The sequence below is a fragment of the Methanoregula sp. genome (assembly GCF_052325125.1).
In the GTDB taxonomy this organism is placed as follows: Archaea; Halobacteriota; Methanomicrobia; order Methanomicrobiales; family Methanospirillaceae; genus Methanoregula.
On record NZ_JBKQWO010000012.1, the window covers coordinates 1 to 57,671 of the forward strand.

At 55.4% G+C, this 57,671-nt stretch carries 55 protein-coding genes (1 of these 55 running past the window's edge); 30 read left to right on the forward strand and 25 right to left on the reverse strand.

Annotated features, from left to right (window positions below; genetic code table 11):
• The 7 genes from ftsZ to ACLQMU_RS02865 all read left to right on the forward strand — a co-directional run.
• Positions 1-996 (forward strand): cell division protein FtsZ (gene ftsZ, locus ACLQMU_RS02835; protein ID WP_443673528.1); only part of this gene is annotated, 996 nt, incomplete at its 5' end.
• 6 nt (positions 997-1,002) lie between these two features.
• A complete protein-coding gene (locus tag ACLQMU_RS02840) occupies positions 1,003-1,209 on the forward strand; it encodes a protein translocase SEC61 complex subunit gamma (protein WP_422150000.1) in 207 nt (68 codons plus the stop codon).
• Between the two features lie 12 nt (positions 1,210-1,221).
• On the forward strand, positions 1,222-1,746 hold the full coding sequence (locus ACLQMU_RS02845; RefSeq protein WP_422150001.1) for a transcription elongation factor Spt5: 525 nt from the start codon (positions 1,222-1,224) through the stop codon (positions 1,744-1,746).
• Between the two features lie 480 nt (positions 1,747-2,226).
• Entirely contained in the window at positions 2,227-2,694 is a 468-nt protein-coding gene (locus ACLQMU_RS02850; protein ID WP_422150002.1) for a hypothetical protein, read from the forward strand.
• Positions 2,695-2,914: 220 nt separating this feature from the next.
• On the forward strand, positions 2,915-3,583 hold the full coding sequence (locus ACLQMU_RS02855; protein WP_422150003.1) for a flavodoxin family protein: 669 nt from the start codon (positions 2,915-2,917) through the stop codon (positions 3,581-3,583).
• A 16-nt stretch (positions 3,584-3,599) separates the two neighbouring features.
• The gene (locus ACLQMU_RS02860; protein WP_422150004.1) at positions 3,600-4,445 is read left to right on the forward strand and encodes a DUF169 domain-containing protein; all 846 of its coding nucleotides are present in this window, start codon (positions 3,600-3,602) and stop codon (positions 4,443-4,445) included.
• Positions 4,438-5,220, forward strand: a complete 783-nt coding sequence (locus tag ACLQMU_RS02865) for a DUF169 domain-containing protein (protein WP_422150005.1) — start codon at positions 4,438-4,440, stop codon at positions 5,218-5,220. The genes ACLQMU_RS02860 and ACLQMU_RS02865 overlap by 8 nt, the downstream gene beginning before the upstream one ends.
• Before the next feature lie 27 nt (positions 5,221-5,247).
• Here ACLQMU_RS02865 and ACLQMU_RS02870 read toward each other — a convergent pair whose 3' ends face one another.
• On the reverse strand, positions 5,248-5,880 hold the full coding sequence (locus tag ACLQMU_RS02870; RefSeq protein ID WP_422150006.1) for a class I SAM-dependent methyltransferase: 633 nt from the start codon (positions 5,878-5,880) through the stop codon (positions 5,248-5,250).
• A gap of 177 nt (positions 5,881-6,057) precedes the next feature.
• Between ACLQMU_RS02870 and ACLQMU_RS02875 the strand changes: the two genes are divergently transcribed.
• Entirely contained in the window at positions 6,058-7,833 is a 1,776-nt protein-coding gene (locus ACLQMU_RS02875; RefSeq protein WP_424040865.1) for an MFS transporter, read from the forward strand.
• Positions 7,834-7,946: 113 nt separating this feature from the next.
• Here ACLQMU_RS02875 and ACLQMU_RS02880 read toward each other — a convergent pair whose 3' ends face one another.
• From ACLQMU_RS02880 to ACLQMU_RS02890, 3 genes are all read right to left on the reverse strand, one after another.
• A complete protein-coding gene (locus ACLQMU_RS02880; RefSeq protein ID WP_424040867.1) occupies positions 7,947-8,696 on the reverse strand; it encodes an SDR family NAD(P)-dependent oxidoreductase in 750 nt (249 codons plus the stop codon).
• A 408-nt stretch (positions 8,697-9,104) separates the two neighbouring features.
• Positions 9,105-9,848, reverse strand: coding sequence for an ABC transporter permease (locus ACLQMU_RS02885; RefSeq protein WP_422150009.1), 744 nt, complete (start codon positions 9,846-9,848; stop codon positions 9,105-9,107).
• Positions 9,848-10,765 (reverse strand): ABC transporter ATP-binding protein, encoded by a 918-nt coding sequence (locus ACLQMU_RS02890; RefSeq protein ID WP_422150010.1) that lies wholly within the window; start codon positions 10,763-10,765, stop codon positions 9,848-9,850. Before ACLQMU_RS02890 ends, ACLQMU_RS02885 begins: the two co-directional genes overlap by 1 nt.
• A gap of 38 nt (positions 10,766-10,803) precedes the next feature.
• Here ACLQMU_RS02890 and ACLQMU_RS02895 point away from each other — a divergent pair, with 38 nt between their 5' ends.
• Positions 10,804-11,514 carry a GNAT family N-acetyltransferase gene (locus ACLQMU_RS02895; protein WP_422150011.1) on the forward strand — a complete coding sequence of 237 codons (711 nt, stop codon included), beginning with the start codon at positions 10,804-10,806 and terminating at the stop codon, positions 11,512-11,514.
• Positions 11,515-11,889: 375 nt separating this feature from the next.
• Here the strand turns inward: ACLQMU_RS02895 and ACLQMU_RS02900 are convergent, their stop codons facing one another.
• The 3 genes from ACLQMU_RS02900 to ACLQMU_RS02910 all read right to left on the reverse strand — a co-directional run bounded on the left by ACLQMU_RS02900 (position 11,890) and on the right by ACLQMU_RS02910 (position 14,523).
• Complete coding sequence (locus tag ACLQMU_RS02900) at positions 11,890-13,638, reverse strand: SulP family inorganic anion transporter (RefSeq protein ID WP_422150012.1); 1,749 nt, start codon at positions 13,636-13,638, stop codon at positions 11,890-11,892.
• 250 nt (positions 13,639-13,888) lie between these two features.
• A complete protein-coding gene (locus ACLQMU_RS02905; protein ID WP_422150013.1) occupies positions 13,889-14,236 on the reverse strand; it encodes a HepT-like ribonuclease domain-containing protein in 348 nt (115 codons plus the stop codon).
• The gene (locus ACLQMU_RS02910; protein WP_424040870.1) at positions 14,233-14,523 is read right to left on the reverse strand and encodes a nucleotidyltransferase family protein; all 291 of its coding nucleotides are present in this window, start codon (positions 14,521-14,523) and stop codon (positions 14,233-14,235) included. The genes ACLQMU_RS02905 and ACLQMU_RS02910 overlap by 4 nt, the downstream gene beginning before the upstream one ends.
• A 627-nt stretch (positions 14,524-15,150) precedes the next feature.
• Here ACLQMU_RS02910 and ACLQMU_RS02915 point away from each other — a divergent pair.
• From ACLQMU_RS02915 to rpl12p, 7 genes are all read left to right on the forward strand, one after another.
• On the forward strand, positions 15,151-16,557 hold the full coding sequence (locus ACLQMU_RS02915) for an Eco57I restriction-modification methylase domain-containing protein (RefSeq protein WP_424040871.1): 1,407 nt from the start codon (positions 15,151-15,153) through the stop codon (positions 16,555-16,557).
• Between the two features lie 9 nt (positions 16,558-16,566).
• Positions 16,567-17,349: a hypothetical protein gene (locus ACLQMU_RS02920; RefSeq protein ID WP_424040872.1), complete on the forward strand. Its 783-nt coding sequence runs from the start codon at positions 16,567-16,569 to the stop codon at positions 17,347-17,349.
• Positions 17,350-17,358: 9 nt separating this feature from the next.
• Entirely contained in the window at positions 17,359-19,689 is a 2,331-nt protein-coding gene (locus ACLQMU_RS02925) for a DUF2254 family protein (protein WP_443673529.1), read from the forward strand.
• A gap of 201 nt (positions 19,690-19,890) precedes the next feature.
• On the forward strand, positions 19,891-20,367 hold the full coding sequence (locus ACLQMU_RS02930) for a 50S ribosomal protein L11 (protein WP_443673530.1): 477 nt from the start codon (positions 19,891-19,893) through the stop codon (positions 20,365-20,367).
• Positions 20,368-20,424: 57 nt separating this feature from the next.
• The gene (locus tag ACLQMU_RS02935; protein WP_443673531.1) at positions 20,425-21,069 is read left to right on the forward strand and encodes a 50S ribosomal protein L1; all 645 of its coding nucleotides are present in this window, start codon (positions 20,425-20,427) and stop codon (positions 21,067-21,069) included.
• Positions 21,069-21,917, forward strand: coding sequence for a 50S ribosomal protein L10 (locus tag ACLQMU_RS02940; RefSeq protein ID WP_443673532.1), 849 nt, complete (start codon positions 21,069-21,071; stop codon positions 21,915-21,917). Before ACLQMU_RS02935 ends, ACLQMU_RS02940 begins: the two co-directional genes overlap by 1 nt.
• A 24-nt stretch (positions 21,918-21,941) precedes the next feature.
• The gene (gene rpl12p / locus ACLQMU_RS02945) at positions 21,942-22,253 is read left to right on the forward strand and encodes a 50S ribosomal protein P1 (protein WP_424039827.1); all 312 of its coding nucleotides are present in this window, start codon (positions 21,942-21,944) and stop codon (positions 22,251-22,253) included.
• Between the two features lie 135 nt (positions 22,254-22,388).
• Here the strand turns inward: rpl12p and ACLQMU_RS02950 are convergent, their stop codons facing one another.
• From ACLQMU_RS02950 to hypF, 3 genes are all read right to left on the reverse strand, one after another.
• Positions 22,389-23,387, reverse strand: coding sequence for a radical SAM protein (locus tag ACLQMU_RS02950; RefSeq protein WP_422148703.1), 999 nt, complete (start codon positions 23,385-23,387; stop codon positions 22,389-22,391).
• 33 nt (positions 23,388-23,420) lie between these two features.
• Complete coding sequence (locus ACLQMU_RS02955) at positions 23,421-23,831, reverse strand: hypothetical protein (RefSeq protein ID WP_422148704.1); 411 nt, start codon at positions 23,829-23,831, stop codon at positions 23,421-23,423.
• 76 nt (positions 23,832-23,907) lie between these two features.
• Positions 23,908-26,148 (reverse strand): carbamoyltransferase HypF, encoded by a 2,241-nt coding sequence (hypF, locus tag ACLQMU_RS02960; RefSeq protein ID WP_422148705.1) that lies wholly within the window; start codon positions 26,146-26,148, stop codon positions 23,908-23,910.
• Between the two features lie 57 nt (positions 26,149-26,205).
• Here hypF and ACLQMU_RS02965 point away from each other — a divergent pair, with 57 nt between their 5' ends.
• The 5 genes from ACLQMU_RS02965 (at position 26,206) to ACLQMU_RS02985 (ending at position 30,530) form a co-directional block, all read left to right on the forward strand.
• Complete coding sequence (locus tag ACLQMU_RS02965) at positions 26,206-26,718, forward strand: ArsR family transcriptional regulator (RefSeq protein WP_422148706.1); 513 nt, start codon at positions 26,206-26,208, stop codon at positions 26,716-26,718.
• Complete coding sequence (locus ACLQMU_RS02970; protein ID WP_422148707.1) at positions 26,702-27,511, forward strand: DUF7839 domain-containing protein; 810 nt, start codon at positions 26,702-26,704, stop codon at positions 27,509-27,511. Before ACLQMU_RS02965 ends, ACLQMU_RS02970 begins: the two co-directional genes overlap by 17 nt.
• Positions 27,508-29,586 (forward strand): DEAD/DEAH box helicase, encoded by a 2,079-nt coding sequence (locus ACLQMU_RS02975; RefSeq protein WP_424039824.1) that lies wholly within the window; start codon positions 27,508-27,510, stop codon positions 29,584-29,586. Before ACLQMU_RS02970 ends, ACLQMU_RS02975 begins: the two co-directional genes overlap by 4 nt.
• 203 nt (positions 29,587-29,789) lie before the next feature.
• Positions 29,790-29,921, forward strand: coding sequence for a hypothetical protein (locus tag ACLQMU_RS02980; protein WP_443673533.1), 132 nt, complete (start codon positions 29,790-29,792; stop codon positions 29,919-29,921).
• Positions 29,922-29,951: 30 nt separating this feature from the next.
• On the forward strand, positions 29,952-30,530 hold the full coding sequence (locus ACLQMU_RS02985; protein WP_422148709.1) for a class I SAM-dependent methyltransferase: 579 nt from the start codon (positions 29,952-29,954) through the stop codon (positions 30,528-30,530).
• A gap of 524 nt (positions 30,531-31,054) precedes the next feature.
• On the opposite strand, the gene ACLQMU_RS02990 is transcribed toward ACLQMU_RS02985, so the two are convergent.
• Complete coding sequence (locus ACLQMU_RS02990) at positions 31,055-31,654, reverse strand: nitroreductase family protein (protein ID WP_422148710.1); 600 nt, start codon at positions 31,652-31,654, stop codon at positions 31,055-31,057.
• A 157-nt stretch (positions 31,655-31,811) separates the two neighbouring features.
• On the opposite strand from ACLQMU_RS02990, the gene ACLQMU_RS02995 reads away from it, so the two are divergent.
• Both ACLQMU_RS02995 and ACLQMU_RS03000 read left to right on the forward strand, forming a co-directional pair.
• The gene (locus tag ACLQMU_RS02995; protein ID WP_422148711.1) at positions 31,812-32,192 is read left to right on the forward strand and encodes a type II toxin-antitoxin system PemK/MazF family toxin; all 381 of its coding nucleotides are present in this window, start codon (positions 31,812-31,814) and stop codon (positions 32,190-32,192) included.
• A 68-nt stretch (positions 32,193-32,260) separates the two neighbouring features.
• Entirely contained in the window at positions 32,261-33,793 is a 1,533-nt protein-coding gene (locus tag ACLQMU_RS03000) for a beta-ribofuranosylaminobenzene 5'-phosphate synthase (RefSeq protein WP_422148712.1), read from the forward strand.
• Between the two features lie 75 nt (positions 33,794-33,868).
• Here the strand turns inward: ACLQMU_RS03000 and ACLQMU_RS03005 are convergent, their stop codons facing one another.
• Positions 33,869-34,759: an ABC transporter ATP-binding protein gene (locus ACLQMU_RS03005; RefSeq protein WP_424039822.1), complete on the reverse strand. Its 891-nt coding sequence runs from the start codon at positions 34,757-34,759 to the stop codon at positions 33,869-33,871.
• A 219-nt stretch (positions 34,760-34,978) separates the two neighbouring features.
• Here ACLQMU_RS03005 and ACLQMU_RS03010 point away from each other — a divergent pair, with 219 nt between their 5' ends.
• Together ACLQMU_RS03010 and ACLQMU_RS03015 are read left to right on the forward strand one after the other, a co-directional pair.
• Entirely contained in the window at positions 34,979-36,787 is a 1,809-nt protein-coding gene (locus ACLQMU_RS03010; protein WP_422148714.1) for an ABC transporter permease, read from the forward strand.
• Positions 36,784-37,863, forward strand: a complete 1,080-nt coding sequence (locus ACLQMU_RS03015; protein WP_422148715.1) for an ABC transporter permease — start codon at positions 36,784-36,786, stop codon at positions 37,861-37,863. Before ACLQMU_RS03010 ends, ACLQMU_RS03015 begins: the two co-directional genes overlap by 4 nt.
• Positions 37,864-37,897: 34 nt before the next feature.
• Here ACLQMU_RS03015 and ACLQMU_RS03020 read toward each other — a convergent pair whose 3' ends face one another.
• Complete coding sequence (locus ACLQMU_RS03020; RefSeq protein ID WP_422148716.1) at positions 37,898-38,386, reverse strand: hypothetical protein; 489 nt, start codon at positions 38,384-38,386, stop codon at positions 37,898-37,900.
• A 201-nt stretch (positions 38,387-38,587) separates the two neighbouring features.
• On the opposite strand from ACLQMU_RS03020, the gene ACLQMU_RS03025 reads away from it, so the two are divergent.
• Both ACLQMU_RS03025 and ACLQMU_RS03030 read left to right on the forward strand, forming a co-directional pair.
• Positions 38,588-39,202, forward strand: coding sequence for an RDD family protein (locus ACLQMU_RS03025; protein WP_422148717.1), 615 nt, complete (start codon positions 38,588-38,590; stop codon positions 39,200-39,202).
• A 138-nt stretch (positions 39,203-39,340) separates the two neighbouring features.
• Positions 39,341-40,447 (forward strand): outer membrane protein assembly factor BamB family protein, encoded by a 1,107-nt coding sequence (locus tag ACLQMU_RS03030; RefSeq protein WP_443673534.1) that lies wholly within the window; start codon positions 39,341-39,343, stop codon positions 40,445-40,447.
• Between the two features lie 54 nt (positions 40,448-40,501).
• Here the strand turns inward: ACLQMU_RS03030 and ACLQMU_RS03035 are convergent, their stop codons facing one another.
• The 8 genes from ACLQMU_RS03035 to ACLQMU_RS03070 form a co-directional block, all read right to left on the reverse strand.
• Positions 40,502-40,765 (reverse strand): SemiSWEET family sugar transporter, encoded by a 264-nt coding sequence (locus ACLQMU_RS03035; protein ID WP_422148719.1) that lies wholly within the window; start codon positions 40,763-40,765, stop codon positions 40,502-40,504.
• A 98-nt stretch (positions 40,766-40,863) separates the two neighbouring features.
• On the reverse strand, positions 40,864-41,271 hold the full coding sequence (locus tag ACLQMU_RS03040; protein WP_424039305.1) for a nuclear transport factor 2 family protein: 408 nt from the start codon (positions 41,269-41,271) through the stop codon (positions 40,864-40,866).
• A 187-nt stretch (positions 41,272-41,458) separates the two neighbouring features.
• Positions 41,459-42,061: an NAD(P)H-dependent oxidoreductase gene (locus tag ACLQMU_RS03045; protein WP_424039303.1), complete on the reverse strand. Its 603-nt coding sequence runs from the start codon at positions 42,059-42,061 to the stop codon at positions 41,459-41,461.
• Positions 42,058-42,870, reverse strand: coding sequence for a class I SAM-dependent methyltransferase (locus tag ACLQMU_RS03050; protein ID WP_424039301.1), 813 nt, complete (start codon positions 42,868-42,870; stop codon positions 42,058-42,060). The genes ACLQMU_RS03045 and ACLQMU_RS03050 overlap by 4 nt, the downstream gene beginning before the upstream one ends.
• A gap of 203 nt (positions 42,871-43,073) precedes the next feature.
• Positions 43,074-44,210 (reverse strand): PAS domain-containing sensor histidine kinase, encoded by a 1,137-nt coding sequence (locus ACLQMU_RS03055; protein ID WP_422148723.1) that lies wholly within the window; start codon positions 44,208-44,210, stop codon positions 43,074-43,076.
• Positions 44,211-44,239: 29 nt separating this feature from the next.
• On the reverse strand, positions 44,240-44,845 hold the full coding sequence (locus tag ACLQMU_RS03060; protein ID WP_424039300.1) for a chemotaxis protein CheX: 606 nt from the start codon (positions 44,843-44,845) through the stop codon (positions 44,240-44,242).
• Positions 44,846-44,850: 5 nt separating this feature from the next.
• Complete coding sequence (locus ACLQMU_RS03065) at positions 44,851-45,213, reverse strand: response regulator (RefSeq protein ID WP_422148725.1); 363 nt, start codon at positions 45,211-45,213, stop codon at positions 44,851-44,853.
• A gap of 393 nt (positions 45,214-45,606) precedes the next feature.
• Positions 45,607-46,509: a metal-dependent hydrolase gene (locus ACLQMU_RS03070; RefSeq protein WP_422148726.1), complete on the reverse strand. Its 903-nt coding sequence runs from the start codon at positions 46,507-46,509 to the stop codon at positions 45,607-45,609.
• A 210-nt stretch (positions 46,510-46,719) separates the two neighbouring features.
• Between ACLQMU_RS03070 and ACLQMU_RS03075 the strand changes: the two genes are divergently transcribed.
• Together ACLQMU_RS03075 and ACLQMU_RS03080 are read left to right on the forward strand one after the other, a co-directional pair.
• Positions 46,720-47,457, forward strand: coding sequence for a hypothetical protein (locus tag ACLQMU_RS03075; protein ID WP_422148727.1), 738 nt, complete (start codon positions 46,720-46,722; stop codon positions 47,455-47,457).
• Positions 47,458-47,774: 317 nt separating this feature from the next.
• Entirely contained in the window at positions 47,775-48,968 is a 1,194-nt protein-coding gene (locus ACLQMU_RS03080; protein ID WP_422148728.1) for an archaellin/type IV pilin N-terminal domain-containing protein, read from the forward strand.
• A gap of 145 nt (positions 48,969-49,113) precedes the next feature.
• Here ACLQMU_RS03080 and ACLQMU_RS03085 read toward each other — a convergent pair whose 3' ends face one another.
• Positions 49,114-50,799 (reverse strand): type II/IV secretion system ATPase subunit, encoded by a 1,686-nt coding sequence (locus ACLQMU_RS03085; protein WP_424039296.1) that lies wholly within the window; start codon positions 50,797-50,799, stop codon positions 49,114-49,116.
• Positions 50,800-51,200: 401 nt separating this feature from the next.
• On the reverse strand, positions 51,201-52,523 hold the full coding sequence (locus ACLQMU_RS03090; RefSeq protein ID WP_443673535.1) for a PKD domain-containing protein: 1,323 nt from the start codon (positions 52,521-52,523) through the stop codon (positions 51,201-51,203).
• Between the two features lie 137 nt (positions 52,524-52,660).
• On the opposite strand from ACLQMU_RS03090, the gene ACLQMU_RS03095 reads away from it, so the two are divergent.
• On the forward strand, positions 52,661-53,296 hold the full coding sequence (locus ACLQMU_RS03095; RefSeq protein WP_424040223.1) for a hypothetical protein: 636 nt from the start codon (positions 52,661-52,663) through the stop codon (positions 53,294-53,296).
• Positions 53,297-53,501: 205 nt separating this feature from the next.
• On the opposite strand, the gene ACLQMU_RS03100 is transcribed toward ACLQMU_RS03095, so the two are convergent.
• Both ACLQMU_RS03100 and pstA read right to left on the reverse strand, forming a co-directional pair.
• Positions 53,502-55,508, reverse strand: a complete 2,007-nt coding sequence (locus ACLQMU_RS03100; protein ID WP_443673536.1) for a PKD domain-containing protein — start codon at positions 55,506-55,508, stop codon at positions 53,502-53,504.
• A 288-nt stretch (positions 55,509-55,796) separates the two neighbouring features.
• Positions 55,797-57,671, reverse strand: the 3' portion of a protein-coding gene (gene pstA, locus ACLQMU_RS03105) for a phosphate ABC transporter permease PstA (protein WP_443673537.1). Its footprint extends 606 nt past the window's final position; 1,875 of the gene's 2,481 nt are visible here — the last part of the coding sequence; its start codon lies off the right edge, out of view; it ends in the stop codon at positions 55,797-55,799.

The following is a 57,671-nucleotide window of genomic DNA, read 5'->3' on the forward strand; positions in this document are numbered from 1 at the left end:
CTCAAGACCGAGATCACCGTGATCGGCTGCGGTGGCAGCGGCTCCAACACCATCACCCGCATGATGGAGGAGGGGATCCACGGCGCCAAACTTATCGCCGTCAATACAGATGCCCAGCACCTGATCCGGACGCATGCCGACCAGCGCATGCTGATCGGCCGGCAGCGGACCCGGGGCCTCGGCGCCGGCTCCATCCCGCAGATCGGCGAGGAAGCCGCTCTCGAGAACGAGCAGGACATACGGGCTGCCGTCTCCGGCAGCGACATGATCTTTATCACGGTCGGCCTTGGCGGCGGCACCGGGACCGGCTCTGCGCCGGTGGTAGCGAAAGCTGCCCGGGATGAAGGCGCGCTCACGATCGCGGTGGTTACCCTGCCCTTTGCCTCCGAGGGTGCAATCCGGATGGAGAACGCGGAAGCCGGCCTCGAACGCCTCCGGGATGTGGCGGATACGGTCATCGTCGTCCCGAACGACCGTCTGCTCGAAGTCGTCCCCAAGCTCCCTCTCTCCGCGGCATTCAAGGTGTCCGACGAGGTGCTCATGCGGGCGGTCAAGGGAATCACGGAACTCATCACGATGCCGGGCCTCGTGAACCTGGACTTTGCCGATGTGCGCACGGTCATGGAGCGCGGCGGGGTCGCCATGATCGGGATGGGCGAGAGCGACAGCGAGGACAAGGCAGCCGACTCGGTGAAAAAGGCGATCCGTTCCCCGCTTCTGGATGTTGACATATCCGGTGCGACAGCTGCGCTCGTGAACGTGGTCGGCGGCCCGGATATGACGATGGCGGATGCCGAAGGCGTCGTGCAGGAAGTCTACTCCCGCGTCGACCCGAACGCCCGGATTATCTGGGGTGCGCAGGTTGACCCGACGATGCAGAACAAGATGCGGACTCTGCTTGTGGTCACGGGCGTACGGTCGCCACAAATATATGGTCGCAATGAGAAGCTTACCCCCAAAGTACAGAAACAGTATGAGATCGATTTTCTCAAGTGAGCAGTTATGGAAATTTCAAAACCTGATATCAAAGTAGACGTGCACGAGGAGTTATTCCGTAAATACTTCCGTGTCCTCAAACTCGCGCGCACACCCACCCGGGAGGAGTTTTCCAAGATCGCAACGGTCGCGGCAGCCGGCATTCTCCTCATCGGGCTGATCGGATTTATCATCTACCTGTTCTTCGAACACAAGAAACTCCTGGGATTTTAGATCCTGATTGCCATGACTCCGGAACCTACACCCGTATCGCCGGCGCCATCGGTCCCCGCCACACCCGAGGTCTTCAATAACCGTATCTTTGCCATCAAGACGACCTCCAAGCAGGAGCGGACAGTTGCCGACAATATTTTGAAGGCAATCGAGACGAAGGCGACAGACATCAAGGTAACCTCGATTATCGTCCCCAACGAACTGCAGGGATATGTCCTTGTCGAAACTCCCGAACAGCGCAACAGGATCGAACAGCTGGTGGAGATGATTGCCCATGCCCGCGCGGTTGCAAAGGGCCAGACAACGCTTGCCGAAGTTGGGCATTTTCTGATCCCCAAGCCCGTGGTTGCCGGTATAGACGAGGGTACCATCGTCGAGCTGATTGCGGGACCGTTCAAGGGCGAAAAAGCCGTAGTCAAGCGTGTCGATTCGGCAAAAGAAGAGATCACGGTCGAGCTGTACGAGAGCGTCGTCCCGATCCCGATTACTGTCCGCGGCGATAATGTCAGGGTCGTTGAAAAAGTCAGCGACCGGTAATCTTTTTTATATTCCATTACCCCGCGTGAACATGTAGTGCCAACCTGACCGGTCCATGAAGAGAACCCGAAGGGACTCCCCGGGATTTTTAGCCCGCTGGACCGTCCATCCGGCACCACAGATGCAGAATGAAAGTGACTCACCTCAAGCAGGAGAGACCGGGGATCATTCCTTATGCGTTACGCACCATAGCCATCTGAACTTTTTCCTGATTATCAATGAACCATGGGGCACAGTGCCGCAGTGAGCACAATAAAGGCGCAAGGCGCCGGACTCAAAAACAGGGCCTTACAGGATCCGGTACCATGACGTTGCCGGTGCCACCATGCCGGAACAGGCGGCCGGACCGCTCTTCCTCGTGTTTGTAACTAACCGTTAATAAGCAACAAGTTTAATATTACAAAATGTAATGTATACATTACAAGATGCAGGTACCAGCTCAGCCCGCATCTCAAACCCGTTCCTCTGGAGGATACCGGAATGAAACCAGGAAAGATCAAAATCATCGTAGTTCTTGCCGCGGCACTCCTTGTTGCCGGGGTGTTAATCGCAGGATGCACGCAGGACACCGGCAGCAGTTCAGGCTCTGCCGCAAACAGCCAACAGGGTTCGCCCGCCGGCACAGGAACCAGCCCCTCTTCGGGTAACGGCGGGTCACCGGGTAGCAGTTATGCTGCCCACACCGGTAACGGAAGCCGGCAGTACTCCGGGCAGGGTTTCCTCACGAACGACACCCTGCTAAGCGCGGCAGCCACCCAGCTGGGTGTGTCTGAACAGGACCTCAAAAATGCGCTGACCCCGGTAAACGGGACCCGCATGAACCTCACCAGCGCCGCACAGCAGCTCGGCGTTACCCCGCAGCAGCTCCGGTCAGCACTGGGCTTCCCCGCCGGGGGTTACCACGGCAACCGGACCGCAGCAATGGCGACGCCGGGATCCGGGCAATAATTTTTTACGGTTATCCGGGCCCGCAGTTTTCCTGTTATGAAAGATGGCAGGCTATATCGCCATCGCCAGCGTGTGGCAGATATCAGGAAAGACGTGCCTCCTTTGACCCCCCCCTTAACAAGAGATTTTCTCATCTGGTTTCCTTCACCATGCCCGATGGTCAAGTCAATACATTTATTATCATTATTCTCCGATTCCCATCCAACAGGAGCGATCAAACATGAAAGTCATTGGAGTGAATGCAAGTCCCCGGGGAAAGGACAGTAATACTCTCCGGCTGGTGAACGCCGTACTCGCCGGGGCGAAAGACGAAGGTGCAGATACAGAATTTATCGATCTCTATACGCTGCGCATAGAGTATTGCACGGCCTGCGGGACCTGCTATGCAACCGGGGAGTGCACCCTGCTCGACGATTTTTCGGATCTCTTTGACCGGATCATGAATGCCGACGGGATAGTGCTTGGCGCCCCCAATTATATCGATGCCGTGCCCGCCCCGATGAAAGCGCTCTTTGACCGTATGGCGGATGCCATCCACTGCCAGATGCTCACGGGAAAATTCGGATGTTCGGTCTGCACTGCCGGGGGGAGCGGCGAGTCTGAAGTTGTCGGGTACATGAACAAGGTACTTGCAACGCTTGGCGCGAATATCGCCGGGGGGATTGGGGTTGCGATCGGGCGGGACCCGAATGCACTGGGAAAAGCCGAAACAGAAGCCCATACGCTTGGAAAGACCCTGGCCCGGTCTATCCGGGGCGAACTTACCTATCCCGAGCAGGACGAGATGCACCGGCAGAAACGGGAGTACTTCTGCCAGCTCGTCAAGTACAACAAGGACCGGTTCGCCCACGAATACGAATGGTACACCCAGATGGGCTGGATGAAATAAAACGGGGGAAGCGGGCATGAAGAGCATCACCGCTGAAAAACTCCGGCTTGAGTACGAACCTGTGGCACTCCTCTGGAGCAATACAAAACCTGAAGGTGCACTGCAGATAAAACCTCACGGTCAGACCTGCATCATGCCTTACTTTGCGCAGGTTGCAACAAAGGGAAAAACCGCGGTTTTCGATCGGGAGACTTATGGCTGTCCAGGCGCCCGGGCAGGTCTTGGCTTTGGCAATGGGTACTACGATGCTTTCGGTGGCGCAGGTGTTGATTTCATGTCCGCTTTTTTTGTGAAAGGAATGGAGAGCAGCCAAAACCCTGAGGCTTATTGCGCAACCGTGCAGCATATCCCCGAGCGGGAACGGGCCAAGTTCCTGCATGGGGAACGCCTCCACAAAAACACGGAGAAGGCAAAGCGGTTCATGACTGCCGAGCTGCCGATCATGGATATTGCCGAGAAGTACGTAATCTTCACGCCGCTTGGCAAGGTAAAAGCCGGCGAACGGCCGGTCGTTGTGGTGTTCCTGGCCGATCCACTCCAGATCACCGGGCTTGTCACCCTTGTCGGGGCTATCCGAGAGGGCACCGATCCCGTACGGGTCCCGCCCATGGCTGCCTGCCAGCAGATCGGGGCCTTCGTGTATGACGAGGCGAAAAAGGATCGTCCCCGGGCAGTGCTCGGGTACACGGATCTCGCCGCACGGGCAAACGTGGGAAAGAACATCCCGATGAACATGTTCACGTTTGCCGTGCCGTACTCGCTCTACGAGGAAATGGAAGAAGAGGCAAAAGACGGCGTATTCGACGGTCCGATCTGGAAGGGGCTTGCCGGGAAAACCGAAAAGGAGGACAATCATGACTGAACCGGATTTCAGGGAGATCGGGGCGAGGCTTGCGGCAGCGTTCAGGCTGAAGACACGCCCCCTTGCAGTGTACGGATCGGATGTTTTGCCGGAGGGCATTCCGCCCATGGCCGGGGTAAACCGGTGTTTTGCGGTCACCCTGTACCGGATGGCGACGGGAAATGCCGTGTCAGCAATCTACGTCAGTGCCGACACCAGCGAGGGCTGTTGCCAGGGTGGGCTCTACCATGTGGGATTTATCCCAGTGCCCGATGAGATCAAGTATTTTGTATCGACCGGCAGGAAAGATGTCCGCGGCGGGGCGGCGGAGTACCTGAAGGCAAGCCCGGAGCTGGTCGAGCGTTGCACACTTGCTGCAGGACCGATCCACCCGCCGGGGAAATACCTCGTCGTCCAGGCCTGCGAGGCCCTCCCGGATCCCGGGCCGTCCGTCAGGTCTATCTGCTGCTTTGGCACGGGCGAACAGATCCGGAACATGGCGGCACTCATTCATTTCGACCGGGACGACCCGTTCTCGCCGGTCCTTGTTCCCTGGGGATCTTCCTGTTCGACCTTTATCACGTTCCCGGCACGACTCGCCCAGAACACGCCGCATGACACTGCATTCATGGGCCCGCAGGATCCCACGCAGAACCACTCCCTCCCCCCGGACATGATGGCCCTTGGTATTCCCGCAGAAATGGCCGCACGGATGGTAAAGAACCTCGACGCATCGTTCATCACCCGGCGGCCGCAGGTGGCCTTCCCCCGCCATGCGGCGCAGCAGGACAGGTAAACAAACTCTTTTTTAGGGGTAATGATCTCAACGCCGGCTGGCCAGAAGGTACACGGCCCGGTGCGGCCCGAATTTACTCGTGATATCAACAGTCTTCAGCTCCCGGATGTCAAAATACGGGGAGGTGAGCTCCCGTATCTCGGATTCCGACGAGAAATAGAGCGTCGTCCCGATCCGGGTCGTGCGGTATTTCCCGCTCCCGCCGAACTGGGGGTCGCTCTCATCAAAGCAGACCGAGAAGTACAACGCTCCCGGGTTGGTGATTTTATGCACATTCCTGATATACGCCTCCCGGTCTTCCGGGAATATATGGTGCAGGAGCTCCCAGTCATAGGCAAAGTCAAAAGTACTGGTCACTTCATGGAGGTCGCCGAGGAGGTCTGCGACAACAAACCTGCACCGGGCCCCCCGTTTTTTTGCATGTTCCTGTGCGATCCGGATCGCGGCAGGGGAGCTGTCGATGCCCGTGACATCGAACCCGAGACCGGCAAGATAGATCGCATAGGTGCCGGCACCGCAGCCGAGATCAACGGTCCTGCAGGGCCGGACAATGCCCTCCTGCACCAGATTTACCAGCGCATCGGGAGGGGTCTCCCTGTACCAGGGAATGGCATCGAGGGGTAGTGTCTGGTAAATCCTGTCGACATCAGCGTATTTCATGCATGCCGCCTCTGTGGAGTGATCGACCGGGGGAGGTTTCAAGGTTTCCCTCAGGCCGGTCGTACCCGCTTCCCGTCAGGGAACTGCAATTATTATAGTTCTCTACGCCCCATGCTGTAAACTGTATTTTACATCCTCCGGGAGATGCCCGGAAGGAGCCAGGAGCAGCGCAGCCGCATGGAAACAACCCAGGTACCGGATACCCTTGCAGGGGCCGCGAAAAAGGGCATCGATTACAAGTGGGTTGTCCTGTCGATCACGACCATCGAGATGTTCATGGTATCCGTGAACGGGAGCATCACCCTCATCTCGCTGCCGGCGATCTTCAACGGCATCAATATCGACCCGCTCACCTCGTTCCAGTACCTGATCTGGGTGCTGATGGGGTACAGCCTCGTTACCGCCACCCTGCTCCTCTCCTGCGGCCGGCTCTCGGATATGTACGGGAGGGTAAAGCTCTACAATCTCGGGTTTGCCATCTTTACGGTCGGGTCCATTCTGCTGTTTCTTACGCCGGACAAGGGCAGCGCAGGCGCCCTTGAGATTATCGTGTTCCGTCTCGTCCAGGGTGTGGGGGCCTCGTTTACCTTCTCCAACAGCGCGGCCATTCTCACCGATGCATTTCCTCCCGATGAACGGGGCAAGGCGCTGGGGCTCAACACCATCTCCTTTCTGTCCGGCCAGTTCGTGGGCCTGATCCTCGGCGGCGTCCTCGCGTTCTATAACTGGCGGTACGTGTTCCTTGTCAGCGTGCCGGTCGGGATCCTTGGCACCGTATGGGCTTATCTGAAACTCAGGGAGACCCCGCTTCCCAGACGGGCGCGGAAGATCGATGTGTGGGGCAACATCACCTTTGTTGCAGGGCTGACGACCTTCCTGATCGGCATCACGTACGCACTGCTCCAGTACGGGACTGATCCGATGGGATGGGGCAACCCGTGGGTCATTTTGGCGATTGCCACCGGCCTCCTCCTCCTTGCCGTCTTCCCGATCATCGAAAGCAGGGTCGAGGACCCGATGTTCCGGCTCAACCTCTTTAAGATCCGGGTCTTCTCGCTTGCAAACACCGCCGGCTTCCTGAGCGCCCTCGCCCGGGGCGGCATGTTTTTTATTTTGATCCTGATGCTGCAGGGCATCTGGCTCCCGCTCCACGGGTACAGCTACGAGTCCACCCCATTCTGGGCCGGGATCTTCATGCTGCCGCTCACCGCCGGTTTCGTCGTCATGGGCCCGCTCTCGGGATGGCTCTCGGACAAGTACGGCTCCCGGTGGTTCGCCACGTCCGGCCTGCTCCTGATCGCCCTTTCGTTTATGATCCTCGCCGCACTGCCCTATGACTTCGATTACCCCATCTTTGCCATCGCACTCCTCATCATGGGCATTGGCAATGGCATGTTCGGGTCGCCGAACATTGCATCCATTATGAATGCGGTCCCTCCCGAGGACCGGGGTGTTGCCTCGGGCATGCGGTCGATGCTGCAGAACAGCGGGATGGTCATCTCGATGGCACTCTTCTTTACCATCGTCATCGTCAGCCTGACCCATCTCTTCCCCCCGGAACTTGCGACCTCGCTTGCGAGCGCCGGGGCGCCGGGTCTTGTCGCACCCATGAGTACTATTCCGCCGACGGGAGCGTTATTTGCCGCATTCCTTGGATATAACCCGGTCCACACCATCCTTATCAGCCTGCCCCTGTCAACTGTTGCCGCAATCAGCCCGGCGACGATAACAATCCTGACCGGCACCACCTGGTTCCCGACAACGCTCGCGCATGCCTTCATGCCCTCGCTGCGGATCTCCTTCTACATCGGTGCCCTGCTCTCCGTCATAGCGGCGGTATTAGCCTCAATGACCGGATCCCGGTTCGTCCACGAACTCCAGGGAAAGGAAGGGGAAAAAGCAGGGAAATCTCCGGAAACCGTGGAGGATACCGGCCTCGATATCACCGGGTAATTTCCCGGCGTTTTTTGTATCCAGGGTGGGGGCCGATTATTACCTGCCACCAGGTGTTGGTGCTTACGAACAGTTCTCGAACGACTGCAGGGCACCTTACCGGGTCCCCCCATTCAGGCTCCGCTCCCGGGCGCTTTCATCCAGTCGTGGGAAAAGATCTCTGGCTCGCCGCTCACGATTCCCCCGACAATCTTTTCTGCAACAAATTCTGCAGAATCCGGCGGGTACCGGCCGGCCGGTTCGCGGTTATCTTCAGGCTCCGGAACCACATGTATAGTGTTTTTCTCGAAATTGGTGCGGGTGATATACGGGTAAACGACAGAGACGACAATCTTATCGGCCTGCAGCTCCAGCCGGGCGGCAAGGCTGATGCCGGCGAGAGCCCGCTTGGACGATGAATACGCGCTCATCCCTGGCAGGTTCATCAGTGCAGTGCCGGAGCTGATGTTGATAATCGACCCTCCGCCCTGCGCCCTCATGCACGGGATCACCTGCTGCATGGCGACCAGCGGGCCTATGACATTCAGGTCATAAATATACCGGAATGTGCCGATCCCGGTTTTTTCCACCGGCGCATCGTATCCCTGCCCCGCATTGTTGATGAGGATGTCGATCCTGCCAAACTGCTTCATCGCTGCCGCGACCATCTTTTTGATCTGCGGGATCTTTGTCATGTCAGCAGGAATGGGCCGGGAACCGGGCAGCTTACCGGATAATTCTTCAAGCGTCTCCTTCGATCGCGAAACAAGCCCGACCCTGACACCGTTTTTTGCGAGGAGCCGGGCGGTCGCGAGGCCGATACCGGAAGAAGCACCGGTGACAATTGCCGTTTTTCCGTGTAATTCTGAAAAATCCGCATCCATGGTTTTCTCACACCCTGTCCCAGTGGGGGCATACGCGAGTATGCTCCCCGGAATTATTAGAGTTTTTGCTCTGTAGAAAACTTTTTTTTTTAGAGACCCCCAAAGAGGGCGGGGGCCTAAACGATGCCTTTGTATTACCTGCAAAAGAAACATCCATCTTTTTCATCTTTGTGTTGCAGGTAATACGGCACTATCGCAACCGGGGGATGCCAAAGCGGCGGGGGCTTTAGCCCCCAAGAGCGTACGTACAAATCTCATTTTAGGATTTCTCCAGGGCCAGAGTTTTACCCGGGGTCTGTCCATGGCTGCTCCACTCATATGCCTTTGACACAGTTCCGGCGCCGGAGGGCGGATATCCGCCCCGGGATATATGGGGGATTTACCCGGGTGTTCTCTCGGGTCCCTCTCCTAGATCCCTTTTGAGAGGTTATACTGCTGGATCAGTTTTGCCGCCGCGACGAATGCCACGATGACTATCCCCAGGACAACAATATCCATGACCGGAGAGTAAACCGCAGTGTCGGTGATCGCCCCGTTGAACAGGTCGACGAGGTAGGTGAGCGGGGATATCTCGTTGGTCCACCTCCAGCTCCCGAGCTGGCTGAGCGGAATGAAGATGCCCGAGACAAAGATCAGGGGCAGGCGGATCAGGTTGGAGACCATCATCACGTTCGAAGGGTTGCTCATGGCCGGGGACGAAAGCAGGGTCCCGAGAGCCGCAAAGGTAAAGCCTCCGAGGATGAGCGTGACCGCGAGGAGCAGGGGATGGGCGAGGGGCAAGTGGAGAAGAAGCGTGCCTGCACTCCAGACGATCGTCGTGATAACGATCCCGAAAAGTGCCCCTGCAAGGATGTCGCCAAGGATGATACTTTCCAGCGTTACCGGCAGGGAGAGAAGGCGCTCGTACGTCTTTTCCCGTTTCTCCCACGGCGTAATGAGCGGGCCGGTGGAAGATGAGGAAAAAAACAGCATCATGCCAAGGAATGCCGGGAAGAAGAGGACGAGGTTGAGGTTCCGCCCGATAAAGAAGGTTAAAAACATCAGGAAGGGAAACAGGAGACCGAAGATCACGACCGCCCCCTTGTAATAGTAAATCCGCATATTCTTCTCGGCGACCAGAAGGACGCTCCGAATGAAAAGCCGGAGATCCATCACGCACCTTCCGTAAGCTGGACAAATGCCTCTTCGAGCGTCGGGCTCGATGTCGCAACCGAGATAATTTTTAAGTGTTCCCGTTCGGCAAGGGTGGCAAGGTATTTGACGGCGGGGTCCGGGTCATCGGTGTACAGCCGCCACTTGTCACCGTGGGACTCCACTCGCGAGAATCTACCGGCTTCCAGCCACTCTCTTTTCACCAATTGATCGAATGCGACCTCCACGTATTTTGCGGTATCGAAGGTCTTTTTGAGTCTCTCCGGGCTGCCCGTTGCCACGATCCTGCCTTTGTTGATAACGCTGATAACCGTGCAGAGCTCGTTTGCCTCCTCGATGTTGTGCGTGGTTAAAAAGACCGTGCTGCCCTCGTCGTTCATCCTGCGGATTGTATCCAGCACAAGCCGGCGGCTGAACACGTCCAGGCCTCCCGTGGGCTCGTCGAGAAACAACACCGGTGGCGAGGGGACGATGGCGCAGGCGATGCTGATCCGCTGCCGCATTCCCTTTGAGAAGGTGCGGACAATGTCATCCTTGCGTTCGGTGAGTCCCAGGTACGCAAGGATCTCCTCCGCCCGTTTTTTGCGGGAGGTACTGTCCATGCCGTAGAATTTCGCCGTCCAGAGAATATTTTGTTCGGCAGTCAGGTCGGAATAGACCGTGCCGTTCTCGGGAATGATCCCCATCTTCAGTTTGGCCTCGAGCGGGTGTCGGCCGATATCGATCCCGCAGATGCGGGCAGAGCCGGCATCCGGTGTCAGAACACCAGTAAGCATCCGGATGGTGGTAGTCTTCCCGGCCCCGTTCGGGCCCAGAAAACCAAAGATCTCCCCCTCTTTGACGGCGATACTGACATCATGAACGGCGTTAAAAAATCCAAATGATTTGCTGAGATTATCCGCTTCAATAATGTCCATGTAAGGTTTCCTGTACAATCGTTACCGGCCGGTATCATATGAGGGTATCTCTTTGTTCGCGGGGCCGCCCCGTAATCGCCGGGGATTTTTCACTCACCGCCAGCATTATACGATGCCGGCTCGAAACGATCACCAGTACAAAAAGAGCAACGGTACCCGGCGAGCCCTCTCACCGGTATCTTCCCCGGGACATCGCGATGGTCTTCTCCCTTCCCACACGACGACTGATCTTAGAGGATATGAACGAGCGCGATCTCGCATCCGTCGGGCGCATAGCCTGCGACCCGGGTATCATGAAGTACGTGCTCATCTGGCTGGAGAACGAGGAGCAGGTCGCCGGTTTCGTGCGCCACGCGATCGAAGAGGCTGCCCGGCGCGACCGGCAGGGCTACATCCTTGCGGTCCGGATCCCGGGGACCGGGGATTTTGCCGGCTTCGTGCTTCTTGAGATCGATCCCACCCAGCCGACCACCGCCGAAATAGGATGCATCCTGAGGCCGGAGTACTGGAAGAACGGGTACGCCTCGGAGATCCTCCGGGCGCTGCTCGCGTTCGGATTCGGACCGCTTGGCCTCCACCGGGTGTACGGGAAGTGTGACGAGCTCAATGCCGCCTCGGTCCACTGCCTGGAAAAGGGCGGCCTCGTGTACGAGGGCACGCTCCGCGAGCATGTCTGGCTCCGGGACCACTGGCGCTCGACCCGGTATTACGGGATGCTTGCCGGGGAATATTCTCCTGATGTTACCTGATCCTGCAAAAAAGAGGAGGCTTTTGAAAGATCCGGATGCCGTGGGACATAAAAAGATCCGGCTTATTTTTTTCAACATTGATCAATATATGTGCAGGACCCACAATCCCTGCAATCATGTCGGCGGTTCTGCCCGGCAAAACCTCGTTGGATTACCGTCATGCTTCCACAGACAGGACAAACCGGATGCCCCGATATAATAAATCCGGAAAAGCGGCCGAGATATTTATACAAAATATTTGCTGACATGCATTCCTCCGAACCTGAATCACGCTGGAGTGTTGTCAGTCTTCAAAATCTAAAAAGGATCCTTTGATTGAAATTTATTTTTCACTAAAACAATGGCATTATCTCATGGCAATTTAAAAAAAAAGTCCTACGGCATCCCCGGTAATTTCTGGTAGGCAACCATCACATCCTTGGTGAACTCGAAGATATGTTCCATTCCAATCAGATCGACCAGTTTGTCCCGATCCAGCTGGCGCATGACCGGCTCTTCGACCGCGCTCATGACGAGCACGACACCCCGTTTTCTGAGTTCCCCGTGGAGCTGTTTCAGTGCTTCGGAACCGGAAAAATCGATATCCTGTATCGATGATGCAGACACGCACAGCCATCTCAACGGGGGCCTCGCGGTATCTGCGATGTCAAGAATCTCGCTGGTGAACCGTGCTTCATTGGCATAATACAGGTTTGCCCCGAACTGGTAGACCGCGAGTCCCGGTGCAGCCTGCTTCCCGGATTCGACAGGATGTAACGTCCATCCCCGCGGCGATTCAACGAGAAGGAAATTGAGGGGCCGGTAACTGTGGCGGAGATGGGCAATGGTCGAGAGCACGATCGCAAGGGCGATGCCCCACCCCACGCTGGTAAAAACCACGGTCAATGCCGTGATGAGTGCCACCATGAATTCAACAGGACGGCGGAAGAAGAGGCTGTTCATGCCATTGACATCGATGAGGTGGACCCCGATGGTGAATACAATCGTTGCCAGCACGGCACCAGGCAGATAGGAAAACGGCCCCGCGAGGAACAGCAGCACGACGATTACCACGCCAAGGGTGACCACCTGTGCAATCTGGGTTCTTCCCCCGGCACTGTCCACCATCTCGGTCTTTGTGGGGCTCCCGTTGACAACGAATGTTCCGGAGATCCCGGCTGCCACGTTGGAAAGGCCGAGACCGACAAGGTCGACATTCTCATCGAATTTTTCTTCGTATCGCGCTGCGTATGCCCGCGAGGTCGCCGCGCTCTGGGCAAGAATCACTACAAAACACGCGGCGGAAACGCCGAGGAGGCCGGGGATCTGGCCGGGTGACACGGCAGGAAATGCAATCGCGGGAAGGCCGATAGGGACCTGGCCGATCATCGTCACGCCGAGGCTGGTGAGATTCAGGGCCCAGCTGACGATGATGGTCCCGATGACCACGAAACAGGGCCAGGGTATTTTTTTCATGAACCTGCCTCCCGCCATGATGATGACAAGGACAACGGCTGAAAGAAGGATCGTTACCCCGTTCATCCGGGGGACTTCGCTGGTAAACGTCGTGACGAGCTGGGGGATGGGGTTGAACACCGCGCCCGGGACCCCGAGCATGCCGGGGATCTGGCTCAGGGCAATCTGGACTCCTACGCCGGTCAGGAACCCGATGAGCACCGAGCGAGAGAGGAAATCGGCAATGAATCCGAGTTTGAAGATACGCGAAAGGATTAAAAATCCTGCAGCAAGCAGCGCGACCATGCCGGCAAGGGCGACATACTGGGGAGATCCCGGCAGGGCCATGGTCACAAGGGCAGTGGCAAGGATTGCGGCAGTAGCGGAATCCGCCCCGACCACGAGGTGGCGGGACGACCCGAAAAAAGCGAATACGGCAAGGGGTATGAGGATGGTATACAGCCCGGTAACGACCGGCATGCCTGCGATTTTTGCGTACCCCATCACTTCGGGGATGGCCAGTGCCGCAAGGGTGATACCCGCAATAATATCGAAGGGCACCTGGGATCTTTTGACCGGGAGGATCCCCTGGAGAACGGGGAATTTCCCGGTTTTCTTTTTGATCTCTTCGGACGGTGGCATCATGTTCCCCGGGACAACGGATCGCTCGCAGTCTTTCGTACGTGCCACCGCTTTTTAAGAGTAACTCTTTATGATTCGGGAGTCTTCTGCGGAGAGTTCCTGTATGTCATTACGTCATGTGACTTCATTTGGTTCTCCAATATTGTCTTACGAGATCCCGTTTGTTTTGTCCGGACCCGTAAGAACTGCATCAACCTGCATGAAGAACCGGGCGATGCATGATCTCCTTTAGCTGTCCTTGTCCGGATCTGATTTTCCGGGTCAGGGTGTGACAGGGTACCGCTGAATCGTTGTTATCTTATCGCGAATATTCCCTGAGGATACCCGCAATCATGTCTTTCGTCTCTGGAATATTTTTCGTTGCAATCTGGTAGATCACTTCATGATCCACGGCAAAATAATGGTGGATCACCTTGTTTCTCAACCCGACGATTGTTTTCCATGGTACTTCGGGATGCCTGTTTCTGATATCGTCCGGTACTGCCGCCGCAGCTTCCCCTATTTTTTCGATATTGCGTTCCACGGCATCGACAAGTTGCTCCTGTCGTACGAATTCCTCATAGGAAACCCCGGCAATGTAACGCTCTACTTTCTCCATTGCTGCAAGCATCTCGGAGAGATACAGCACCGGGGAACGGTCACTCATGCGTATTGTACCTCGGCAAGGATTGCATCGCGGATGAGCGGGTGCAGGGAGCGTTTTATGACGAGATCGACCTTGTGGTGGAGGCGGGATTCAAGGTAATCCGAGAGATCGACCAGTTCCCATCCGATGGGCCGCCCGAGTTCAACGATAATATCGATGTCGCTCTCGGGAGTTGCCTCGCCCCGGGCATACGACCCAAAGACGCCTATCGCGGTGACGCCGTATTTCTCCCGGATCTCCGGCAGGCATTCCCGGAGAACGGCCCGTATGTCCTGGATCGATGTCATGATCAATGAAAAGATGATTGTTTTTCACATAAAAAAAGGCATGGCCGATTCCGGAGTCCTTGCCCGTTTCATGAAACAGATTTAAACAGGCCGGTTTTTTCGACTGGAAATGTGTATTCCCGCTGGACCGGGCCCGATCGGGTGGGGTATACTCTCAGCTCCTCATGCGGTCATGGGGAGTACTGACCGACCCCCTCATTTCGGGGAGCATCGGGTCAGGATTTTATGGGGGGTCTGAGGGGAACTTTCTGATCCCCTGCAAAAAGGCCCGCCCTGGAAATTTCACATTATAAATTTCCCCCACTGACCCCCCATTGTCTTCTTCATTTTCCGGCAGGTTTTTGCACACTTTTGAAAAATTTTCCGATGGAAAATGAAACAGAAATGAGGAATCAAAATGCATGGGGCGGTGTGGGGGGGTCAGTGGGGGTATTTTGAAGGAACCGGGGTGGGGACACTCATTGTAGTCGGGAACCTGACATCAAAACAGAGCGAGTTTTCCCCCCCGATGGAGGTTGCTCGGACACAGTTGGTGGGAGATTACCCAAACTAATACTCATTTACTTTCACCCTTCAGTCCGATATCCTTAATACTCCCGATCCTTCAGATGTAATTAGGAAATTCTCATGAAGGGATTCGTTCCAACGCCACCGTCCATTGTCGATCATATGGTGGCGAAACTATTTGGAAAAAAATTCCCGAGCCCTAAAGATACTCTTCTGGATCCCGGCTGCGGGAAGGGAGCGTTCATCGAAGGAATTATCCGGTGGTGTGAAAAAAATGACCGGGAACTCCCTCGCATTACCGGCATTGATTCTGATCCAAAACACATCGCGGTCGCTCGCGAAAAATTTTCAGAATTCCCGTCAATACAGATCAGGAATGAGGATTTTCTTCTGTATGTTCCTGAAAAATTTAAATTTATTATTGGCAACCCGCCGTACGTTCCTATTACCGGACTAACGGATCAGGAAAAAAACGTATACCGCACTCTGTTCCAATCAGCAACAGGCCGGTTCGATCTCTATTTCCTTTTCTTCGAACAGGCATTGAACTGTCTCGAAAAAGGGGGAAAACTGGTCTTCATAACTCCGGAAAAATATCTCTCGGTAAAAAGTGCATCACAGCTTCGGATTATTCTTTCGGGGTACAGCATCAACGAGATTGATTTGGTCCACGAGCAATCCTTCGGAAATCTCGTTACATACCCGGCAATAACCACAATAACTCATAGAAAATCCGATGCACCAACAGCGATTATTTTCCGTGATGGTCAGAAAAAATCTGTTCAATTACCGAGAGATGGGACATCTGCCTTCCCGGCCCTCTATGGTAAACCAAAAGAGAAAGCCGGTTATTGCACACTTAGCGACCTGTGTCTTCGTATCAGTTGTGGGGTCGCAACAGGTGCGGACGCTGTCTATGTTCACAAAAGAAACAAGATCGCATCGAATCTGAAAAAGTATGCATTTCAGACAATAACCGGGAGAGATTTATCATTCAATTCTTCGAAGGTCCAGTCGGATCTCGAAATGATTGTGCCCTATGAAGCGAACGGAAAATTAATTCCGGAAAATCAGCTTGGGGCATTGAAAACCTTCCTGCTCATGCCGGAAAACCTCGCCCGCCTGCTGAAAAGGACGTGTGCTGCAAAAAAACCTTGGTATGCCTTCCATGAAAATCCGCCTCTCAACCAGATCCTGCAACGCAAAATCCTCTGCAAGGATATCACGGATACGCCGTTCTTCCGGATTGATTATTCGGGAGAGATTGTTCCCGGTCATTCAGTATATTATATCATCCCGAAGAACCCGGAACATCTCGAAACTCTTCACGATTATCTTAATTCCCACGAGGTCAGGTTGTGGCTGGAATCGAACTGCCAGCATGCGGCGAACGGGTTTCTCCGGTTGCAAAGCACAATATTAAAACAGATCCCCGTCCCATTCAGCATTCTTGAAAATGACTGGTTATTAAGCCAGAAATTCCCCCATCTTCACGCGCCTGAAAATTCCGTCGAGATCGCCGGGTAAACGGATGATATGATGAAAACGCCCTTTGATGAAGTGATTGACCATATCGTAACAGAACACTATCACAATCATCGTCAGGAGACTCATTCAGATCTCGTCAGCCAGGGGATATTCCGGGATCTGATGCAAAAATGTCCGGAACTGCGGCATGATATTGATAATCACATCGTCCAACATTGGCTAAATGTTAAATCTCCAACAAAACGTGGAAGAAAGATGGATCTGCTCATAGGTGAGCCAGATGCCTCTGGCAATCCCGATCTCCGGAACGTCAGAATATGTATCGAAAATAAATCGGTCATCACCGCTCACCGGAACCGCGACGCGAGATTCGATGACCTTTACGAAGTATTACAGGATCTCCATGGAATAAAATCCGAGATCATCATGGGAGCCACCGTCATGGTTGGGATGGCTGAACGGGTACTGAACATCCCTGATGGGGTTAAATCCCATTTCAAGAAGAGGGCCCGCGAGTTTCAGGGCACCGTTGTGCCGCGATTATCTTCGGGAGATCAGAAATTATGGGATGATTTCCCGGAGGATATCAGTGAAAACCGGGCGAACGATCCTGTGCAGACAATGAAAAAGTTCCAAGCTCTTCCTACCCGGAAGATTGGGCTTACGCATGTGAAGGGCTATGATTACATTCTCTATGTTCCGGTTTTCATCGACAATGTGAACCCCCCATACCTTGCCCGTGAGAACAATCTGGGTATCGATATCGATGCAGAGTACCAGAAGATGCTGAATCAGATTTGTTCGGCATACCGGATGAGATGGCATTTGTAGGATTTACTGATGAAACAGGATTTAATTTATCTCTTTAAACGAGCGGGAATTTTTTTATTTTATTATATTAGTGTCATTCTTATATGCGGAATCCTGTTTTCACATTTTAACTTTGCACCAACAAATATTGAGAATGAACGTTCTTTAATTAGCACAATAATTCAAAGTCAAGCTACAATCATTTCGATCGTAATTACTCTTTCTTTAGTAGCTATCCAAATTACCGCGTCACAATACTCTTCAAAAATTATTGACTATATTAAAAGACATCCTGATTTTTGGATTCTGACTGTAATATACATAATTTCAATCATTTATGGTTTAATAATTCTTAGAACACTCAGTCTTGATAACGTTAACTATTTCTTAGGAATCCCATTGGATAGTTATATTTCGTTAGAGCTTGGGATTGCGATTTACTCTTTGATTATTCTTTTTCCCTACATTATCACAACGACAAATCTGCTAGGCGCAAATGTTATTATTGACGAGCTTTCTAAGAAAATTGACAAAAAATCAATAATAACTCAAAATGAGGATTTTAACTTCTATTTTACAATTATCAATTCGTCAATGTTAAAAAATGATCTAGAAGTTACTACGTATGGCCTTTTTAAAATTAACAAGATAATAATCCCTATTTTTAAAAATGCTTCGCGTGATGAGATAACACAAATCAATATTGCGTATGACGAAAAATTGAGAGAACTTCGAAGTTTAAGTCAAAAAATGAATTTTGAATATATCACCGGATATGTATGCAATTGTCATTACGCTGTTGCCAAAGAAGTGTTGGATGATGATTTACCGTTACTGTTAGATTCACAGATATCCGAGTTATGCATTATTTCAAAGCAGGCCATTGAACAAAATTCAAGTTTAATATTTACTACCTCGAGTTTCTTTTTGAATGAAATTGCAATAAAATCTTTAGAAAAAAAGAGAGAACCAGAATATGAACGGGCGTTAGAAGCACTTCCGATTCTGGGTCAATTGTGTATAAGTTACAACAATCTAGGTATTTTTTCTTCAGTGATTACCCAGTTGAAAATACTCGCGTTTTATCAAATAACACATGGAACAGACCGAGACGTAGCTAGAGTAATCGTTAAAATTGGTAATTTATTGGATGATGTAGGCGTACAAAATTATTTCGTGTCGCTTTCATTCTTCTCAGATGTTTTTGGGGAAATTGAAAGCGAGATAATTACAAAGAATAAAGATTTCAGGCAATCATTGAGTTTTCTCTCTCATCACGAAAAAAAGGTAAGTGAATTCGCGATCCTCGGATCCCAAATTATAGTCTTACAAAAAAATATTACAAATCTTGGGAAATTATACAATTATTCGAGAGAAACAAAAAATGATGAGTTATCCACAATTATTATTGCATATTTCCATAATATCCTCACAAAAGGACTAAAATCCGAAAATAGGGAAATTATAATCCTTTTTATGATCCAAGTACAGAAAAAAATTGCAGAACTCTATATAAAGCAAAAAGAATTCAAAAATTTCAGTCTATATATTGAAACAAATCGGACAATCGCTTTGTATCTAATTGAAAACTATCAAACGGATATATTGTTCGACCTAATTAACAATCTCGGAGATCTTGAGGAAAGTCTTATCGCTGATAATTTTGATGATGAGTCCGTTCAAATTACGAACCTGCTCTATCTTATCGGTTACCAAGGAATAGAAAAAGATCAATTTGATCTCACTTTTATCGCACCGATAGAGCTTTTGAAGGAAATGGATTACGATGTCTTTGCCGAAAAATTCTCACAAAAAAAATCCCCCATTGCGACGGTTGTAAAATTACTCCATACGGAAGGAGTTGCTGCGAGTAACAAGAAACTCGTGAAAACCACAAAAGCTATTGTAATTTTTTTGGTTCGATTGTACGCCAGATGTGCTAAAGACGGTTATTTCGAGGGTGAAGAAAAAATAAGTTATTCCATAATTGAGATTGGTTCAACCTCATTTGAAACCGGATTAATAGAAGCAGCAATTGGTGTTATTACCCAAATTGATCATCTGCTGAAATTTGCGGAAATAAAAGAACCATACGTTACACTTCCTGAATTAATTCGAATTGATGTCGGGTTTAGCTGTTTAGCTATTGAGAAAGAAATGATGGATGTTGCAAAATTATGTGCGATACAAATCACCAGTATGATACCAAACCTTGAGGAATCTCAGATAAATGTCCAATTGGATAGAATATTTTCCAGGCTAACCGATATAAAAGAACAGGCAACTTTCACGCAATTTAGAGAGTTATACCAACAAACCTTATCTGAAATGCATAGTCACCCCTCGCCAGAAAAAAAATAATTTCTTAAAAGTTGTTAGAGGCCGAGTTTTAGTTTACCTGTAATCACTAATTTTTGACTCCTTCAGTACAGATATAATTATTAAAATTTCGGGAATTCATTTCCCCCCCCTCGCCCACGATCACCTTTATCTTCCTTCCCAACAAAATTAACAGACCCAAGCTCGGAACCCGCAAATACGGGACGGCATGGTGCAAAGACTATGGCAGAAGTGGTCGAGGTTTTAGTACCCGGCGGAAAGGCAACAGCAGGTCCACCATTAGGACCATCGCTCGGACCACTCGGTATCAACGTGAAGGCAGTAGTCGATGAGATCAACAAGAAGACCGCCTCATTCAACGGAATGCAGGTCCCGGTCAAGATCGAAGTCGACTCTAAAAAGAACTTCACGATCTCGGTGGGTATTCCACCGACGACGGCACTCATAAAGAAAGAGGCCAATATCGAGAAAGGATCCGCAGAGCCCAACGTCAAAGTGGCAGGAAACCTGCCATTCGAGGCCGCTGTCAGGATTGCCAACATGAAACTCGAAGGAATGCTCTCCTACGAGCTCAAGACCGCAGTCAAAGAGGTCGTGGGCACGTGCGTGAGCATGGGTGTTTCCGTTGACGGCAAGCGCGCAAAGGACGTGCTCACCGACATCGCAGCTGGCAAGTATGACAGCGTCCTTGTGAAATAGATCCGAAGAACACCATAGGAGATCGAAGGGTTCGGTCGCAGACTATGGAGGAATCTGATGGTTGATAGGGCCAAAATTCTGGACGCCGTAAAAACGGCGATTGAAAAAGCGCCAAAGCGGAAATTCTCTGAGAGCATCGATATTACCATCAATCTCAAGAATGTCGATATGGCGCAGCCGAAAAATCGTATCGACGAGACGATTCTTCTTCCCCACGGGACCGGCGAGAAGACCGGGATCTGTGTCATCGGGAAAGGGGATATCGTCACGCAGGCAAAGGACGCCAAGGTTGATCTGATCATCGGCCCCGAAGAGGTAGAACGGCTCGGAGGCGCACCCCGCGAAGCACGCAGGGTCGCAAGCACGTACAAGTACTTCCTTGCCGAGACCGCGGTCATGCCGCAGGTCGGTCGTTTCTTAGGTCCCCGGCTGGGACCAAGGGGCCGGATGCCGATGCCGATCCCCGGGCAGACCGATATCCGCCCGATTGTCGAACGTCTCCGTAACTCGGTGAAGATCCGCACGAAAGACAAGACGGTCTTCTCCACCAAGGTCGGATCGACGGCAATGACGCCGGAGCAGGTCTCCGAGAACATCGATGCGGTTGTCAAGCGTATCGAATCAGTCCTCGAACAGGGTCACTTAAACGTCCGCTCGATCTACGTGAAGACCACGATGGGTCCGTCCGTGAGGCTGGTATAATGGCAGTCTATACCCACCACCTGCCCGCGTGGAAAAAGGACGAGGTCGAGGAGATCAGGAAGCACGCAAAGGAGTACACGCTGATCGGGCTTGTCGACATGTACGGCATCCCCGCCCAGCAGGTACAGCAGATCCGGCGAAACCTTCGCGGCAAGGCAGTCATCAAGGTAACACGGAACACCTTAATCGAGCACGCGCTCGGCGAGATTGGCGGGGACGCAAAGGGTCTCACGAAATTTATCTCCGGCCATTCCGCGGTGATCTTCTCCAACGACAATCCGTTCAAGCTGTACAAGCAGCTCGAGAAGACCAAGACCAAGATGGCCGCAAAAGCCGGCGAGACCGCACCCGAGGACATCGTTATCGAGAAGGGGCCCACGAGCTTCAAGCCGGGCCCGATCGTCGGCGAGCTCCAGCAGGCCGGCATTCCGGCAGCGATCGAAGCCGGCAAGGTCAAGATCCGCGAGACGAAGACTGTCGTCAAAAAAGGCGCGGTCATCTCGGCAAAGCTTGCCGAGGTTCTTGTCAAGCTTGACATCAAGCCCATGGATGTGGGGCTCGCCCTCCAGGCAGCCTTCCACGAGGGCACTATCTACGAGCCGTCCGTGCTCTCCGTGGACGAGACAAAGCTCCTCGCCCAGCTCCAGCTTGCCGGCCTTCAGGCGTTCAACCTGTCGGTGAACGCAAGCATCCCGACCAAAGAGACCATGGTGCCTATCCTGACAAAAGCTGTCCGGGATGCACGCGGTCTTGCGATCGAGGCGGCAATCTACGAGAAGGACGTTGTCGATGCGATTATTGGTAAAGCCCAAAGAGAAAGCCAGGCCATAAAGACCCTGGTAAAATAAAATTTATAAAAAGGTGAATTTGAGATGGAGTATATCTATGCAGCACTTCTCCTGCACAAGGCAGGCAAGAAGGTCGATGAGAACGGCGTCAAGGCAGTACTGACCGCCGCAGGTGTAGCAGCAGACGAGTCACGGATCAAGGCGCTCATTGCAGCCCTCGACGGCGTGAACATTGAAGAGGCCATCAGCAAGGCAGCCGCAGCACCGGTCGCCGTTGCGGCCGCAGCACCCGCAGCAGGCCACGCAGCAGCACCGGCAAAGGAAGAGCACAAGGAAGAGGATAAGAAGGCAGAAGAAGAGAGCGGCATGGCAGGGCTCGGCGCCCTGTTCGGCTAAAATCTTTTTTTTTTCTTCTTCGTTTCTTCGTAATCTGTAATTACTTTCCTCAAAAATTTCGGCAATCCAAACGAACGGATGCGCCGACATGTTCGGCCCACAGCCCCGTCATGTTCGGGACCGGTACCCCAACCACTAGACCGGCACGCCTACGTAGATATTGTTTTTCGCCGCGACGATCTTTACCCGGATCTGCCCGGATTCTTTATCGCAGCCAAACACCGAGACCACCCGGTTCCGCGCAACGCCGATCTGTTCCCCGTGGATCCATCCCGGGGCCCGTATCTCGACGGTCGCTTTCTCGCCCTTGGTAAATACCTGCGGGAGCGAGGGGCGCCGTACGGTCCCGAAGTCCCGTCCCGGATCGAGCCGGAGGTGCAGGCCGGACATCTTTTCCCACTCCTTGATGCTCCGGTTGAAAAACTGCCACCAGCTCTGGACTTTCACGCCTTTTGGCGTCCTGCCGTACCGGTAGCGCTCGAACTTCTGGATGCCGAGAGGGGGAAACCGCTTCCCTGCCCCGCACTCCTGCGCAAATCCGATCAGCTTCGGGATCTCCGCATCGTTGATGCCCGGCATGTAGACCGGGGCTATGAGGAGATCCATGGAACTGGCCACGACCGCTTTTGCCGCGCCGGTGACCTTATCGATATCATACCAGTCCACACCGGCAAGCTGCCGTGCGAGACCGGGATCGAACGCATGGAGCGAAAGGTTGACCCGGTCGAGCCCTGCTGCTGCAAGTGCCGCAATTTTTGCGTCGTCAAGGAGCGTACCGTTGGTCTGGAGCGAGACAACCGAGACCGCGTCAATATTTTTGAGCGCTGCAACCAGTTCGGGCAGCCGGGAGTACATGAGCGGCTCGCCCGGGGAATCGATATGGCACTCGACGCCCGTGCCCTTGAACGGCGCGATCTCTTCTACTGCGGAGAGGAGGTAGTCGAGTTCCACTTCGTAACTGGTGGCACGGGTCGTGGAGTGTGGCCCGGCGTCGACCGAGCAGAAGGGGCAATTTAAATTGCAGCCGCAGCTCGGGCGCACCTGCAACAGGCTCGTGCCCCGGTCAATGATGCCAAAATAGAGCGACCCGATAAGGGGAATATCGGATTCAGCCGTAATGCGGACATGCGCCATGTCTTCTCCATGCCCGCCGGGTCCGGCCGAAGTTTACCGGAACCTGCATCCCTGCCATTTTCCCCGGAAGATCACCGGCCGGGGTTCGTCCATCTGCGGGAGCAGGTACTCGAATGCATCCTTGTCCACCGGCTTTTTGCCGTTCTTGCGGCAGAACTGGGCAAATGTATCATACATGATATCAAGCGGGATGGACCCTGCAGGATCGGCCACCAGCATTTTCTGGTGGAAATCCCAGATGCCCTCAAACTCCGCATCGTCTTCCTTGAGGGGCCTGACAATACCGAAGTGGAGCTCGGCACTTACACTCTTTTCATCGGCAGCGGCCTTGATTTCGAGGAAGTAATCGTGCACGGCTGCAAGTCCCTGGCGAAGCTCGATGAGCTCCTTTTCCAGGCTCTGGATCCTCTTTTCCTGTTCCTGAATGATGTCGAGCGGATACATCGCAAGCTTGATCTCATCTTTGTACGTCCGTCAAGATAAAATGCTTGTTTTCTGGAGGGGGCACAGCCCGCAGTCGCTACCTCTTACCTGCCGCTGCAGAGAGCGTTCCAGCCCAGACGCACTGGCCAAAGGAGACGCACCCGTCGCCGGGCGGGTACGCGGCGTTGATGACAAGGGTGAGTCCGGCACGGGCGATCTCCGCACGGATGGTCTCCCGGATGGCCCGGTTCGCGACGACGCCCCCGCTGAGGGCCACAAGAGAAATGCCCTCCCGATCTGCCGCGTGGATGGCAAGCGCGGCGATCCCCCGGGCAACGTTGTACTGGACGGATGCCGCAATGTCGCGGACGACGTTTTTGTCACCTGAAGGTGCGCGGGATATACGGGAGAGGGCGGTTGCAAGTATCGCCCGGGTGGAAAGAACCTCGCACCCGCCCGCATCCGAAAAGACCGGCTCCCACGCTTCCGCCACCCCGCCCGCCGCAGCCGCTTCGAGTTTCATCGCCGGTTCGCCATCGTAGGTGCGTTCCCGGCAGATGCCAAGCAGGGCAGAAGCCGCATCGAGCACCCGGCCGGTACTGCTGGTCATCGTCACATTGAACTTTCCCGCGACCTGTTTTGCAAGCACACCGAGTTCGACATCTGACCAGCCGCGGTGGCGAAGGAGTTCAAGGCACGCTTCTTCCGGCAGGATGCCATACAGCATCCGCTCCGGGAACCGGGTGGCAAGGTCGCCGCCCGGCATCGCTACCGGTTCGAGATGGGCGATCCGGATAAGGTCCGGCACCTGCCCACAAAAGATCTCCCCCCCCCAGACCGTGCCGTCGTCCCCGTATCCCACGCCATCGATCGCGATCCCGATGCATGGCTGCCGTGTCGTCGCCGCGATATGGGCGCGGTGGTGCTGAACCGGGACGAGGGTAAGGCCCTGTTCCTCCGCGATCTCCCTCGCAAACCGGGTAGAAAGGAACCGGGGATGGAGGTCATGGGCGACAATTTCGTATTCGGCCCCGAGGAGTCGCCGGAGTTTGGCGACCGTCTCCTGCAGGTACTCGAGCGTCGCCGGGTTCCGGACGTTTCCCACGTGGGGGGAGGTGACGGCAAACCCCCCTCTGTAAATCGTCGCGTTCGCGTTCAGTTCGGGGCCGACGCCGAGGATGCAGCGCGGCCCGAGATCGATTGCCGTCCGTTTCGGGGCGATCCCCCTGGAAAGGCGGAGGATCAGTCCGTCGCGCATCACCGAGTCGTCCACCCGGTTTGTTATGGTGCGGTCGTGGACGAGGAAATAATCCGCATCCTTAGCCAGTTTTACGAGGGCCACGCCGGTGTCGGTGATCATAGGGTAGCCGGGCATGTTCGCGCTCGTCATGATGAGCAGCGGGTGGGAAAGGTGCGAGAAGAGGAGGTGGTGGAGCCCGGTATAGGGGAGCATGCAGCCGATAGTGTGCAGGTTGCTGATGGCAGCATGCGATGCGTAATCGCGTTTCTCCAGCACCACGATCGGGTGGACCGGGCTCTCGAGCAGTTTCCGCTCTTCCGGAGAGACGCGGGCGATCTGATCGATAAACCCCGGGCGCACCATCACCGCGAACGGCTGCTCGTGCCGGCCGAGACGCGTTTTGAGTTCCCCGGATGACTCTCCGATGCAGGCAAGGTGAAATCCGCCGACGCCCCGGATCGCGAGGATCTTCCCGGCGTCGAGCAGCGCGGCTGCTTCACGGATCGGGTCGTCGCGCAGGACATCCGTCCCGGTTTTATCCATGAGCCGGAGACCGGGCCCGCAGATGGGGCAGGCGATTGTCTGTGCATGGTGGCGCCGGGAGTGCGAATCGCCGTACTCCCCCGCGCACGCTCCGCACATGGGAAAAGAGTCCATGGTCGTCCGCTCCCGGTCGTACGGGATCTCCTGTATGATGCTGTACCGGGGCCCGCAGTTCGCGCAGGACGTTGCCCAGTACCCCTCGTACCTCCCGCCCGGCGTAAAAATATCCGCGATACACTCATCGCAGATGGAGATATCGGGCGGGATCATGCCGGAAAACGAGCCGCTTTTGCTTTTTTTGATCACAAACCCGTCCGGGATATCGACCGATGTCTCTGTCACGTCGACCGAATCGATCCGGGACATCGGCGGGCCTTCGGAGACTGCCGCAAGAAAGTCACCAAACCGCTCGCCCCGGGCGTAGATCTCCACCTCGCTCCCGAGGTTCTGTACCGAGCCCGCGATCCCGTACTCACAGGCCCGTGCATACACAAAAGGGCGGAACCCGACACCCTGCACGATGCCGCGAACCGAAATTCTGCCGCTCTTTTGCATAATGATGCCGCATAAATTTATTGATTTATACCGCGATATAATGATAGGGTTTTCACTGTGCCGGGCCACATCCGAATTGTCAACGATCCCGTAGAACTTGTTCCGCTCCTCATGACGTTCAACAGTCCTGCGTTCAAGAAAGTGTACGAATTGCTGAGCAAATCGTGGATGACCGAGGAAGAACTCCAGGCGCAGGTAAAAGAGGATTGTGTCCCGGTCTGCCTCCAGATTTTAAAGAAAGGCAATCTCGTGGAGGAGCAGTGGCGGATGCCGAAGCCCGGCGATAAACCGCAGAAGGAGTTCCGGGGAACCTACAACAAGTTCCGGGCGAATTTCCAGTGCAACCTGCAGGATCTCTCGGACATCCTGTATATCTCGCTCTCGAATGATGAGAACCTCCGTGAAGTTGTCGGCCAGATCGAAGCGGAAATGGGAAGCGGCAACACGTCCATTTCCGATCTCTCCCGGAAATTCGGTGTCAGCCCGGTGTTTATCAAGGGCCTTGCAAAACGGATACCTCATCTTGACGTGAAGGGACAGGGACTGGTGCGGCTTGACACCGGACGCTAAGGATCCTCTCTATTCCATCCTGCGCAGCAAGCGCGAGGTATCCCGGTTACAGATACTGGTCGAGATCGCCGAGCACCAGCCGGCGGTGCGCCAGCAGGAGATCGCGACGAAACTCGGGGTTACGCCCCAGGCGATCTCCGAGTACATCCGCGAGCTTACCGATGAGGGGATGGTTTCCGCGATCGGGCGCGGCAACTACGAGGTCACAAAGACCGGTATCGAGTGGGTGCTCGCAAACGCCGAATCCCTGGAGTCTTATGCCCGGCACATCCGGCGCGATATCATCCAGCAGGTCTCTATCTGGACGGCGATCGCTGCCGAGAACCTCATGGCCGGGGACGAGGTCGGCGTCTACATGAAAGGCGGCTTTTTGTACGCCGCAAAAAAGGAGCTGCCGGCGACCGGCTCGGTCGTCGCGGACGCAAAAAAGGATGAGGATGTAGGCGTAGCCCGTCTCAACGGTATTATCGAGCACCGCGAAGGGACCGTCACGATCTGCAAGGTGCCCCGGATCCAGCACGGGGGCTCGCGCAGGGTGCAGATGGAAAAACTCAGGGAACTCATCCGCCCGGCCGGGATGGTGGCGGCCGTCGGGCTTGAGGCCTACATCGCTCTCAAAGCCGCCGGCCACAAACCCGATCTCTTCTTCGGGGCACGGGAAGGGGTGATCGAGGCAGCGTTCCACGGGATCGACTGCGTGATCGTGATCGTCGACGAGGAGTTCACGGATTTCTTAAAAAGACTTGAGGGCGTCGGCCTCTCGTACGTGATTGTCGATCTGATCGCCCCATGAAGATCATCGTCCAGCCGGTCAAAGGCAGTTACAAACTTCTTTTTTACGACGGGAAGCATGTCCACGGTGTCGGTATTGCCGAGATGGCCGACACCCCGAAGGGGCCCCGGCCGGTCAAGTACCGGCTCCGCTGGGGATCGCGCAAGGAGTACCGGGCTACGCCGTCAAAGGATCTCGTCGCCCAGCTCCGCGAGGGTGACGTGCGGATGGTCAGACCCGACCCCTTGTTCGAAGAGTTCCTGCACTCATTCCAGATCCGCACCGGCACCGTGGATGTCTGCCGGATCTGCCTGCTTGATGACCGGTACACACCGCTCACGAATGACAACTTCGTGATCTTCGGTAAGAGCGAGAAGATCTGCCTCGACTGCGGGCGCCGGGAGCTCAGGCGCGAACTGGCGCCGATCGGGCACATGGGGAGGGACACGCTCCGTCATTTCGAGGAGCTCCTCGATGCGACCCGGAACCTCGACCGGGTGCTCGCGCTCGTCCAGCCGGAAAAACTCTCGATGAAGTCCGCCCTCTTCGACAGGATCGAGGCGCACCCGGTGCTTGCGACCGCAAAACTGGAGGAACTTCCGCTCCCGCACGAGTTCGTGGTGGCATCACGGGTCGAATCGCTCATGCCGGCCCAGCAGCTCGCGGTGGACGCCGGCCTGCTGTTCGGAAAAGATCTCCTCGTTGTCGCTGCGACCGCGAGCGGCAAGACTTTCATCGGCGAGATGGCCGGGATGAAAAATTATCTCGCGGGCCGGGGCAGGATGCTTTTCCTGGTACCTCTTGTTGCCCTTGCGAACCAGAAGTACGAACGGTTCACCGAGCGGTACGGCGCCCTCGCAAAGACCGGTCTGCTGACCGGTGTCTCGCGCCTCAACCTTCCCGAGACCCGGAAAGTAGGCGACCGGAACCCGCAGGCCCCGATCCTCGTCGGCACGTACGAGGGGGTGGACAACATGATCCGGTGCGGCCAGAAGATGCACAACATCGGGACGGTCGTCATTGACGAGGTGCAGATGCTTGAGGACCCGGAACGGGGCCACCGGCTCGACGGGCTTGTCGCACGGCTCAAGTACCTTGCCCCGCAGGCGCAGTACCTCTACCTCTCCGCCACCATCGGCTCGCCAAAGACACTTGCAAAGAAACTCAACTGCCAGCTCGTCCGGTACGACGACCGGCCGGTCGCGCTCGAACGATTTCTCCTGTTTACGGAACGCAAGCAGAAGATCCCGACGATCAAGAAGCTGACCACAGAGGAGTACAAGAACACATCCTCGAAAGGATACCGCGGCCAGACGATCATCTTCACGAACGCCCGCGCCCGGTGCCACACGATCGCCGACGCTCTGGGGATGCGGGCGGCGGCCTACCACGCCGGGCTTTCCGCCCAGGAGCGCCGCGAGGTGGAGACAAAGTTCCTTGGCGGGAAGCTGATGGCGGTCGTGACGACCGCAGCGCTCGGGGCCGGGGTCGATTTCCCGGCGTCGCAGGTGATTTTCGATGCCCTTGCCATGGGCCGGGAATGGCTCTCCGTGCAGGAGTTCAACCAGATGGCCGGGCGGGCCGGGCGGCCGGATTTCCACGACCTCGGCCGCGTGGTGCTCCTCGCGGAACCCGGGGGAAGCTATTCGCGCGAACACCCGGGTACCGAGGAGGAGATCGCGCTGCGCCTCCTCAAGGGCCAGATGGAGGAGGTCGCTCCTGTCCACGACCTCGAACAGAGTTCGGAGGAGTACGTGGCAAACGCGGTCGCCTGCGGGGGCGAGGAGGCGGACCTTGCCTGGATCAATGCGACGATGGTGGGCAGCATGGAGCCGGTGCTGCCGGAGCTTGTCGCCCACCGGCTCGTGCAGAAGAAGGGGACAACAATCGAGCTCTCCCCCCTTGCCCGCGTGATGTCGGAGCACTTCATCGGGATCGAGCGGCTGCTGGAGATCGTGGAGCTTGCGCAGAAGATGGACGATCCCCTCGATATCATCGCGGAGCTGGAGAGCGAGGGTATGGAAAAAGAGGCGGCGCAAAAGAAAGAGAGGGGCGGGTCGCATCAAGGGGGGAAGAAGGGGCACGGGAGACGGTGAGAGGGGGACATTATTGCTCATCGGCCTGCCTTCTCCAAAAAGCCTGAAGAATGTGCGAGGGTTCGCCCCTCAAGACCCCTCCGGGGAATGGCTGGGCATGGGACATTTAGGGAGAGTTTAGTACTGGTCCGCTGGGGGGGCGACGGCACACAATCACCCATGCCAAAGGAGGTAATGATCTCCTCTTCATGTCAAAACAATGAGTGATTTATATCGGTGCCGACCCTTTTTCTCTTGCAAAGAACCTGGCTGTCCGCGATGGCAGGATGACCGGTATCGGTTCGTGCCGGTCGAATTGTGGTACCCCGGTATGCTGCTATGGCGTGAAGAAATAATGATATGCCCATCAGAAACTATGGAGAGGTATGGATTTCTTTGACTCGGCATACCGGGGCACACCTCCCTGGGACATCGGCCGGCCCCAGAAGGAGTTCGTCGAGCTGGTCCGGAGGGGGGAGATCACGGGATCGGTCCTGGACATAGGATGCGGGACCGGGGAGCATGCCCTCTTCTTTGCAGGGGAAGGGCATGACGTGTGGGGGATCGACTCCGCTCCCCTCGCGATCCAGAAGGCAAGGGAGAAGGCTGCCGGAAGAGGACTCCCGGTGCATTTTCTTGTCCTGAGCGCACTGGACCTCGCGAGGCTCAACAGGACGTTCGATACCGCCACCGATTCGGGGCTCTTCCATACCCTGTCCGATGAAGACCGCCAGGTCTTCGTCGATAACCTCGCGGGCGTCCTATCCCCGGCCGGGAAATACTTCATGCTCTGCTTTTCCGAACTGGAGCCCGGCGGATACGGCCCGAGGAGGGTAACACAGAGAGAGATACAGGACAGCTTCCGGGACGGGTGGTCCATCAATTACATCAGGCCGGCGGTCTTCGAGAGCCGCACCCGGGCAAAAGGACCCCGTGCCTGGCTCTCGTCGATATCAAAGAAATGACGAAGAGGTAAGAAATAATCAGGGGGGGGTCGTACCTGATCTTGATATGACCCCCCACTATTCCCGCAGTTTTCCCGGCAACTCCTTATATGCAAGTCCGGGCAATTTTCTTACCGTAATTTGAGTTCCCGGTATGCAGGATTATGGGGTCGTGACAGCGCACCAAAAAAGTGGTACGACCCCCCCATGGGTTGTGAGAATTTTTTGAGTCAGAAAATCTCATTTTATGACGTGAAATTTTTGTAAAATAAAGGGCATTAAGGATAAGGGGCTGAGGGGGGGGTCGTGCACGATCCGGATGCGACCCCCCCTCTTTTGCGGAGGCTTTGTCCGTCTGCTAAGCCACTCCAAACAGCCAAAAATGTGTGAGGGTTCCCTGCTTCAGGGCCCCGGGGTACGGCGGGGCAGGAGACATTAAGAGAGATTTTGTCACTGATCCGCCGCGGGGGCGGCGGCACTCATCGCACGTGAGGGAGGGGCAAAATTGCAAAAATCCGGGCAAAAAAAGGATCCGTAATCCCGGTTCAGAACACAATCTCGTCCCGGGCATACCGGATCTTCGGCCCCGGCTTGTCTGCCGCGTACCCGATGGGGCAGAGCATCACTGGTGTAAGATGAACCGGGATCCTGAGGATCCGGGAATATTCCATCGGGTCGAACCCGCCCATCGGGCAGGAATCAAAGCCCAGCGACTTTGCGCCGTTCAGGGCGTTACCCAGCGCAAGGAAGGTCTGCGCCTGCGACCATGCGGCCCGCTGCTCCGGCGACATCCCTGAAACATACTGGGACGCCATGCCGGTCACCATGGAAATAACGTCCGCCGGCACATGGTTTTTCTTCATCAGCTCCCCGAGGCGTTTGATCAGGGTATCGTAATCCGCATCAGCGCAGAAGACGAGCAGGTGCGAACAGGTGGTGACCTGTTCCTGGTCGTTCGTCGCCGGGCGAAGGGCCGCCTTTGTGGCCTTGTCCGTGATAATTTTGATCTTCCAGGGCTGGAGGTTGAGGGCCGAAGGGGCAAACCGCACCAGTTCCAGCAGCTCGTTCACCTTTGCTTCGGGAAGTGTCCTGCCGTCAAACTTCTTTGTCGCATACCGCTGCATCACACACTCTGCAAACTGCATTTTCTCCACCATCTCTGTCCAGATGCGATCATCAGCTGCCGCACGTAAAGGGTTTCTCCCCGCCGCATGGCATATATCCCTCCCGTCGCTTTGTCCCCATCTCATTTTTTAAAAACGATCAATTGCCTTATGCTCTTTAAAGCCGGATTATCCGGGCATGGGACGTTTTGTGCGGGGAGACGTGATTTTAGCCCCGGTTCCGTTTGAAGAGCGGCGCGGGGCAAAGACCCGGCCCGCCGTAGTCGTTTCCACCCGGGAGAACGGCGACCTCTGCGTCTGCCCGGTCAGCAGCAAACCCTCGTCAGATGCTCCCTGCACCCCCCTCGGGCTCGACGATTTTTGCGAAGGGGGCCTTGACCTCTTTTCCGAAAGTTTTGTCCTCACCGCAAAGGTCAGCGTGATCCGGGCAGGCGACGTGATCGGCCTCAAGGGACGGCTTGCAGCGGATGCTATCGATATGATCAGCGCACAGGTGCCGCACCCGTCACACCCACCCGGGGACCGTAAGGGTACCCGCCAATCTACCCTGAAAAGATAAGTGCCGGTCGGGACGTCAGGTACGGCCGGATCAGTATCCTTAATATTCCCGGCATGGAGGTTGTGTGGATGGATATCGCACACCGCCTCAAAGAGATAGAAGAGCAGGTCGGCCGCCTCTCTCCCGTGCAGAAAATTCTTCTGGGCACTGACGGGTCGGTCACGCAGCTGCTGGAGTCGTTCACCGGTCACCCGGTCTCGGTCCGGACCCGGGAACAGGAAGTCATAAAAGCTGACGCTCTTGCCGCAGAACGCCTCAGCATTGCGCCGGGCGACGCCGTGAATCACCGGATCGTGGAGCTTCGTGACGCTGCAACCGGGGAGGTGCTGATCTATGCGAAATCGCAAACCCCGGTCGCCCGTCTTGCACCGGAGTTCCGGGACGACCTCATGAGGGCCGACATCCCGATCGGGAGGATCATCGAGCGCCACCATATCGAGGCACGGCGTGAGATCCTCACCGCCCGGGTCACCCCGGCAAAAGAGGTGGCGAGCGGGATCTTTTCGATCTGCAGGAACGAACCGCTGCTGATGCGCCAGTACCAGATTATCCATGGTGGAAAACCGCTCATCTTCATCGAAGAGCAGTTCCCGTACAACAGGTTCCTTGACGAGCGCAGGGTGATTATCAGGACACCGTCACGCATCCATGTTACGCTGCTCGATATGAATGGCGGCCTCGGGAGAGTCGACGGCGGGATCGGGATCGCCCTTGACGACCCCTCGATACTTCTTGAGGCACAGGCCAGTCCGTCGCTTGAAGTCCGCGGCTGCGACTCCCTGACTGCACAACGGGTACGGGAGTGTGCAGAAAGCGTGCTCGCCAAAATCCATGCGGGAAGCAGCATATCAATTACGGTGAGGGAACACTACCCGGCCCACATCGGCCTCGGGGGAGGTTCGCAGCTGGCACTTGCCACGGCCCGGGCCTGCTGCGAACTGTACGGGAAGTCCATGACCACACGAGAACTCGCCCGGATGGTCGGGCGGGGCGGGACATCCGGTATCGGTACGGCAGCGTTCGAGCACGGGGGTTTTATCATTGATGGCGGACACCGGTTCGGGCCGGGCCGCGAAAAAACCGGCTTTGCACCCTCCTCCGCATCCAAAGGCGTGCAGCCGCCACCGGTGCTCATCCATCACGATTTCCCCCGTGACTGGCGCATACTGCTTGCGATCCCGGCACTCCCGGAAGGGGCGAGCGGCACTCGGGAGGCCGGGATCTTCAGGAACTGCTGCCCGGTCCCGGTTGACGAGGTGCGGACGCTCTGCCACGAGGTCATGATGCGGATGCTTCCCGGGATCGCAGAACAGGACCTCGACCTCTTCGGCACTTCGGTCAACATCATACAGGAACTGGGTTTCAAGAAGGTCGAACTCTCCTTCCAGCCCCGGGAGGTCTCCGGGCTCCTTGACGCGATGCGTGCGGCCGGGGCGGCCGGGGCCGGCCTGAGTTCGTTTGGCCCCACCCTGTACGCCATCGGGGATACGGGAATGCAGGAAATTGAACGGGCAGCGCAGTCATCTATGCTGGAGATGGGCGGAGGTTCCACGTATATTACCTCTGCACGCAACAGCGGCGCAGCGGTGCGGATAGCCTGACGGTTCCCGGCCAGAGGCCCGGGTTCCCTGTCAATCATTTTTTTGTGTTGGAAACCCGGAAAAAACACCGATTTCCTATTTTCCAACCGCTACCAGCATCTCTTCCAGCGAGGGGTACCGGGACTCGATCCGCTCTACCCTCCCACCGGCTACCGTAATGGCGGCAGAGACCGCTTCGAGGCCGGCCATATCCCCGGCATCGCAGGCAAGACCCCTCTCATCCTGCCGGTACGGTACTGTATGCCGGTCGATGAGAGACGGATCGGGTGCGAAAAACCAGATGGTGTAGGTAATCGAGCCGAACTGCTCGCGGAGCTCGTCCATCGTTCCCAGCGCCACCACTTTCCCGCGCCGGAGGATCATCACCCGGTCGCAGATCGCCTCGACCTGGTACAGGTTGTGAGCCGAGAGTACGATCGTCCTGCCCTCGCTTTTGAGTTTTCCCAGGTATTCTGCGATGAACCGGGAGGTCATCGGGTCGAGCCCGCTCGTCGGCTCATCGTAGACGAGAAACTTCGGGTCGTGGATGAGCGACCGGGCAATCGCAGTCTTGCGCTTCATGCCTTTACTGAATTCGCCGAGTTTCTTGCCGTTGGGTTCAAGCGAGAGGACAGCGAAAAGCCGGCGGGTCCGGACTGCGATCTCCTCTTTTTCGATCCCGTAGATCTCACCGAAGAACGCAAGATACTCATCAGCGGTCATCGTTTCGTAGAGCCTGGATTCCTCGGGCAGGTAGCCGAGCGTCTCCTTGAGCGCCATTGGTGCCCGGACAACATCGATCCCGTTGACCGACAGTTCGCCGGCCGAGGGTGGGACCAGGCCGGCGATAATCTTTAACAGCGTGGTCTTTCCTGCCCCGTTATGCCCGACAATCCCGAAGATCCCGGCCTCAGGAAACGAGAAACTCACATCGTCGAGAGCGGTAAATCCGTCGTAGCGTTTGGTGAGTCCACTGGCAGTGATCATGACAGGTTTCCCGGGGGGATGCCGGGTTTTTCCGGGCTTTTTTCGCAGTTTAGACTTGTGGGGTCGGGGACATATAGGTTGGGATGGGGGCATCCCGCCACCGCCGGTCTTTTTGGTTTCCCGTCCCTGTTGTCAGTACCGATCAGTATTTGACCCCGTTACCCACACTATTGGATATCACGGGCGTTCCCGGGACAGGGAACACCGGACAGGCAGTATATGAGTGCAGCCAGGGACATTGCGACCATCGCCCGGTGGGAAGTAAAAAAATCCTTCTCGGTCATGTCACGCAATGTCCTGCCGGTCGCCATCGTCCTCTTCGTGCTCCTTGTCATTGTCACCGGTTTTGCCGCCCAGAGCGGCCTGCATATCCAGGACGGGATGTACCGGCTCGGGGTCGACGACCCGCAGGTCGCCGCGCTGTTTGCGTCTGATGCACGGTTCACGGTATACCAGGCCAGCGACGCCGCACTCGCAGGGAACCGGGGGGAGTACGATCTTGTTATCGTAAAGGGGGTGGCCTACGCAAACCCTACGGAGAAGGGACAGTCTGCCCTCACCACCCTCGAACGGGACTACCTGCAGTACAAAAATGGCGTCTACAGGAACGAGAACGATCTCTTTGCCGCATACCCGCTCTGGATCGATACCCAGACGGTACAAAGCGAACTCAACTTTACCGCCACCCAGAGCGGCCAGTACGTGCGGGTAGCCCCCGGGAGGAGCACGCCGGTCCCGCAGGGCACCGTCCAGAATATCCCCACACCCTCACCCATGCTTGGGGTCACGCAGGATGAACTCAGGCAGGACCTGGTTGCATCGTCCCATGAGAACACGCAGGTCTCCCGGTATACGGACGTTCTCTCCTCGCAGGAGTCAGTCATGGGAACCTTCGTGACCCCGGACCAGCTCTCGCCCCCCCTACCCTTTGATTCGATCATCCTTGTCTTTGTCTTCATCTTCCCGCTGTACTTCACCTCGCAGTTTTTCATGATGAGCATCATGAACGAGCGAATCGAACGCAAAGGCGAGGTCCTCCTTTCCCTTCCGGTAAAGACGTCGTCCATCGTTATAGGAAAGATGCTCCCGTACTTCCTGGGGATGCTTGCAATCTGCGCCGGGATCACGCTCTACATCAGGGCGTCGCCGCTCGTCCTCCTCCCCCTCATCCCGATCATCATCTTTTTTCTCGCGAACGCGCTCATCATCGGGATGCTCGCCCGAAGCTTCAAGGAGCTCTCGTTTATCTCCATCTTCTTCTCGACCGTTGCCACATCGTACCTCTTTTTCCCCAGCATCTTTGCAAACGTCCACGTGATCAGTCTCATCTCGCCGCTCACGCTGATCGTGCTCACTATCCAGGGAACCGCGTGGACGGTTTCGGATTATTTCTATTCCACCGCGCTCTTCTGGCTGACCGGTGCCATCCTCTTTTACATCGCGGCCCGGAACTTCAACGAGGAACGCCTCTTTTCGGAAAAGAAGTTGCTGCCCCGGATCCGCGAGTTCCTTGCCGGGATCCTCCCGCAGGAGCACCCGTACGCGGCGCTCTTCCTGCTTGCCGCATTTTCGATCCCGTTTGTCTTCATGGCCCAGATGATGGGCCTCGTCATCTTTTTCAACCTGCCCATGCCGTACTCGCTCGTGCTCCTGCTCGTTCTTGCAGCGCTTATCGAAGAGATGGCAAAAGCGGCCGGTATTTACACGCTCTTTATGAGGGACCCCGCGTTCTTTTCATGGAAGCACCTGGTCTTTGCCTGCGCCGCCACCGCAACCGGCTTTCTCGTGGGGGAAAAACTCCTGCTCTTTGCAACGCTTACTCAGATATCAGAATCGATCTTCGGGAGCGTCCTCTTCCTGTCGCTTGGCGTGCTCTGGCTGCCGCTCCTGCTTCACTTCGCCTGCGTTCTCATCGTTGCCTGCTCCCTCAAAGTCTGGGGGAAAAAAGGGCTCTTTGCCGGCCTTGCAGCTGCGACAGTGCTCCACTGCTGCTATAATCTGTATTTCATCCTGGGGTGGATCCGATGAAGGCCAGGCACGTTACTATCATCGCAAAAAAAGAGTTCCGGGGCCTCTTTTCCGAGAAGACGATCCTGCTTGCGGTCCTGCTCCAGGTCTTCATTGCGCTCTTCTCATCGTTTCTCATGGTCGGGCTCACGTCCATGTACGATCCGGCATCGCTCTCGAAATATTCGCACTTCCGGTATGATGTCGCGTACGCGGGAAACGAGACCCCGCTGCTCGGGTACCTGGAGAACAGCCCGGACTTCCGGGTGAACCGGATGGACCTCTCGACAGCGGTTGAACTGCTCAGGGAGCGGAAAATCTCCGCCGTGGTGTATGCGCCCGGTACCCTGCCCGGCGCGGAAGATCCGGTAAAGATCATGCTGTACACACTCACCAATGACCTCCAGGGAGCGGTCGTGGACGTGAAGCTGAAGGCGGTCTTTCTCCAGTACGAGCAGGACTTGAGGAAGATCCGCGCCGGCAGGCTCGATGTAACGCCCATCCCGGTCCAGGTCCCGTCCTCTGCCGGCAGCGGGGATTTCTTCGAGTTCGTGTACGGGCTTTTGGTCCCGCTCCTGGTCTTCCTGCCGGGGATCATCTCTGCGGCGCTCATCATCGATCTCATCACCGAGGAGTACCAGCACGAGACGCTGGAGACACTCCTCTCCACCCCGGTCTCCTTTGCCGAGATGATCTGGGGTAAGGTGCTTGCCTGCGGCCTGATCGTCCCGCTCCAGGCCGGAGCGTGGATTGTCCTGCTTGCGGCAAACGGGATCGCGATTGAAAATCCCGTCCTCATCCTGCTCCACGTAACCCTCGCATCCCTGCTCCTCATCATGATCGGGGCCTTTTTTGCCCTGTATTACCGGGAGCGGACGGCAGCACAATTCGTCTTCTCGACCACCCTTGTCGTCATCATTCTCTTTGTGCTCGCCCTGCCGTACAACCCGCTCAACCTGGTGGCCCGGCTTTCGGTAGGGACAGCGGGCACGGAGCAGTGGATCGTCCTTGGTGCCGTGGCTCTAGCCGTGCTCGCCCTCGGGTACGGGATACAGAAATATGCGGGACGGATCGGCGGGATGTCTCAAGAGACGTAAAAGAAAACCGGGGCTGATTTACGAAAAAAAAAGATCAGGAATAGGGGTTGGTGGAGGCCAGGTTCTGGTCGATGACCTTGTAGACCTTGCCGGAGGAGGTCACCCAGGCCTCACCGTGATCAGTGCCGTGGAGGGTACCCTGAATGACGATAGAGGCGTCGTTTGGGATCTGGCCGTTGTCATTCGTGATCTGCTTCTCGGCCACACTCCCGTCGGCGAGGGTGACACGGAGCCTGATGACCTGGGCTGCAACCATGCCGGGCCCGCCGCTGCATAACAGGGTGATCCTGCCGGTGGGCCGGTCTTTGGTAAGCTCGAGATACACCATCTGGTTGGCGGGCAGCGGGGTGACAGGCTCATACGTGGCCGGTACGGTCACGACCGGGGAGGTAGTCGCAGGTGCCGGTGTAGCGATGGTGGTTCCGACAGGCTGTATTTCGGCCTGGGTGGGGCTCGTGCACCCTGCAAACAGCGCACAGAAAAAAAGCGCAGCACAAGCGGCTGCGATGGTTCTGGAACTCATGAATATCCCTTTCATTTTGGGATATTTCTGATTTACGTTCAGAATTAAGTCGGCAATGGCCCGGATGGACAGCCCCGTACATCTCAAGGGGGACCTGCCGTTTTCCTGCAGGGTGATGGAAAAATCCCGCAAAAATCCCCAAAAGAACAGTTAAATTAAAAAGGACACCCGGATTAACTTTACCTATCAGGAGTATGAGGAATGTTCTGTCCAAAATGTGGGAAAGAGACTGACGCTTCCGGGCAATTCTGCCAGTGGTGCGGGGCACCGATCGAAGCTGCACCCCCGGCTCAGGCGGCAGTCGCTGCGCCTGACGTTGACGAAGGCCCCGGGGTCGGGATATATGCCGGCCTGGGACGGCGGTTCGTCGCATTCATCGTAGACTTTATTCTTATGGTATTGCTCGGTATCATCGTTGTTGCATTCTTCAACCAGGCGAACGGGATCATGTACCTGTACTATCTCGTGGCCGCCCATGCGCCGATCTCCTCCCTGACCGAGGCGGGAACGCCGATTGCGGCCCTCGGCCCGATCGTTGCTGCTGTCGGTCTGCTGGTCGTTGTCGTTCCCTGGCTCTACTATGCAGGCTTTGAATCCTCGCGGGGACAGGCTACCCCGGGAAAAGTCCTGATGCACCTCGAGGTCACCGACCTTGAAGGTAACCGGATTTCCTTTGCCCGGGCAACACTCAGGTTCTTCGGGAAATTTATCTCCACCCTGATTATATTCATCGGGTTTTTGATGATCGGCCTCACTAAAAAGCGCCAGGGACTCCACGACAAGATCGCCGGCTGCCTTGTACTCCTTGAAGATTAAAAATCTCTTTTTTTTAAATATTCGGAAAGACCGGTAAACCCCTTTTTCGGGAAAAACAGACAGATAGTGGTCTCATCCCACGCCAGGTTAACCGGATCTTCGCAAAGGAATAAATGATCATCCCCTTGTTTACTCTTTATGAAATCCTGTGCACCTTTATCGCCTGCCCTGGCAATGATCGTCCTGATCGTCCTGAGCATCGCGATTGCCGGGTGCAGCGAAGGTGTTGTTTCGTACGATATCCTCGTCACGAAATTTGATGCCGGGGGGCATACGGCCTGGAGTACAAAAATCGGCAGCGGGAACCAGAACCTCGCAACTGCCGTCACTGAGACCCCGGATGCCGGTTATGCCGTTGCCGGCCTGGTTGCCGACAGCCCGCGGGCCACAGCGTATCCGCGGGTGGTCCGGCTGGATCCGGACGGCAGGGTGCTGTGGGACCGGACACTGGATTTGTCAGATGTATACTCGGTCGCGATAACCGGGGCACCTGATGGCGGATTTGTTGTTGCACAAAACATCAATAACTTCGATTCCGGAAAGGTCTCGAAAATAGACGCCGACGGGCAGCCGGTCTGGAACCGGACCATTGATTCAGCTTTAAGGGCCATAATCCCGGCCCGCGATGGCGGGTTTGTCCTTGCCGGAAGTCGCACATTTTATATTGATGCGAACGGGACTATCCTCTGGAACCGGTCGTTTTCATCAACATCCATCCGCGAGGCCGCAGGCGGCGGGTTCATCGCGGAAAGGAGCGGGGTGCCGTATCCCGATACATCTGTTTTTTATCTCGATAATAACGGGACCGTTGTGTGGACAACGCCTGTCGGCAGCCGCGAATCGGGAAAAATAACTTCGCTCTTCGAGGATCCAACCAGGGATATTGAGGCGGTATATACCTTCTACGACTCCACAAAAAACAAAGACGTGGTAATGTACATGGAATCGGAACAGGTGACGCTGGGAAGAGGCGGGGACATAACCGGGAGACAGCCAATTGTTGCCGTTGATCCGCTCACCCGGACCACAGACGGGGGATATGCATTCCTGGCATACCCTTTCCCGGGATCGTCGGCATTCACCACACTCCCCCATTCAGGCAGCAGCCTGCATTTCATCAGGCTCTCTCCCGGAGGGGCGGTTGCCTGGGACCAATCGCTTGGCCTTAGCCCGGCGGCCACCCCGGTTTCGATCCTCCAGACACGTGACGGCGGATACCTGACCGTCGTGCTTGTGCCTTCGTGAACAGGGAGTGCGTGCATCAGGCCGCCAGACACAGGCAGTCAGCGATTCCCGCGCTCACCGGTACCGCAGCTTGATCCCCAGCAGGACAAGGATCAGGACAAGCGAGATGCCGTTTGCCGCGATGATGGGGAGAGCATCGGACCAGACCCCGTATACGAACCAGAGAGAGACACCGATCGCGTAGAGCACGAGCATGGAGAGCGAGATGTCGCGCGTCTCTTTGAGTTTCCAGCTCCGGATCACCTGCGGGACATAGGCAACGGTCGTGAGGGCCCCGGCGATAAAACCGACCAGCGTGATGGCGTCCATACCGCTCATTCTCATACAAGTTGGATATCTGCTCATTTATACCGGTGGGCATGCGGGGAGCAAAAGTTGTAAAAATTCATCTGCATGGCCCATGCTATCACCCACGGTCACACCGGTCCCGGTTCCGGTGAGAACTGGTCGGCGACCACCAGCCAGCGGCCGCCCTGTTTTACAAGCGTGAACATGTCCCGGCCCCTCATTGCAATCTCCTGCCCGGACATCGTAAACCGGATCATAAAGAAATACGTCACCACGGCACAGGTGCCCCGGCAGAAAAACCTCACCCGGTGATCCGTCTCATTCCACTCATGGATGTTTGCCGCTTCTACAAATCCCCGCCACCCGCCTACATAAGACTCCCTGCCTTCAAGCCGTCCGGGCGTTGTCGGGGAGATGGCGACCGCATCCGGGTGGATGTACCGGCCAAACGCCTGTTCGTCCCAGCCCTGTGTCCAGCACCGGTTCATGTCCCGGACGGTCGCGATTACCTGATTTATCCGTGCAGTGTCATCCATGCGGTCTCACGATCAGAACAGTTGACGGTGAACAGGTAAAAATGCCATGGCTGCGCAGGGTGAAAGTGCCCCGGCCCTCCCGCCAAAACCGGGTTTCTGGTTGCAGACCGGATGCACCAACGTTCAGGGTTATCTCTCTTTTGAGCGCACGGGATTCGGGTAAAAAAGGTTGAAGGGATCCGGTGGATCACTCTGGGAGCCGGGGAAAATACTGTCTCGCGGTTGCATCAACTTCCGCAAGCCACGCTGTCCGCTTCGCATCCGTGCTGGTCACAACCACCGTAAACATGCGCCGGTGAAATACCGGAACCCCACAGAAAGAGAAGACGCATCTGCCCCAGAGCAATTCCAGCGGGTCGCCAAAAACCTCGTCTTCCCGCTCCTTTTGGGTATTTGCAGTGTTGAAGACAAGGGCAGCCTGTGCCTTGAGAAGACCGACCGGGACCCCCTCACCGTCGTCCCCTTCACAAAACCGGTACGCGACGCCGGGGCGGATGACCCGGTCGATCCACCCTTTCAGGATAGCGGGGGGTTGCCCCCACCAGTCGGGATGGACGATGATAATGCCATCCGCTTCCTGAATCTCCCGGCAATGCTGTGCGATGAGCGGGTCGAGCGGTGCATCCCGGGGGATCTCATCGTACTGCAGCACCGGGTCGAACCGCTCCGCATAGAGATCGTGGAAATGTACCGCGTAGCCGTGGTCCGTAAGCACCTGCACCACGGTGTCAGCAATGGCGTGATTGAAACTTCCCGGACGGGGATGGGCAAGAATGACCGAAACGATCACGGCAGCACTGTCCCGGTCGCCTTGAAAAACGTATAACAGAACACGCCATCCGGTTCGCAGGTGCGGTGCAGATCCGCGATTCCCTGCTCCCACTCGCTCTCCGTCATCATCCCCCGCTCGAGCACGGCGTTTCTGACCCCTTCGACCATAGCGGTAAATGTCCGGCGCGTGAACCCTTCGACAAGCGCCGGCAGCGAGGCGTCGACATACACCACACACGGCGACACCTGCACCCCGGCATACCCGGCCTGCACAAGCAGCGGGAAGAGTTCCCGGCCGACAAGCGCATTTCCCCCGGCCTCCCGCTGGAGATCGACCAGGCACCGGATGGCCGTATCTGCCGCTGCACTTTCCGGGTGGAAATATGCGGAGCCGTGATCGCCTTCGATCACGGTGATGGTTCCGCCAGGTTTGAGGAGCGGCCGCAGTCCCCGGAGTGCCTGTTCCGGGTTCGCGAGGTGTTCCAGCACGAAGCAGACAAAGATATGATCGAAACTTCCTGGAGCAAACGGGAGGCTGAAGAGATCGCCTGCCTGGAACGTCACGTTGGTGATCCCTTCGGTCCGCACCCGTGCCGCCGCATTCCGTAGAGAACCGGGGGATATGTCGACTGATATAATCTCTGCACCGGGGCTGTTCTTTGAAAGGATCACCGTCTGGGCGCCGGTCCCGCAGCCGGCTTCGAGCACCCTGCTCCCGGCCGGGTACCGGGTATCGTAGTGAAGGAGAGAGGTCAGGGTACGAGCCTGGTCGCTGAGCCGTTCTGCTTCCCGGTCTGAATACCCGTGAACATAATCTGCCCCGTTCATAGTTATCTGGCAGGATACCGGTGCAGCTTCCCCATTATAAAAACGTGGCGCTTGTTTTCGGGAAACTCCTGTTGCCCGGTGAAATGCGACCCGTTCATGATGGCTCTCATACCGTGGTTCTTTTATGTATCGCACTGCAGACCTTCCTGAAGTAAGGGGGAGAAGATCCTCCCCGGGACCCGCAGGTGGCTTTCCCCGGATAGCTATTCAGGTTCCTGCGGCTTCTCCACGGGCAGCGCCCTCATAAACCGGTATCCGTCCTTGGGGATAACGATCTCGAACCGTGCACCTTTCCCCGTCACACCAGTCTCCCTGATAGAAATTCCGGTTATCGCAAATACTTCCCGGGTATGGTAGAGGGTGAGTTTTGTCTTTGTGCCGAGACCTTCCCGAAAGATACGTTCCTTGTCTTCGGCTGGTATACCAACCCCGTCATCCCCGACCGTGAGAATTCCGGTATCCTCCCGGGTGCTGAACGAAATCCTTACCTGTGTTGTTGTTTTCCCATGCCACTTCGCATTCTCCAGGAAGTTCGCAAAGATATGTTCAAGGAGCGGTGGGCAGTATATCCGGAGATCCTCGATTTCAGGGCCTGACGTTACCTGGAAAAACTGCACCTGCACCATTGCCTGCTTGATAACCTGACGCAGGTAATACCATTGGGGGGGTTCTTTTCCCAGTTGTTCGAAATCCAGCATCAGGGAGATATATTTTTCAATGAGTGAGAGCTGGCGGTCGATCTTGCCTGCTGTAGACTGGATCTCGGTAATATCGTTGAGGGAATGACTGAGGAGGTAATTGTACCCCCGTGCAGCAGTCAGCTGGTTCCTGATGTCCTGAAGGGTTATGACCGAGAAGAGGCTGAGTTTTGCATTTGCAATCTGGAGAGCCTCTTCTGCCTTTTTCCGCTCCGCAAGTTCCCGCCTTGCGATATCCCGCATATTCTGAAACCCGGTTATCTGGTGGCTGAGGTCGGTCACATCCTCGATAACCAGCATCGCATGAACCTCGTCGCCTCCCAGCCGCACCGGGAGCACCGCTCCCCTCTGGACCCGGGAGATCCCGTCAGGCAACAGGGCGGGGATGAGATGCGGGTGGAATTTTGACGAAAGATAAACCGGGGTTTCCCCGTCAAAAACCTGAGGTAAACGGGTGGCGACCGTGGGTTGATTAAGGGTGGGGAATTCAAGAAGGAGGTTCTTTTCCAGGATCTCACCCTTTTTGATGCCGGTCCATTCTTCGAGGCACCGGTTCCAGAACAGGATGGAGAAGTCCTTTCTTATGATGACAATCCCGGAAGGAAGCATATCGAGCAGGGCAAGGCATTCAGTGCTGATCACGGGACCACCCGGGTTTTCCACGGCAAATTCTACCCGTTGGTTTTGCGTAAGCTCTTCATCAGCTGCTCCATGGATCCTACCTCAAGGACAAGGAGGATCGTCCCTTCGATTTGCATGGATTCTATCAGGAACTGGGTGCGGGCGATGACGACCCAGGCATCGCCCTCAGAGGTGAGATGGTTTGCTGCGATAGAGCTGAGCTGCCCTTCGTAATAGACCGGCAGGGAGAACGAGAAGTGTTCTGAGAGAACATTTGAGATCGAGCCCATAACCGCGTTGATGATAATGTTTCCCACTTCCTTGAGGGTCTCGACCTGCACTGAATCCATATCGGTCGCAGGACTCTGGTCTCCGGACAAGAGATTAACGAGGGACAAAGCACTATCCTGGGGAAAGACCAGCGCCGTTACCCCGGAGAAATTCCCCTGGAACTCCTGCATGACCGTCGAGAGAATGTCCGTCCCGAGAACGGTTTTGTAAACATCGGCGATTTCCCCGATCGGGACCAGACGGAGCTCCGGAACCCGCAGCTGGATATGCGAACCGGTTATCTCGTTGAGCAGCCCCGCCGCCTTTCCCACCCCGATATTGATTATCTCGGTGATCGCATCACGGAATTCATCGTCAACGATCATGCACATCACTGAACCCGGATCGCATCCCGGACTGCTGAAAGTACCTGGTCCTTATTCACCGGTTTGTTCAGGACGGCGTGTGCACCCAGATCCCTGCACCGGAGCGCAGTAGTTTTCTGGATGTCTGATGTGACGATAATCACCGGGACGTTCAGTTTTTTCGCACGGAGGGCTTCGAGAACCTGGAACCCGTTAACATCAGGCATAAGAAGATCGGTGATGATGAGATCCGGCTTCAGCTGTTCGGTACGTTCGATTCCCTCTCTCCCGTTTTCTGTCAGAATAACCTCGAACCCGCTTTCTGTCAGGATTTCAGAGAGAATCTTTCTTTGGAACGAGGAATCTTCAATGATCAGGACTTTTGCCATATGCAATCACCATCAGGATAACCGAACACCGGCTCTCTGCATTTAATAGGGATCGCTAAAATCTAAAAGGATTGCTATTAATGATTGCCTGATCCCATCCAGGCACCAGACAATATTCCCGGTGGCGTATCCTGTATGCTGATAACGAGCCGGACTTACCTGAAATCCCCAGGGTTTTTTCTCAAAAAGAGACCGGAAATTTCCAGGGGGCGGCCAGTACCCTGGCAAAACAAGATACCAGTGTCATCCGGATTCCGGCTCACGCAGCGATGATTACCAACCACCGGATGCCAGGCATAAACAGTATCGGGTTCTTAAAAGCGATCCCAAAAAAAATCCCCGGAACACTTAGCATCCCTGGGTATCTCCCACGGTCGGGGGGGGGCAGATCGTTCAGGCCGGGAGCCGACCGGCCGAAGACATGACGATCTGCCTGAAGTGCGGCGGGTAGAAGATCCTTCCCGATACCCGCAGAGGATCGGAAAAGATGATGGCATCACCCTCTTTTTCCGCAGTCATGATATACGAGTGGTACCGCAGCCGTCGTACTTCAGGCAGTGCGAGGTACGGTGCAATTTCATCCGGGCTCGTCTTTCTGAATTTTGGATAGTTCACCGGTTCGCTCATCCCAATCCCAATCCGGTAATCCCTTACGGTCCACGCATCGGCACTCTCGCCAATCACCAGCCATCGCCGCGGGTTTATGGTGGGAACTGCACGCCCGGCGCCAACAAGATGCGCATGTGCCACAAGGTATGCGATGACCCGGACGAACATGAATGCACCGAAGATTGCTGCATAGGCAAACATTCCGCCGGCAAGGGTAACCATGCCGAGCGCCATCCAGATCAGGAAAAAGAGGCTTGTCGCCATGAGGAGCAGGCTGGGGCCGGGGAGGACGCAGAGCGTGTATTTCCGGTCGGAGACCGGCGCGAACAGCGGGATGCCGGGGCAGGCCGGCAGGTCGAGACCGATGTGCAGGAACGCGCCGGCAAGCACGGCGGCAAACCCGGCAGCGCCGGCCCGGACAAGAACCGCCGGATCGATAAACCCGGTAAGGACCGCGAGGTTCATGCCGGCAAATGCGATGACGGACAACACTGCCGCACCCGCGAGGCTGTGGACGATTCCCCCGTGGGTAAAGAGGTAGAGCGAGGGCTGCCGGTCAGAAATAAGCGAGAAAAGCACATCGGTATCGATGATAACGGTCCCAAGCACGGCAAACGGCAGGAGCTGCGGGAAGCCGAGTGCGTACGCAAGGATGGCGGCAACGAGCGCGTGAGTGAGGGAGTCCACGAGATCCGGTTACCGGCAGGACTACAAAAGGCTGCCCGTCCCGGCAAACCCCCGTCCCGATCATAAATGATGGCCGGTTCCGGCAGCCCTGCTCCTGCTCGTGACAGAGGAAATGACCGGAATGATAGATATAACCCGGTGGTTATATCACCGGAAAGTAGTCAAAACCCGGGCGACAAACAAACCCTTACCAGGAGGGTCGAACCGTACATGATACTACCGCGACTCAACCGCCTCCGGAATCTGCAGAAAACCGGGTATGTTTTCCTGATTGTCCTCTGCATTGCCGTTATTTTTACGGCAGGGTGCGTTGACAGCGGGACGACTTCGGCCGCTCCGGCTCCATCGGTCACTCCTGCAGCCTCAGCGATCGCCTCGTCCCGCTCCCTGCCGGCGTCGCTGTCCCTCGACCCCATTGTCGGGATCTGGAGGAGCCCGGGTCCAGCGTACCAGTTCGGGATTGCATTCGATGTACATGGAGAAACGCAGGAAACCTATGCAAATCAGCCCGCGGTCATTTACAACGGAACGTGGCAGCTAGCGGGAGGCAACACGTACCTCGTGACCCGCGATACCGGGGAAAAGACGGTTTGGATCTATTCCCCTGGTTCCAATACCCTCTGCAAACAGGCCGTCCCCGGTATCACCTATTCGTTATATCAGGGAGTGGCCGGTGCCAACACATCGGCGGCGTTCTTTTCCGGGACCGGGGACATGGTGATCCCCTTTACCGCGACCAGGACCGGCCGGTGGGTGTTTACCATGAGCTATGCCGGTTCCGGTAATTATATCGTCTGGCTTACGGACAACCTGGGCGGCCGGCTCGCCCTCCTCGCAAACGGGATTGGCACCTATTCCGGCGTTAGCCCCCATAATCTGGACATGGGAAAATATTACCTGAACGTGACAGCAGGCGGCCCGTGGACCATCCGGGCAGCGCTGTCCTGATTCGGCCTTTTTTCCTGCATGGCGGAGCGGCGGGGAAGGTTTGTCACCGGCAGGACTTCACGGGCATGGAAAGGGCAAGGAAGTGAAGGGAGGCAGGAAACGAGCGACGAAGAACGAGCAGTTAGAAAACCAGTGCCGTGCGTACCATTTGAATACATCCGGGACAAGAGCGGGCAGATTTTCGTAATATGCCGGCGTAATCAGGTTTTTTAAAAAATAGAGAATAAATATAGAGGCATGAAGTTATAGTATAGTTTGATATATAAAAAATAAGTAAGTAATTTAACCGAGAATAGCCAATATCCTGATGATATTCCATGACCCGGCCGTTGAATGATCAGGGTGTTTCTGTTATCATCGGTACCCTTCTGCTCATCCTGATAGTTGTAACCGCTGCGGCCGCTCTTGCACTCATGGTCTCACAGCTGCAAAAAAACGAAATGACCCAGCAGTCGCACCTTGCAGCGGTAAAAGCCGAGAATGTCCAGTTCGCCAGTGTGAACTTCCAAAACGACCCTGTTGCCTGGAGCCAGCCGCCTTATAACATTACAACGTCGGGAAACTGGAGTTCAGTCACCCTTCACCTGGTAAACCTGAATACAGACGATGTCAATATCATTGCTATTGCCGTATCAGGCTCCGGCTCAGGCAACGCACAGTATGCCAGTAATATTACCGTGATCAACGCAACACTCAATGGCCTGCCACAACAACAACGGTATAACCAATCCTCAGCGGGTACCTTCAACCTGGACATCCCCGGAACCCAAAGCCGGGAAATTCAGATCAATTTTACCGATGGTTTCCCCTCTTCCTCCCTGTATATAGGCACCCATGATCAAGTCAGGATCATGATCATGACTTCGCTCAATAACTTCTTTGAACAAACATTCAAGCCCCCTAACCCGATCGTCCAGTCCAGCATCGCTACAGAAAGTCTCGGCGTATTGCAAAGAGACGTACTGGTGCTGGACGGTTCACAATCCACCTCGGACAATACCATTAGTACATGGAACTGGACCATTGTGAATGCCGCGAATGCTTATCCTCCGGGTTCGGGTAATTGCGGCGACACCCTGAACCTGACGAATCCCGTCGCACAGCAGGGAAAGACCATTCGTTATAACCCGGCAGTCCCCGGGCCGTTCTGCGTGAACCTCACGGTCACCGATAATGTCGGCATGATGGCAACATCAAATTATATCAGTATCCCGGCCGATACGCAGTTTTCGCCACCGGCTAATATCGTTGCCACCTACAACAGTCCACCGTTTGTGAATGTTACCATCAGGGATATCAATGGCAATTCCGTACAGGGTGCTGTCGTGAATTATATCGCAGAGCAAAGCCAGCAGTACGGGAATCTGACATTGAACGATTATGTTGGAACTACTGATATCAACGGAATGAATAGTACAAATATCACCTGCGGTATTGGAACGGTCAAAGTAGTTTCGGGCCAATTATCTCCCATTGAAGTGGCGGTCAGGGCTCCAAACACGGGATGTTAAGAACAACAGAGAATGGATTGTACCTGCTGCTTATTGCTCAGGCATACGGAAGATGAGGGTATATCCACTTCACTCCTTTTTGATATCACGAACAGTTCCAGAGAAACGGGAAAAATCTCAAAGGCAATCCCTGTAAACGAGCGCATCATCCTGCAACTCCCGTTCGATCCTCAACCAGTTTCATCACGACAGGCTTGTCGCGGTAATATGCACGGATCTGTTCTGTCACCGCATTGTACTCCCGGATCCCTGCTTCCTGCATCCAGAGGAGAAACGCCGTCCGGTCCTTGAGTTCCCTGTTGAGAAGATCCTTACTTACCCCATGGGTGTCCCGGATCTTGTCAAAGAGAAAACTCCGGCCCTGGTACTGGAACTGGTCGGCATCAGGCAGCCATTTAAAAACCGTGTTAGTGATAAGATCTCCTGAGTCCCGGTCGAGCTCCAGCATCTCGACGATATTTGCCAGCCGCCGCATGCTTCGCTCTCCTTTCTTGATGTGCATGGGAAAGAGTACGACATCAAGGTTGGAAAAGAGGCTTCGCGGGACATTCATGGGGTTTGATTCCACACGGGCGAGGAGTTCGTCCATGGAGCCGGCGTGGATGGTCCCGAGAGCCGCATGCCCCACGGCAATCGCCTGGAAGAGCGTGAATGCCTCTCCCCCCCGTACTTCACCCACGATGATGAACTCGGGACGCTGCCGCAGTGCCGCAACAAGGAGGTCGTAGAGCGAGATATCCCCCGGCGTTTTGGAGGATGCCCCGCTCACCCCGGATACGGATTCTCCCCCACTGGAACTGCCAAACCCGGCCCGCGTAATGGACTGGATCCAGTTGGGGTGCATCAGGTTGAGTTCTGCGGTATCTTCGATAGAGACGATCTTGTATTCTGGCGGGATGAAACTGCACAGGACGTTTAAGAAGGTGGTCTTACCGGTCGCAGTCCCGCCGGAAACGAGGATTGAACGCTTGTACTCCATGAGGATCCACAGGTACGCCAGTTCCATCGCGTCGACCGAATGGTAATCCATCATTTCGACCGGTGAGATCGGGTTTGCGCGGAATTTCCTGATGGTAAACGTCGACCCTTTCTTGGTTACTTCCCCGCCCAGGGTAAGGTTCCCCCGGCTTCCGTCAGGAAGCGAGACATCCCGGATCGGCTGGAGGAGCGAGATGTGCCTCCCCCCGACCTGCGCGAGTTTTAAGACAAAATTGTTGAGTTCCACCTCGCCGAATTTCACATTGGTCCGGACAGACCCGTAAATACGGTGCTGTACGTACAGGAAGATGTCAGAACCGTTGCAGCTGATATCCTCGATGTATTTGTCTTTCATCAGGCTGTCAATCCGGCTGTACCCGAGATATTGTCTTTTGAGGGTGAAAAACATCCGCTCTTTCTGGTGTTCTGACAGTTTGAGCCCGAAGATGTTGACCAGGGAATAAAACCGTTCCCGGAGATATTCGGTTCGCCGGTCCCCTTCAATAATCTCGATGTTTGTGCTTACGAGTTTCTCAAAGGCACGCTCGACGATATCGAGCGCGACCTTCTCATCCTCGGAGAGCTGCGGTTCCACCACGTTGTAGATGAGCGCCCCGTCTTTTTTGCTGTACTCGATATGGATGAACTGGTACGGGGGATCGATCGGATACGTGATATTGACATCCCGGAGCGAGCCTTCCAAGGAGGGGGTCCCAAGCTCCCCGGGATCAAAATCAAGGGTCTGAATGTCCTTTTGAACCGGGGATGCAAACAGCGACCTGATCCGCTGAACAAACGAAGGGGTGACAGCCTTTCCGTCAGCCGGTTGGCCTGCATCAGCAACGGGTGGCACGGGTTCCGGTTGAGAGGCCGGATCCTGATGGGTCTCTGTCGATGCCTGCAGGGGCGCGTGCGTTTCCCCGGCAACACCAGCGGGTAGTTCATCACTGTCCGGTTCTATGAAAAACGACGTTAATTTTCCGGCAGGTTTCTGGGGTGCGTCAGTCCCCGTTTCAGGCTCAGGTTCCGGTTCAGTAAAATACTGCATAAATTTCTGTATACGCGAGGCGGATGACCCACTGTCTGGAGGGCGTTGTGCCGCCCCGGTTTCCGGGCCGGAACTCATTTGGGGGGGGTTTCCGTAATCCGTGTTTAATTGAGAGACCTGGAGATCAGAACGGATATCATCCGGGGTAATATCGGTATCTGCTTCGCTAAAAAATGATAAAATCCTGCCTGAAAATGCGTTAGGTTTCATGATATGGTGATGAATGCGGTCTTGTTCAGCCATGCGGTTCCCTGCGCATTCGTTGCGGAATGACTCACGTTATACGACCCGGAACTGGCATACTGGTGCGACGGGTTCTGGTAGGTGCTGGTGTACCCGTCGCCAAAATCCCAGTACCAGGAGGTGGGGGCGGGAAAGCCTGAACTCTGGTCGCTGAAGATGACGGATGTCCCGGGGGTCCCGGCAGTCGGGACAGCGGTGAACGATACGACGGGGAGCGTGTAGACCGTGATCTGACCGGGTTGGGAGCTCCGCCATCCGTCGTGACCGTTGGTAGCGTTCATATTTACCGTGTAAACTCCCGATGTCGTATACGTGTGAACCGGATTTTGGAGGCTTGAAATCGCACCATCGCCGAATAGCCAGGACCATGACGTGGGCTGATCGGTCGATGTATCGGTAAACTGGACAGTAAGCGGCGCAAGACCGGTTGTCTGGTTCGTGGCAAACGATGCAGTTAAGGGTAAAACGGAGATCCCACCGGTATTCCAGCAGGAGCCCAGGCTATTTGTTGCCTCCAGCCGGACGGTATAGTCTCCTGAGGTCGTATACGTGTGCACCGGATTCTGGAGATCGGAAGTCCCCCCGTCGCCAAAGTCCCAGGACCACGACAGGGGCTGATCGGTCGATGTGTCGGTAAACTGGACCGTGAGCGGCACAAGACCTGTTGTCTGGTTCGTGGTGAACGATGCAACAAGGGGACAGACAGAGATGGTCGTTGAATTGCTGGATGTCCCCAGAGTGTTTGTAATGGTACGGGAAACCACATAATAACCGTATTGATTAAAAACGAGAACAAGAGCCGGGTCGCCTGAGGAACTTACATTCCCGCCAGTCCACGACCACATCCACGAATATGGGGGAGTATTCGTCCCGGTTGCCGTGAACTGGACTGCAAGAAATGGATTTTGTTTAAAATAGGCCATAGTTATGTTCGATGAAAACGTGCTTACGGGAGCGTTCACCTCAGAAGCCGTACCGGTACTGTTGGTCAAACCGCTCGTGCATGTCAGCCCTGTGCAGGTAATAGTTACTGGTGTAAGAGTTGCATTGACCTGAGCACCCTGAATATTTACCGATGACGCGTTTGCTGGTGTCTGGGTTGTTATCACCGGGGGACTCACCGGTGGAGTGGTCGATTCTCCTGCAATGTAGGTTTCCGGTAACGTAGGAGTTGCTGCTGACGTGGCCCCGGTAGTTTTATTTGTACCGGGAAGTATGGCCGAACAGCCGCATACCCCCACCAGCAGAACGATGAAAAGGCATGCGATCATCCCCCACTTATACATATTTAATTTTCAATCACTATAGTCTTAAATTATTCTATTATCAAAAGACAGGTTTTACGAACTGTTCGAAAATGGATCTGGTAGTTACCATGAATAGCGGAGAAAGATTGAAGAAAATGCCGCCCCTATAGTTAGTGATGATGGAACGATATCGTGCAATTCTCCTTCTCCTTCTCATGACTGGGGGTTCCATTTTTTTTGCCGGCTGCACAGCTCCGCGGATGGGGGACACCCACAACACGACCATTGTCATCCAGAATTATAATACATGGGCAGATCAGCAGAAAACATACGACGATCAGGTGCATTCCGCCCTGACCCAGATAGGGAATAATGTCGATACCTATAACCACGAGATTGCACGGGACCAGCCCGATCTCGGGTTGCTGAGGAAGAATGTCGCAGCAGACCGGCAGATCCTTGACGCATGGGGAACCAGCAGTACGGCACTGGGGTCTGCCACCGATTCATTCACGACTGACACGACGCCTCTGGATTTCGGAAGCGATACGGAGTCTTCTTATCTCAGCGGTCTGCTGGCTCAGGATATGAAAATCTATTCCATCGATATGATCAATGCGCAGCAGCATTTCATCGATTATAACCGCGATCTCGGACAGTATCTGACGCCGGACGATCCGGATTACTGGGACGACTCCCTGCGCATGGCCGCTATGGATGCAAAGGCCCAGGCATTATCTTCTGTTGAAGAGGGCAATGCTGCACTTTCAAATATTACTGCGACGGCACAAACCCTGCAACAACGCCAGTAGCCTTTTTACCCCCCTGCCACAGTGCAACGGAACCTGTATCGCCCCCCGGGATTGGTGCAGCTGGTTTGGGGTGGCTGCAACCGGCTCTCATCACCGGCTCCCCTGGAACCGGGTGGAGGGCTAAAATCCGGAAAAATAATTTTTTCATCCGGGGCCCTATGGAAATATACATTGATTATTGGCGGGTTTTCGGGCAAATGCCATCTTATTGCAGAATCCAGTCCTGAACCGTCTGGTTTTCGGCACCTTCAATATAGGTTGAGTTTCCTGATATGAGGGACAACGATCCCTGTTCGTTCATACCAAGACTATAGATGCGGATCCAGGCATTGTCCAGATCGGAAAGTACCCTGTACCCGTTGATGGCCTCATACGTCGGGGCCGCATTTGGCGGGAAATAATACGTGAGACCTGTCTGGAACCGGTCCATGGAGGGAATGTAAATACTGTCAATCTCTCCCACGTCTAAAAGCTCGCCGTTTACATAGACTGCCATATCCGGGAAATCAAACTTGAGGATCCTGTTGCTGTCAATGGTGATATCTCCCTGCTGGTCGCTGTCTGCCACCATCCGCACGATTGCACCTTTCGGCAGTTCCCGGTACGTCCCGTTGAGGGTAATGCTCGCGGGGGTGTTGGAGACGACAAATTGTATGCTTGAGTCCTTTTCGAGATAACCGGGTTTTCCCGTATTGACGACGATATCGTTGTTCGAAATGTTATACGGCGAGGTAACAACGATATAACCGGTTTTGATCATGTCGCTGCTGCCATAGATATTGTTGACGGTAAGCCAGACGTTATAGGTCCCTACATCCGTGAAGGTGATCGTGGGGTTCTGGTCGGTCGAGACCGCAAAAGGAGAGGTAGCGGTGTTATAGAAGGTCAGGTTCGACGAGGTCTCCTGGAATGTCCAGTTCCATGCCCACGGGGACCCGGTAGATTGATCGGAAAACCTCACCGTGAGGGGTTCCGGGCCCGTGAGCGGCCGGGCTGAAAAGTTGGCCACAACCCGGGGCGGCGTTACAATGACTGCATCCTCTGTTGTGGCAGTATCGGTCTGATCACTGCTTTTCACGGTCAGGCTCACCGCGTACGTCCCCGGGGATGTATAGAGATGCACAGGATCCTGTTCTGAAGATCCGGTGCCGTCCCCGAAATCCCATGACCATGTAACCGGTAAGCCGGCCGAGAGATCCGTAAACGACACGTTGAGCGGAGGGTCTCCCCGAGGGGGGGATGCGGTGAAACCGGCGATCAGGGCGGACGAGATGGAGAACCGGGTCACCATTCCCTCGTAATACCCGGGAAGCGCGACGACGGTCAGGTCGTTTGCGGCATCCATCGTATCCTCGGTAACGACAATGTATGAGTTCCCCGGCCCGGCGAGGATTTTACTGCCGTTGATGAGGACCTGGCGGACCTCCCCGGTTGTCGGTACGATGGCAAACGTGAGATTTGCATGATAATTCCGGACTGACGGGACCACACAGTCGCCGAAACTGCCCATTGAGACCTGTGTACCATTTACAAAAAGGGTAGCGTCCGCAAGACTGCAGCCCAGGATGTTTCCATGGCGGAGCGTGATGGTTCCGGTGGTGTCCGAGTCGGCCCGGATCTTTACAACAGATCCTGCGGGGAGTTGCGTGCTGATGCCGTTGACGGTAACAGATGAGGTGCTGTCGGCGGATACAAAGGACAAAAACGAGCCCTTCTTTACCATTCCCTGGCGGAGAGAGTCGATAAGTACCGGGCTTTCGGTGTCCTTGCGGGTATCCAACACATCATATGCGGTCATGGTTTTTCGGGCGCCGTCCCCCCGCGTGACGGTGAGGGTGACATTATAAATGCCGGTCTGGGCGTACTCGTGAACCGGATCCTGATCGACCGCTGTCGTGTTGTCGCCAAAATCCCATAACCATGCCGTCGGATCTCCCCGGCTCATATCGAAAAACTGTACGGAAAGATTCGACGGGTACCCGGGGGATGCCAGAAAATCTGCGATGAGGGGACTTTCAAGGGAGGCATTGAGGAGAGATCCTGCATCGGCAACGGGCTGGGCCGGGGTCGCGGTGACTTTTGGAGCGAAGATATGCGCAATATTACCGGGGCCCGGCACTACATGGAAATATATCCCAAGCGCAAGAAAGAGAATGACCAGCCCGACCGCAAAAGCGATGATAACTTTTTTCCGGATTCGGGGGATCTTCATTTTCATGTGATTGCCTCAAAAGGGTGCGTCCCGGAAAGAACAGGGAACCTTCTCCGTGATATGCCGCCGGTCGTGCACCTTATGGCGCCTGTCATCCGGTTTGGCGGCTTTGGGGAATCCGGCATTCGTTCACTCATTTTTGTCGTTCAGCCGAAATATATCTTTTCAATTGAGAATATTGAGATTGTGTAATTACTCTCCCTTTGCCCGGCAACACGCTTCCCGCATGGGATCATGCGTCGGTCCCTCTCTTCGGCTCATGATCCCCCAGGATCGTATGCCCCCGGTTTATTTTCCCAGGCGCCACCGGGTCGGGCTGAAGCTGTTGAACGAAACCTGCACATACGTATCCCTGAGATCTGCCGCAACGGCATCGGGGACTTCATAGATCAGGTACCCGTCAATGGCATTGCTGCTCCCGGGCCGGATGAAATAGCCCTGGCCGTTGGTATCGAAGCTGGGTTGGTACACGGTCGACTCATTATCCGTTGTCGTCCAGTTCTGCCCGAAGACGTTATACCCGGTCAGGAACGCATAGTCCCGCTTCTGCTGCCCGATCTCGCGGATCCACTGGTAGGGCAGGGCGTTGTAATTCGCGGTGTAATAATTGATCTCATCCTGGGTGAGGACGGATGTGTCGAAATAGATAGTATGGGTGTAGGTCTGGCCGTTATTGGTGACGACGAACTGGTCTGCCGATGGCACGATCGCACCCGTACGCCCGGTGTCCTCGATACGGATGAAGATGACAAGGAACGTGTCACCGGTTGAAGCCGGTGTCTGCTCAACGAACCGGTTCCAGTCCATATCCCACCAGAAATAGAACGGCAGGGTCGTTACGTTGTACACCGTTGCCAGACAGGGGCGGCTGTCATCGCCGTACCAGTAGGATTCGCCGATGTCGAGCGCGTCCTTGACCGGGACCGCAGATGTGGCGGACGGTGCTGCCGGCACCGATGCCGGGGTCACCGTGGACGCAGGGGGTGTGGCGGCTGCAACCACCGATGAGGACCCCGTATCCCCACCGCCCTCCGAAGCCAGGAATGCGGCCAGCCGGGCGCTCTTGTCGGAAGAGTCCGTGGTGTTCGCTGCAGCGGACCCTGGCAGGTGCAGGAAGCCGAGCAGGCCGGGCGCTGCGGATGAACCTGAATCCATCGATGGAGTGGCCGGACTAAAGAGGTGGCCGGTGAAGATACAGGACGCGACGAAGATACAACAGACCCCAAGCGCAATCGCGGCCAACCGGGCCCGGCGGTTGCGCGTCCGTATCTTTGCGAGCCTCAGCAAAAAGAGGGAACCGAGCGTGCCAATCGCGCACAGGACGAGGGCGATGGGAAGAACGGTCAGCAGTCCTGCCGGCCCGTTCGATCCTCCGGGCGAGAGGCCGGGTATGACGAGGGTAAGAACCATCAGGATTACCGCGACGAGTGCGAACGGGGCAAGCCTGATGAGGAAGGGACGGACGACGCCTCGAAGCTTCCCGGGACTGGATGACTGTGGCTTCCGAACAGCTCCATGATCTGCGCCGACCGTGGCCGTGCTAGCTTGTGTTTTCTTTACGCTGTTGCCATGTGCCGGCATGCGAATCCTCTGGCGGAGCGAGTGAAAGTATCGCACGATGCCGGCACCGGCCGACAGGATCTTTTTCCCCGGCCGGGGTTGTTTTTTGGGGTCGGCAACAGGAGTGACAACCGGGATTACATCGACACTTTGTCGATCCGGTGCAGGATCTGCCGGTGTTTCGGATGTATGGATCTCTTCCGGCCGGGAAATCAAATCCTCCGATGCAGAAGGGGCAGTCGCCATATCGAAACATGAGGCCATAGCCTCTGGTTTTTTCCTGCGGAACCGGTCTGAAACCAATCCGCAAAGTGAAACCAGGCTGCTGTCCTGATGGCCCTGTGTCTTTGCTGTGGCATAGAAAAGGATTGCCTTTGCCGAGAGGTTGATGAACAGTACGATGACAATGAGGACAAACCCGGCGGCAAAAATGGAGGATACGGGAAAGACATTGGAATTTTCATAAGAAGTATATATGAATACTGGTAATGACCCGACTAGATTATTGAGGGGATCAATTCTCACTCCTAGAAGAAATTGGGGATTTAGAACAATCCTGAACTCTGGCAGGTACTGGGAATATCCCGCGGTCAATAAAACAAC

Coding starts and splice junctions, on each gene's coding strand:
- ACLQMU_RS02915 (WP_424040871.1), top strand. CDS start 15,151: ATGAAGGGATTCGTTCCAACGCCACCGTCCATTGTCGATCATATGGTG.
- ACLQMU_RS02880 (WP_424040867.1), bottom strand. CDS start 8,696: ATGGATGCGGATTTTTCAGAATTACACGGAAAAACGGCAATTGTCACC.
- ACLQMU_RS03060 (WP_424039300.1), bottom strand. CDS start 44,845: ATGATCGTTGACGATGAATTCCGTGATGCGATCACCGAGATAATCAAT.
- ACLQMU_RS03035 (WP_422148719.1), bottom strand. CDS start 40,765: ATGAGCGGTATGGACGCCATCACGCTGGTCGGTTTTATCGCCGGGGCC.
- ACLQMU_RS02890 (WP_422150010.1), bottom strand. CDS start 10,765: ATGGACATTATTGAAGCGGATAATCTCAGCAAATCATTTGGATTTTTT.
- ACLQMU_RS03065 (WP_422148725.1), bottom strand. CDS start 45,213: ATGGCAAAAGTCCTGATCATTGAAGATTCCTCGTTCCAAAGAAAGATT.
- ACLQMU_RS03040 (WP_424039305.1), bottom strand. CDS start 41,271: ATGGATGACACTGCACGGATAAATCAGGTAATCGCGACCGTCCGGGAC.
- ACLQMU_RS02920 (WP_424040872.1), top strand. CDS start 16,567: ATGATGAAAACGCCCTTTGATGAAGTGATTGACCATATCGTAACAGAA.
- ACLQMU_RS02905 (WP_422150013.1), bottom strand. CDS start 14,236: ATGAGTGACCGTTCCCCGGTGCTGTATCTCTCCGAGATGCTTGCAGCA.
- ACLQMU_RS03025 (WP_422148717.1), top strand. CDS start 38,588: ATGTTCTGTCCAAAATGTGGGAAAGAGACTGACGCTTCCGGGCAATTC.
- ACLQMU_RS02935 (WP_443673531.1), top strand. CDS start 20,425: ATGGTTGATAGGGCCAAAATTCTGGACGCCGTAAAAACGGCGATTGAA.
- ACLQMU_RS02850 (WP_422150002.1), top strand. CDS start 2,227: ATGAAACCAGGAAAGATCAAAATCATCGTAGTTCTTGCCGCGGCACTC.
- ACLQMU_RS03005 (WP_424039822.1), bottom strand. CDS start 34,759: ATGATCACTGCCAGTGGACTCACCAAACGCTACGACGGATTTACCGCT.
- ACLQMU_RS02925 (WP_443673529.1), top strand. CDS start 17,359: ATGAAACAGGATTTAATTTATCTCTTTAAACGAGCGGGAATTTTTTTA.
- ACLQMU_RS02895 (WP_422150011.1), top strand. CDS start 10,804: ATGAGGGTATCTCTTTGTTCGCGGGGCCGCCCCGTAATCGCCGGGGAT.
- ACLQMU_RS02855 (WP_422150003.1), top strand. CDS start 2,915: ATGAAAGTCATTGGAGTGAATGCAAGTCCCCGGGGAAAGGACAGTAAT.
- ACLQMU_RS03100 (WP_443673536.1), bottom strand. CDS start 55,508: ATGAAGATCCCCCGAATCCGGAAAAAAGTTATCATCGCTTTTGCGGTC.
- ACLQMU_RS02990 (WP_422148710.1), bottom strand. CDS start 31,654: ATGCAGTTTGCAGAGTGTGTGATGCAGCGGTATGCGACAAAGAAGTTT.
- ACLQMU_RS02845 (WP_422150001.1), top strand. CDS start 1,222: ATGACTCCGGAACCTACACCCGTATCGCCGGCGCCATCGGTCCCCGCC.
- ACLQMU_RS02995 (WP_422148711.1), top strand. CDS start 31,812: ATGGGACGTTTTGTGCGGGGAGACGTGATTTTAGCCCCGGTTCCGTTT.
- rpl12p (WP_424039827.1), top strand. CDS start 21,942: ATGGAGTATATCTATGCAGCACTTCTCCTGCACAAGGCAGGCAAGAAG.
- ACLQMU_RS02870 (WP_422150006.1), bottom strand. CDS start 5,880: ATGAAATACGCTGATGTCGACAGGATTTACCAGACACTACCCCTCGAT.
- ACLQMU_RS02950 (WP_422148703.1), bottom strand. CDS start 23,387: ATGGCGCATGTCCGCATTACGGCTGAATCCGATATTCCCCTTATCGGG.
- hypF (WP_422148705.1), bottom strand. CDS start 26,148: ATGCAAAAGAGCGGCAGAATTTCGGTTCGCGGCATCGTGCAGGGTGTC.
- ACLQMU_RS03050 (WP_424039301.1), bottom strand. CDS start 42,870: ATGAACGGGGCAGATTATGTTCACGGGTATTCAGACCGGGAAGCAGAA.
- ACLQMU_RS02875 (WP_424040865.1), top strand. CDS start 6,058: ATGGAAACAACCCAGGTACCGGATACCCTTGCAGGGGCCGCGAAAAAG.
- ACLQMU_RS02865 (WP_422150005.1), top strand. CDS start 4,438: ATGACTGAACCGGATTTCAGGGAGATCGGGGCGAGGCTTGCGGCAGCG.
- ACLQMU_RS02940 (WP_443673532.1), top strand. CDS start 21,069: ATGGCAGTCTATACCCACCACCTGCCCGCGTGGAAAAAGGACGAGGTC.
- ACLQMU_RS03000 (WP_422148712.1), top strand. CDS start 32,261: ATGGATATCGCACACCGCCTCAAAGAGATAGAAGAGCAGGTCGGCCGC.
- ACLQMU_RS02840 (WP_422150000.1), top strand. CDS start 1,003: ATGGAAATTTCAAAACCTGATATCAAAGTAGACGTGCACGAGGAGTTA.
- ACLQMU_RS03020 (WP_422148716.1), bottom strand. CDS start 38,386: ATGAGTTCCAGAACCATCGCAGCCGCTTGTGCTGCGCTTTTTTTCTGT.
- ACLQMU_RS03095 (WP_424040223.1), top strand. CDS start 52,661: ATGATGGAACGATATCGTGCAATTCTCCTTCTCCTTCTCATGACTGGG.
- ACLQMU_RS02930 (WP_443673530.1), top strand. CDS start 19,891: ATGGCAGAAGTGGTCGAGGTTTTAGTACCCGGCGGAAAGGCAACAGCA.
- ACLQMU_RS03010 (WP_422148714.1), top strand. CDS start 34,979: ATGAGTGCAGCCAGGGACATTGCGACCATCGCCCGGTGGGAAGTAAAA.
- ACLQMU_RS02910 (WP_424040870.1), bottom strand. CDS start 14,523: ATGACATCGATCCAGGACATACGGGCCGTTCTCCGGGAATGCCTGCCG.
- ACLQMU_RS03015 (WP_422148715.1), top strand. CDS start 36,784: ATGAAGGCCAGGCACGTTACTATCATCGCAAAAAAAGAGTTCCGGGGC.
- ACLQMU_RS03090 (WP_443673535.1), bottom strand. CDS start 52,523: ATGTATAAGTGGGGGATGATCGCATGCCTTTTCATCGTTCTGCTGGTG.
- ACLQMU_RS02885 (WP_422150009.1), bottom strand. CDS start 9,848: ATGGATCTCCGGCTTTTCATTCGGAGCGTCCTTCTGGTCGCCGAGAAG.
- ACLQMU_RS02955 (WP_422148704.1), bottom strand. CDS start 23,831: ATGTATCCGCTCGACATCATTCAGGAACAGGAAAAGAGGATCCAGAGC.
- ACLQMU_RS03030 (WP_443673534.1), top strand. CDS start 39,341: ATGAAATCCTGTGCACCTTTATCGCCTGCCCTGGCAATGATCGTCCTG.
- ACLQMU_RS02985 (WP_422148709.1), top strand. CDS start 29,952: ATGGATTTCTTTGACTCGGCATACCGGGGCACACCTCCCTGGGACATC.
- ACLQMU_RS03080 (WP_422148728.1), top strand. CDS start 47,775: ATGACCCGGCCGTTGAATGATCAGGGTGTTTCTGTTATCATCGGTACC.
- ACLQMU_RS02975 (WP_424039824.1), top strand. CDS start 27,508: ATGAAGATCATCGTCCAGCCGGTCAAAGGCAGTTACAAACTTCTTTTT.
- ACLQMU_RS02860 (WP_422150004.1), top strand. CDS start 3,600: ATGAAGAGCATCACCGCTGAAAAACTCCGGCTTGAGTACGAACCTGTG.
- ACLQMU_RS03075 (WP_422148727.1), top strand. CDS start 46,720: ATGATACTACCGCGACTCAACCGCCTCCGGAATCTGCAGAAAACCGGG.